Raw genomic sequence first — 53,611 nt, forward strand, 5'->3', positions numbered from 1 at the left:
CCCCAGAGACCCCCGAAAACCCGTGAATCGGCGGGTCTTATCAGCCGACGTGTACTCGGTTCCGGCCCGCGTGCTTCGCCAGGTACAGGCACCGGTCAGCCCGCCCCAGCAGCGCGCTCACCAGCGCATCCGCGCTCGGGTCGGACTCCAGATCAGCATCCCGCAGATATGTCACACCCAAACTGATCGTCACCGACAGCGGCCCGGCCGACGTCGGCACCGGTTCCTCCTCGATCGCCGCCCGGAGCCGCTCGGCGACCCGGGCCGCCTCCACCGCTCCAGCCCTCAGCAGCAGCACGAACTCCTCGCCGCCGTAGCGGCCGAGCAGCCCCAGCCCTCGGCCGTTCTGGCGCAGCCGGGCCGCGACGACCTGGATCACCTCGTCGCCGATCTGGTGACCGTGCGCGTCGTTGACCCGCTTGAAGTGGTCGATGTCGATCATCATCGCGGCGATCGGCCAGGCCGCCGCGCTGTCCCGGCGGCTGATCCCGACGTCCTGCGTGGCCAGCTCGAAGAAGTGCCGCCGGTTCGCGACGCCGGTCAGCCCGTCGATCGTGGCCAACCGGCGCACCTCGGTGAACAGCCGTGCGTTCTCGTACGCGACCATGCCCTGCGCCACCAGTGCCCCGGCGATCTCGGCCACGCCGTCGTCGTACCCGTCCGGCGAGTCGGTGGCGAACAGCAGGACGCCCAGCCGCTCCTCCCTCGCGACCAGCGGCAATGCCAGCCACGACCGCACACCCGGCAGCGACCGGGTCACCAGCGCGGGAGCATTCGCCGACGACAACACCGGCGAAGGCGTCTCCAGCAGCGCGGTCAGCCGCTCGTCGGGATCCTGGGCCATCGGGTGCGAGCCGGTCGGCATCCGGAAGCCCGGCCCGTCGGTCTCGGCGTCGAGCCCCTCGGCGGCCGCGACCGCGGCGACGATGCCGGCCAGGTCGTCGGTGCGGTGGTGCCGCCCGGTGCGGGTCGTCGACGTGACCCACACCAACGACTGATCGGTCGAGGTCTGCACCAGCCAGCCGTGATCCCCGCCGACCACTCCGAACACGACGGTCAGCAGCCGGCGCAGCACCTGCTCGGGCGCCGGCTCCAGAATCCCGGTGATCGCGGCCAGCGCGTCCCTCAGCATCTCGGCCAGATCGCGCCGCCGGTTCGCGTCCCCGACCGCGGCCTCGAGCTGCGCCGCCCTGGCGGTCTCCAGCGCGACCGCCACGTGCGACGTGATCGCGGTGAGCACCCCGACGTCGTCCGGCGTGAAGATCCCTTTCGCGACCCGGCTGTCGAGGTAGACGACGCCGAGCAGCCGGCCGTCGAGCAGGATCGGCGCAACCATGATGCTGCGCAGCCCGTGCAGGACGACGCTCTCGGCGCCGAGCGCGGCCCCCTCCTCGGTGCCGGTCATCACCAGCGCGGCCCGGCTCTGCCAGACCCGCTCGACCAGCGTCGCGCTGTACCCGGTCAGGGTGGGCAGGTCGTCGCGGGACGCGTTCCGCCCGCCGTGCGGACGCAGGTGCCCGGACTCGTCGACCAGGAACAGGAACGCCCGCTCGGCGCCGAGGATCCGGATCGTCTCGTCCAGCGCGACCGCGGCCAGCCGGGCCGGGTCGAGCACCCGCGACGCGGCCAGCCCGACCTGCGCGATCGCGTCCAGCCGCTGCCGGTACAGGCTGACCGCGACCCCGTCGCTGGAGCGGGCCTGGTGCACGGTGAACCGGGACGCGCCCTCCAGCCCGAACTCGGTCGCGAGCTGCCGGGCCCGGTGCGGCCAGCGCTGCTCGACGGCCAGCGCCAGCGCATAGCGGGCCTGACGGTCCCGTTCACCGGGAACACCGGTCAGCGCCCGGGCCCGCGTCCGGGCCGCCTCGAACGCGACCAGCGGAGCGTCCACCGCCCGGATGAAGGGCTCGGCCGAGTTCAACGCGCGCAGTGCCCGGTCGGCCCGGCCCTCGGCCAGGCGGAGACCGGCGAGCGCGACCCGGTGGTGCGCGCGGAGCAGCGGGGTGTTGGCGACCAGCCGCAGCGTCCGCACCGCGGACCGGGCCTGCCGGAGCCGCTCCGGCCGCGTCGCGGCCGTCGCCGACCGGACCTGCTCGATCCGGCCGTAGGCCTGGTAGACGTAGAGCCCGCGCTGGATCGGGATCAGCGCCCACCACTGGACGCCGGACGCGGTGAGCGCGCCGGCGGCCTCGTCGAACGCGGGCCCGACGTCGCCCTGCTCGACCGCGGAGAGCATTTGGGCGTAGCTGAGGTCGACCTGCTCCCAGCGCTCGGTGCCGTTCGTGGCCCGCATTCGGGCGAGCTGCGCGGCGGCCTCGGCCGGACGCCCCTGCAGCGCGAGCAGCCCGACCTGGCAGGCGTGCACGGTGGTGTTCAGCGTGCCGTCGCTGGAGTCGACCAGCACCTGCCGACGGGCGAACACGTCCTCGGCGCCGGTCAGGTCGCCGCGCATCAGCGTGTCCCAGCAGAGCACCGACAGCAGGTCGATCCGGTACCCGGCGTCGAGCCAGCGGGCCCGCCCGGCCAGCACCTCGCGGACCCGCTCGCCCTGGTCGAAGCCGAAGAACTGGCAGTCCATCGCCTCCAGCCAGTCGACGAACGCGATCAGCTGCGGGTCGCCGACCGACTCGGCGGTGCGGTGCGCCCGGCGCGTGAGCCACCGCCCGTACCGGCGCAGCCCGACGATGAACGACAGGTGGGCCGCGGTGACGTTCAGGCGGGCGCTCTCCGGGCCGCGTCCGATCCGGGCGGTCAGGTAGATCCGGCGCAGCGTGTAGGCCAGCGAGACGTCCGGACGCAGCTGCCGGGCGTAGGCCAGCGCGCCGATGTCGTAGAGCTCGGTGAGCAGGCAGTACAGATCCCGCTGCGCGCCCCGGGCGGTGCCGTACCCGATCCGGACGACGCTCATCAGCGTGCCGAGCAGCGCCAGGCCGAGCGTCGAGGCGATCAGCACGAACTTGTTGGCGGGCAGCGGGCGGCCGAGCTCGGCCAGCGCGGACTCGATCGCGAACGACTGCCGGCCGGTGGCCCAGGTGCTGTCGTGGACCTGGGCGGTCAGCGCGAGCAGCCGGGCCCGCTCCATCGGGTCGTGGGTGGCCCGGCGGGCGGCCTCGAGCGTGGCCAGCGCGTCCCGGAACCGGCCCATCCGGTGCTGGGCCCGGGCCAGCGTCTGCAGGAACGCCGAGTCGGGGCTGATCCGGGCCCGTGCGGCCGCGGCCGCGGCCTGCTCCAGGAACCCGGCCGCCTCGGACGGCGCCTGCTCGGCCAGCGCCAGCCGGCCGGCCGCGGCGCAGGCCTCGTACAGCCCCGGGCTCGGACGTCCGTCGTCGGCCTGCTGCCGGTGCCGGGCCAGCGCGTACACGGTCGCCGGGGACGGGTCGTCGGACGCGGCGAGCACGTCGGCGATCCGGGCGTGCACGCTGCGCAGCGTCGCCGGGTCGAACTGGGCCAGCAGCGCCTCGCGGATGCGGTCGTGCAGGAACTGGAAGTTGTCGCCGTCCCGACGTTCGAGCAGGTGACGCCAGGCGGCCGCGCTGGCCACCTCGATCGCCCGGCGGCGGGCGATGCGCCCGACCTCGGCGACCAGGCCGGGGTCGAAGTGCGGGCCGAGCGCGGCGGCCACCCCGAGCAGCTGCCTGCTCTCGGCGTCGAGCCCGCGCAGCCGCTCGAGGACCAGCTCGACCGCGTCGACCGGCAGCTCGACGTCGTGCAGCAGGTCGGAGTCGATCTGCCAGGTGCCCCAGGACGGCCGGGCCAGGCCCGCGTCGACGATCGCGTTGAGGAACTGCAGCAGCGTGAACGGGTTGCCGTCGCTGCGGGCGGCGAGCGCCGCCGCCGCGCCCGGGCTGATCGTGATGCCACCGGTGATGCCCCGCACCAGCTCGGCGATCGCGTCGGCGGGCAGCGGCTCGAGGCGGATCGTGGTGTCCAGCGCCGGCCCGAAGACGGCCGCCGGCTTTTCCCGGGCGGTCATCAGCACGAGGATCGGCGCGGCCGGTAACTCGTCGGCCAGCTGGCGCAGCACCCGGCCGGTGGCGTCGTCCATCCAGTGCACGTCGTCGAGGTGCAGGATCAGGCCGCCGGCCGAGCGGGCGAGCCCGGCCAGGAACCCGGCCACCGCGCCCGGCAACGGCTGGTCGCGGTCGTCGGGGACGACGTCCAGCAGCTCGCCGAGACGGGGGGAGAGCGCGTGCAGCAATGAGGCGGCCGGCCCGGCGGCCGCGGTGAGGTCGACCGACGCGGCCACCCGCCGGGCCGGGGGCAGCGCGTAGATCTCGGCGACGTACCGGTCGAGCGCGGCCCGCAGTGGCGCCAGCGGCACCGGTGCGTCCACATCGCACTTGCCCGAGAGCACCAGGCCGCGGCCGGCGGTCACCGCCGCGGTGAGCTCGGCGGTCAGCCGGCTCTTGCCGCTGCCGGTCGGTCCGGTGACCAGCACCGCGCCGCCCGCGCCCTCGTCGAGCACCCGCTGCCAGCGCGCGGCCAGCGCGCCGAGTTCGGCCTCCCGGCCGACGAACGGCGCTTCGGTGGACGACTCGGCCGTGCGGTCGGCGGTGCCCAGCGCGAACCGGGTCTCGCCGGCGACGAGCCGGCGCAGGTCGGCGGCCAGCCCGGCGCCGCTGCGGTACCGGTCGTCGGGGTCCTTCGCCAGCAGCGTCGAGATGATCGCGCCGAGCAGCGGCGGCAGGTCCCGGCGGGCGGCCAGCGGGTCGGGCGGCGGCACGCTCGCGTGCATGCGCAGCAGCGAGCCGACGTCGTCGGAGTCGAACGGCGGCGCGCCGGTCGCGCACTCGAACAGCACCGCGCCGAGCGCGTAGAGGTCGGCCCGGCCGTCGACCGGACGGTTGAGCATGCCGGACTGCTCGGGAGCGCAGTAGAGCATCGTGCCGGCGACCGTGCCGTCCTGCGGTGCGCCGAGCCGGGCCGCCAGCCCGAAGTCGATCACCTTCGCCTGCGGGGCCCACTGACCGGTCTTGACCAAGATGTTCTCGGGTTTGATGTCCCGGTGCACGAGCCCGGCCCGGTGCGCGGCGGCCAGCGCGTCGGCCACGTCGATGCCGATCGCCAGCAGCGTGCCGACGTCGAGCGGCCCGTCGGCCAGGACGTCGGTCAGGCGGTCGCCCTCGACCAGGTCCATCACCAGGTACGGACGCCCGTCGGTGGTGCCGACCTCGTGGATCCGGGCCAGCCCGGGATGGGCGACGCAGGCCAGCAGCGCGGCTTCCCGGCGGAACGCCCGAGCGTCCTGCTCGGCGCCCTCGGCCGACCACTCGCGGGGAACTTTCATCGCGTAGACGCCGTCGCCGCGCCGGACCCGGTAGGCGATCGTGCGGCTGCCGCGTCCGAGTTCCCCGAGGATCTCGTAGCCCGCGGAGGCCTGCGCGGCCTTCGCCGACGCCGCGGCTCTGGCGTCCACCACGGTCTCGACGGAGGGGACCTCCGGCGGTCCGACGGCGGCCGGGCGGTCGCCGAGCACGACGGTGATCCGTGCGTCGTCGGCGGCCTCGGAGAGCAGGGCCGAACTGTCGGCGGTCCCGGCGATCGCACGCAGTCGGTCGAGCCCGAAGAGGACGCTCGCGTCGTCGTGGCGGTCGAGCGACACCGAACGCTCCCGTGGGGTCAAGGTGGCCGTCGGAGCCTACCGACTCCTCGACGGTGAGTGAGTTGCAGACGATGAACTTCGATGAAGTTGCCCCCGTTTCTTACCCGAGCGCCCGAGAACGCCCTGACCGCGATGCGGAGGGAGCGGTCTTGACAATAGGATCCGGTAACTCTCGTCCTCCGTGGAGCGGCCCAGATGGCGCGTGGTCGGCACCGTAGTGCGGCTGTCCTCCGGCAGCAGGCATCCCTCTCGTCCGCGGCGCGTCCGCGTCGTCGCTGGCTGCCCCCGCCCTGGCTGGCCGCGACGATCGTGATCGTGGTGGTGCTCGCCTCGTTCGGGGTCGGGTACGCGTTACGGGCCGGGGACTGCTCCGGCGATCCGGTGGTGCTGTCGGTGGTGACGTCACCGGACCAGCAGAACGTCGTCCGCGGGCTGGCGTCGTCGTGGGAACGCGAGAAGCACTCGTTCGACGGGCACTGCGGCGCGATCGCCGTGCGCGGCGAGGAGTCGGCGACGGTCGGGCAGTCGCTCTCGCCGACCCAGAACGGCGCCGCGACGAGCCAGCGGGTCGACGTCTGGATGCCCGACTCGTCGACCTGGGTGACGGCCACCGCGGCCCGCAGCGGCATGGCCAAGCTGTTCGCCTACGACCGGCCGAGCATCGCGACCTCGCCGATCGTGATGGCCGCTCCGCGGCCGATGGCCGACGCGCTGGGCTGGCCCAACCGGCCGATCTCGTGGATGCAGCTCGCGCTGCAACGGATCGGCGGCCGGACCTGGAAGGACTACGGGCACCCGGAGTGGGGCGCGCTGCGCCTCGGGATCGGCGATCCCCGGCAGTCGATGGCCGCGCTCGGCACGCTGCTGTCGGTCGTCGACGCGGACACCGACACCCAGGTTGACGAGAACGAGCTGCACAACGCGCTGCTGCTGGCCCGGGCCGACACGCTGCAGAAGGCGACGTCGGCGGCGTTCGTGCAGACGCTGCGCACCAGCGCCGACCCCGACGGCATGCTCGCCGCGTCGGGCCCGTTCCCGGCCACCGAGCAGCAGGTCGCCGCGTACGACGTCGACAACCCGGCGGTGCCGCTGACCGCGATCCATCCCACCGAGGGGACGATCTTTGCCGACTACCCGTACGTGACGCTGGCCGCGTCCTGGGTCGACCCGGTCCGGCAGGAGATCGCGGGCAGCTTCCTCGAGCTGCTGCAGGGCCGCACCGGCCGGGAGGCGTACGGAAAGGCCGGGTTCCGTGACCCCGAGCGCACGACCCGGTACGTCCAGGGGTTCGAGCCGGTGCAGGGGATGGGCAGCCCGGCCGGTGACGCCCGCCCGCTGCCGAACGACGAGGCGATCGTCAAGACCGTCGTGTTCTGGACCGCTCTGCAGCGCAAGGCGAACGTGCTGGCGACCGTCGACACGTCCGGGTCGATGGCCGATCCGGCGCCGGACAGGTCGGGCCCGCGGATCAAGGTCGTGCAGGAGGCCTGCATCCGGGCGATCACGCTGTTCAGCCCGGAGTCGGGCGTCGGGCTGTGGAAGTTCTCGACCGACCTCAAGGGCAAGCAGGACTACCAGCAGCTCGTGCCGATGGGGCCGGTCGGCGGGACGCTGCCGGGCTCCACGACCCCGCGCCGGGTCGCGCTCGAGACCGCGATCCGCCGCGATCTGAAGCCGCACGGCTGGACCGCGCTCTACAACACGATCGACGCCGCCTACCGGCAGGTGCAGGCCAACTACCAGCCCGGCCGGCTCAACCTGCTGGTGCTGCTCACCGACGGCAAGAACGAGACGCCGGGCGGCCTGACCCGTCCGCAGCTGGTGGCCCGGCTGCGGGCCGCGATGAAGCCCGACCGGCCGGTCCAGGTGATCGCGATCGGCTTCGGCGCAGGCGCCGACCTGCGAGAACTGCGCGAGATCACGTCGGCTGTCGGAGGTAAGGCCTACTCTGCCGACAGTGGGAGCGACATCGACCAGATCTTCCTTTCGACGTTGACGGGGCGGTAGGTATCAACAGACGGGCGCTGAACCGGGCCTCGCTGGCTCGGCAGTTGCTGCTCGAGCGGTCGCCGATGCCGATCGTCGAGGCGGTGGAGCACCTCGGCGGGCTGCAGGCGCAGACGCCGCACTCCTGGTACCTCGGGCTGGGCGCGCGGCTGTCCGGCATCACCCCGCTCGACGTCTCGGCGTTGCTGGAAGACCGCAGCCTGGTGCGGGTCGCGCTGCACCGGTCGACGATCCACCTGGTCTCGGCGCGGGACTGCCTGGCCTGGCGGCCGCTGATCCAGCCGGTGATCGTCCGGTCGACGGCGACGATCTACGCCCGCCGGCTCGCGGGCGCAGACGTTGCCGAGCTCACCGACGTCGGGCGGGCCGCCCTGGAGGAGCAGCCGCTGACGTTCGCGGCGCTGGAGAAGATCCTGGCCGAGCGCTGGCCGGAGGCCGACCCGCACGCGCTCTCGGCCACGGTCCGGGCCCAGCTCCCGCTGATCCAGGTGCCGCCCCGCGGCACCTGGGGTCCGGCCGGCCCGGTGAGCGGGCCGATCGCGCACACGACGGCCGCGGCCTGGCTCGGGGATCCGCCGGCCCCGGCGGGCCCGGAGGAGCTGATCCGCCGCTACCTGGGTGCGTTCGGTCCGGCCGGGGTCAAGGACGCGCAGACCTGGACCGGTCTGACCCGGCTCCGCGAGGTGTTCGACCGGCTGCGGCCGTCCCTGGTGACGTTCACCGACGACGACGGCCGGGAGCTGTTCGACCTGCCCGACGCCCCGCGGCCCGGCGCCGACACCCCGGCGCCGGTGCGGTTGCTCTACGACTTCGACAATGTGCACCTGTCGTACGCCGAGCGCACCCGGTTCGGGACCGTGCCGAAGCTCGGCGGCAAGAACGGGGTGCTGCCCGGCACGATCCTGGTCGACGGCGTCGTCCAGGGCATCTGGACGCTGACCCGGTCCCGCTCCGGTGCGACGCTGACCGTGCGTCCGGTGACGAAATGGGCGCGCGGGGACGCGTCCGCCATCGAAGCGGAGGCCACGACGATGCTGAAGTGGGCCGCCGACGGCGGCACCTATGAGGTGGGTGAGCCGCTCTAACGCCCGGCGCCGACGGCCCGGGGCGCGCTGACCGCGTCGATGATCTCGGCGAGCACCCGCTCGGAGTCCTCGTGCGGAACCTGGCAGGTGCCGGCCGCGACGTGGCCGCCACCGCCGTACTTGAGCATCACCGACCCGATGTCGACCGGCGAGGTGCGGTCGAGGATCGACTTGCCGCAGGCCAGCACCGTGTTCTGCTTCTGCCGCCCCCACATCACGTGAATCGAGACCCGGGCCTGCGGGTACAGCGCGTAGACCAGGAAGCGGTTGCCCGCGTAGATCGTCTCCTCCTCGCGCAGGTCGAGCACGACGACGTCGCCGTGCATGGTCCCGACCCGGTTGAGCTGGTCGACGAAGAACTTGTGGTGGGCGTTGAACAGGTCGGCGCGCTCGGCGACGTCCGGGAGGTCGAGGATGTCCTCGACGTCGGTGTGCTCGATGCAGGCGTCGATCAGCTTCATCATCAGCTGGTAGTTCGAGATCCGGAACTGGCGGAACCGCCCGAGCCCGGTGCGGCTGTCCATCAGGAAGTTGAGCAGCGTCCAGCCGGTCGGGTCGAGCACCTCCTTGATGTCGTACTGGGCCGAGTCGGCGCGGTCGACCGCATCCATGATCTCGTCCGAGACGTCGGGGAACCGCTCCTTGCCCCCGTAGTGATCGAAGACGACCCGGGCGGCCGAGGGCGCGTCCGGGTCGATGATGTGGTTCGCGGCGGTGCCGCCGGTGCGTAGCGTCTCCGAGTGGTGGTGGTCGAAGACCAGGTGCGCGCCGGGCGCGTACGGCAGGTTCGTCAGGATGTCCCGATCGGTGATCTCGACCGAGCCGTCCTGGACGTCCTTGGGGTGCACGAACGTGATCTCGTCGACGAGATCGAGCATGCGCAGCAGCACCGCGCAGACCAGGCCGTCGAAGTCGCTGCGGGTCACCAGGCGGTACGACATGAGAGCCCCTCGAGGTGGCTGTTCCGATCTTCGACCAGATCGGCAGCGAGGGGCGCGGCCTGAATGTTCCGGCGTACCGGTTTCCGGGCCGCGCTGCGAATGCAATTCCCGCAGGCGGGGAATAGAGGGCTCGGTGGGACTCGTGAATTGCGGTGCACCATTTAGCGCTGAGTAACAGGAAACGTGAATCAGGTCGTTCATCCGTCGTTGTTTCCTGAGGATATATGGTGCTTCGGCGGGCGAATCGGCGCGCTCACATCAGCCGTACGGGCTGCTACGACGCCGACATCGCGCGGAGAATTGCGCGCCGAACAGGGGAACTGATCGCGGCGCGAGCGAGCCATTCGGCGCCATAAGCTGCCGCGGGTCGGCTCGGCAATTCCCTGGTCAGCCGGCCCACCCCTCACTTCTGTACCCGTATTGGTCGTCCATGTCTGTGTCCACCCGTGTGTCGAGGCTCTGGTGTCTCAGCCTGCTGTGCCTGTGCTGGGTCGTGCCGGTCGGCGCCGTGCCGGCGGCGGCCACGGACTCCGGCTGCGGCGACGTCACGGTCGTGTTCGCGCGGGGCTCGGGGCAGCGGCTCGGCCAGCGGGAGAGCGCCGCGTTCCTGACGTCGTTCTCGGCCCGGCTGGGCGTGGACGTCCGGGCGACCGCGTACGAACTCGGTACGGCGAGCTACGGCGGCGCCCGGTACCCGGCCGTCGGCGTGGGCGTGAACAGCAGCGACGCGTTCGCGAACCTGCTGGACGCGGCCTCGTTCTGGACCGGCAACGAGGGCGGGCGGTACCGGGCGTCGGTGGCGTCCGGGGTGGCCGAGCTGCGGGCCTACGTGGGGTCGCGGCTGGCCGCCTGCCCGGGCGAGCGGGTCGTGTTGGCCGGGTACTCGCAGGGTGCGCAGGTGGTCGGGGACGCGTTGCCGGGGTTGCCGCGGGACCGGGTGGCGTACGTCGGGCTGTTCGGGGACCCGAAGCTGTCGCTGCCCGAGGGGCGGGGCGTGTTCCCGGCGGCGTGCCGGGGGCGGTCGCTCTCGCCGTGGCGCCGGGGGAGCGTGGGTTGCTACACCGACAACGGGGTGCTGGACGCCCGCTCGCCGTACGTCCCCCGGGACGTCGAGGGGCGGGTGGGGTCGTGGTGCGACCGGGACGATCCGGTGTGCAACAGCAACCTGGCCGACTTCCGGCACTCGACGCACGGGTCGTACGCGAGGCCGGGGAACGCGGTGGACCAGGCTGCTCGCGAGTCGGCGGTGGCGGTGCGGGCCGCGCTCGGGAAGCGCGGCCAGAAGATCGACGTGACGGTGAGCGGCCCGTCCCCGGCCCTTTCGGCCCGGCCGGGGACGGCCGTGGTTCCGGTGAGTGCGGCTCGCCGTGGTGAGGGTCCGACGGCGAGTGCTGCGCCTTCGCCGCCGGGGAGCGGGCCGGCGACCCCTTCGCCGTCGGGGTCGCCGGCGCCGTCCGGATCGCCGGGTCCCGCGGTCGGCGGGGCGGATTCCGGGGCGTCGGGTGAGCCGGGGGAGGCCGGCGCGCGGCGGGGTCGCGCCGGTCGGCCGGCCGCCGCGCTCGCGATCGACGAGTACTGGGCCGCGCCGGGCACGTCGGTGCGGTTCGACGCGTCGGCGTCGGAGCTGCCGGTCGGCGCGTACCGCTGGGACTTCGACGGCGACGGCGTCGTCGACCGCACGACCACGACCCCGGTCGTCGACCACGTCTACCTCCGGGCGTTCAGCGGCCGGGCCTGGCTCCGCTTGACCGCGGCCGACGGCGCCGAGCTCATGACGTCGGCACGAATGCACGTCGACCGGGCCGGACTGGCGCCGCGGCTGCCGTCCGCGCCGGACGCGGTGACGGTCCGGGCCGCGCACGGCGAGCGGGGCGCGGTGGTCCGGTGGGAGGCGCCGGCGGCGCCGCGGGCCGCCGCCTGGCGGATCCACGACGCGGACGGCCGGCTCCTCGCGCACGTGCCGCCGTCGGTCCGGCAGGTCGACCTGGCCGCGCTCCCGGACCGGACCACGACGCTGACCGTCGAGGCGGTCAACGAGTACGGCAGCAGCGCGCCCTCGCCGGCGGCGCCCCGCGGCGCGGGGTCCTCCCGCTTCGGGAAGGCGGTCCCGGCGGCCGACGTCGGTGGCGGCCTCCGCGGCTCCGAGGGTGGCGGTCCGGCTGCGGCCGCGGCCCCGGCCCCGGCCGGCCCGCCTCCGCGGCTCACGACCGGTCTGGTCGCGGTTGCGGTCGCGTTCCTGCTGACGACGACCGGCGCGCTGTGGTTCTGGCTCCTGCGGACGCGATTCGAGCCGTGCAGCGCAGCCGGGCGGCATCGGCGAAAGCGCTGGCAAAAAAGTCAGTGACCGTTCTGAACACTCGTTGCGTCTGCGACGTAACTAAGTGATGAGGGACGGTCAAGAGACGGATGACCTGGCAGGAGAAGTCATGAGCCCGGCTCGACACGCGATCGAGGAGAGGCGGCGCCCCGGCGTCTGGACGCTCGCCGCCGCCGTAGCCGTGGTCGTCGTGGTGGTGGGCGCGGTGGCCGCGGTCATCACGCTACGCACCCCCGGCGACCCGGACGTCGCGACCGAAGCGAACCGCTTCCGCCCGCTGGCCGGGTGGTGGCAGGTCGAGATCGAGGACCGCTCGGGCGCCGGCTGCCTGGAGGCCGGCTGTCCGTCGTCGTACCGGCGCTGGCAGGTCGACAACGCGCCGACGCCTGACGACCTGCGGAAGTCGTTCGAGGCGGCCGGCTGGCCGGCCCCGGCGGTCGAGGGCACGTGCCAGGCGGTGGACGGGCGCACGGGCTCGTTCCCGCTGTGCACGGCCTCGGCGACCGGGGACGACATGCGGTTCACGGTGACAGTCACCGAGGACGACGCCTACCAGGTCGCGCTCACGGTCGAGTCGGTCTGAACCCCTGAACCGGTCCCTCACCCGAACCGTCAAGAGATAGGGCAAGGCGGTCAATCCGCCGACTGCTCGGCGTTCGCACGGAGGCGACCATGGGCTTCACCGGCACTGTTTCGCGGCCCCGCGCGGGCTCCGACCCGCTCTGCCGCTGCACCGCGTTGTCGGTCACGTTCGACCTGCGGAGAGTTTTCGCAGGTCAGAAGCCTGTCGCGGCGCCGGTGGCAACCGGGCCGCAACCGGCCCGCTCCCGGTAGAGCCGCCGGAAAACCCCGCAACCGTCCTGCACCCGGGCTGCTTCCGTTCCCGCTACCGACGCTGCCGAACTTGGTTGTCGAGAGGCACCGAGGGACGACGTGAGGGGCGAGGATGAAGCGCACGATTCTGGTAGCAGCCGTCATGGCGGTGGCCGGCCTGGTCTGGCTCGCTATCGGAGGTGGCACCGCGCAGGCGGCGACGACGGCGCTGGCCGCCAAGCCGACCGAGACCTCGGCCAAGAAGAAGAAGAAGGTGGCCGCCGCCGCGGTGGCCACCACCGCCACTCCGGCCGCCGCCGCGGTCCCCGCGCTGGGCGTGCAGATGCACGCGATGTGGGAGATGTACTGGAACGGCCAGACCCCGAACGCGATGTTCGAGAAGCACCTGAACGCGCTGGCCGCCAACAAGGTGCAGGTCGTCCGCGTCGACATGGGGTGGTCCGCGAGTCAGCCGACGCCGGCCGCGCCGAGCGTCGACTCGTGGCACAACAAGCGCCTGAGCATCGCGATCGACCGGATCCGGGCCAAGGGCATGAAGGTCTTCATCACCGCGCACCAGTCGCCGGACTGGTCGCGTCCCGGCACCGGCAGCAACCTGATGCAGTTCCCGACCGACCCCAACTCGATCAAGCCGTGGATGACGTTCCTGGCCAAGAACTACGGGTCGCGGATCGCCGGCATCGAGGTCTGGAACGAGCCGAACCTGGTCGAGTTCACCGGTGTCGCCGACCCGGCGCTGCGGGTCAAGAAGTTCGTCGCGGTGCTGAAGGCGTCGTACGCCGCCATCAAGGCCGGCAACAAGTCGGTTCCGGTGATCTTCGGTGGCACCGCGCAGACCGACGACGTCTTCATCAAGCAGGCCTACGCCGACGGCGCCAAGGGCGCGTTCGACATCATGGCCGTGCACCCCTACCAGGGCAACCAGACCAAGGCTCCGGAGTCGACCGACATCGTCGGCAAGTCGCGGATCACGAACATGCCGGCGATCATCGCGGCGATGAAGGCCAACGGCGACCAGGCCAAGCCGATCTGGTGGACCGAGTTCGGGACTTCCGTGCACTCCAACGCCGGTATCACCCAGCCGTGGCTGTTCGGTGTCGCGTCCGACGCGATCGCCGGTGACTACATGGTCCGCTCGTTCAAGCTGGCCGCCGCCCGTTACCCGCAGGTCAAGGTCGGCACGATCTACACCGCGTACCGTCCGTCGGCCGGGATCTCGGCCCACCAGTACGGCTACCGCCTGCTCGACGCCGACGGCACCGTGCACGCGCAGCTGACGATGCTGAAGAAGATGCGGGACACGACGCCGTCGCGTTGATGTTCTGACCGGAACGGCGGGCGCTCCTGGCGGAGCGCCCGCCGTTTCATGTTTGGGAGTGGCGGCCGTAGGCCAAAGTTGTCGACGTGACGACTGACTATGCGACGACGTTCGACCTGATGGACCTCGACAAGGACGGCAAGATCTCGGCCGCCGAACTGGTCCAGGTAGCTGCCGCCCTCGGCGACGAGGTGTCCGAAGAGGACGCGGCCGCCGGGGTGGCCCGGGTGGACGAGGACGGCGACGGCCTGATCAGCCTGGCCGAGTTCACCGCCTACATGGAGTCCCGGTGATCTGTCGCCAGGTGAACTTTTCTTGCGTCAGGTAGCCGATCAAATCCGTTGCGTGAGGGCGTCATCCTGAAGGAGCCCGATCGACGACGGCGGGAAGACGCACGATGACGCAGCTGGAGCACTCCGAGCCGCAGGCCGGGGACGTCAAGGGACTCCCCGGCCCGCAGGCGCGTTCTCAGAGGGCGCCGGGCGTCGACGGTTCGGCGAGCGGAGCCTCGTCGATCGTCCGCCGTGGACCGGTGAACCACCGCCTCGCGGAGGCGAACCACCAGATCGTGATCCCGAGCAGCACCGCGCCGGTGATGATCGGCGCGTAGTTGACGTCGTACCAGGTGAAGGTGTCGCTGAACGGGACGCCGCTCGGCAGGATCGGCAGACAGAAGTAGATGCTGATGACGATGATCTCGACCGCGGCGACGACGTTCATCCAGCGGTAGTGCCGGCCGAGGTTCCACGGACCGGGCTTGAACGCGTCGCCGGCCCGGAGCCGGTAGATGATCGGGATCACGAACGCGAGGTAGAGCCCGATCACCGCGACGCTCACGACGGCGTAGAACGCGACCGGGATCCCGGCCGGGCTCTTGTAGAGCGCGGGCAGCGTGATGACGACGCCCGCCGCCGCGCCGCCCAGCACCGCGTTCACCGGCACGCCGGTGGTGGGGGAGACCTTGCTCCAGAGCCGGCGGCCGGGCACCGCGCCGTCCCGGCTGAACGCGTAGCTCATCCGCGAGAGGCTGGTCATCGCGGCGATGCCGCAGAAGACCTGCCCGATCGTCGCGATCACCATGACCAGCTTGAACAGCGCCGGTGACAGCGCGGACGAGAAGATCGCGATGACGCTGCCGACCCCGTAGCCGTTGTCGGGCGAGTTGATGAACCCGACGTCCTTCGCGGCCCAGAGGAACGCGAGGAGCAGCAGCCACCCGCCGATCGCCGAGTAGAAGATGCTGCGCCAGATGCCCTGGGCGACCGCCTTGGAGGCGCCCGCCGTCTCCTCGGACATGTGCGCGGACGCGTCGAAGCCGGTGATCGTGTACTGGGTCAGCAGGAAGCCGAGCGGGAGTACGTAGAACCAGAAGCTCAGGCCGCTGTCGGAGAAGCCCGAGTTGTTGATCCGCTCGGTGAAGATGAAGCTCGCGTCCTGGTGCCCCTTGGAGGCCACGAGCAGGACGACGATGATCACGGCCGCGCCCACGACGTGCCACCCGGCGGAGACGTTGTTGATCAGCGCGAGCAGGTGAGAGCTGAAGATGTTCAGCACGCTGACCAGCACCATCAGCACGATGAACCAGAAGAACTGCTGGTTCAGCGCGTCGCCGCCGAACGTGTCGGCCCACCCGGACCAGAACAGCGTCAGCGTGATGTTCCAGAAACCGGCGCAGGCGTAGACGACGGAGGCCGTGACCGCGATCAGCCCGACCAGGTTGAGCCAGCCGGTGTAGAACCCGGCGGCCGGCCCGCCGAGCCGGGCGGCCCACCAGTAGATGCCGCCCGCGGTGGGGTAGGCCGAGCCCATCTCGGCCAGGCAGAGCCCGATGATCAGGATGAAGACGCTGATCAGGGGCCAGCCGAGCGAGATGGCGATCGGCCCGCCGTTGTTCCAGGCCTGGGCGAACGTGGTGAAGCAGCCGGCCAGGATCGAGATGATCGAGAACGAGATCGCGAAGTTCGAGAAGCCTGACCAGGTGCGGTGGAGTTCCTGACGGTAGCCGAGCTCGGCGAGCCGGTCTTCGTCGGACAGAGATGCACTTTCGTCGGCGACTGCCATGAACGCCTCCTCATACAGCGGGGGACTGCGAGGGGTACCGGTGGCGGGCAGCCAGAACCGGACAGCACCGCTCAGAGGGTTATAGCTGTTCGCAGGTCTGCTGGGAAGCGAGGTGGGCCCCATGGATCCGTTGGGTGCGGGGCCAGGACTTGTTCGGTGACCGGCCGGTGGTTCGAGCGTCGGTGGCTCGCCGGGTGTTTGTAGGGCCCGATTTGAGAGGGCTTCCGGGCCTCCGTGCCGTGGGAAATCTGCGCTGCGTGAGACAGGGACCGGAGCGCGGAATCCGTATCCGCGTGAACGGAAATGTGCCCCGACCAACGGTGAGTTCGCGGTCAGGGCCGCGCACACGCCGGGCCCGGCCGGCTCCGGCGCGTCGATCTCGCCTGGGCCGACGACCCGAGGCGTCACCGTCGAGTGCGTCCCGCCGGACAACGGCTCCCGCTACCGGATGCGGTCGGTTTGCTCGGGGATGGTGGCGCGGATTCCGGGTCGGCGCCGGTAGACGCGGTCGGCGCGGGATCCGTAGGCATTGTCGGCCAGGACCTGGGCCGGTCGAGTTCTGGGCCTGCCGGCCCCGGCGGTGATCTGTTGGTGTGCGGCCCCTTTGCGCGCGTCCGCGGCGTGCTGGTGGGCCCGGACCATGGTCGAGTCGACCGACACATCCCAGGTGATCAGCCGCCGGGTTCCGTCGCACGGGCGGGACCGAGCCGCGCATCACCGGGCCGCAGCGGGCCAGTACGAGGATGCCCCTCAGGTGAAGAAGCGGCGTAGGGACGGGGCCAGGGCCTTGGCGTCTACGTCGTGGGTCTGGCCGTCCAGGGTTTCACGGGTCGCGTCCAGCAGCACGGCGGCCAACGCGTCGGCGCCCGCGTGCATCCAGTCGGGGCTGGCGCCACCGTCCACCACCAGGACCGGCACCGTCACCGCGGCCCAGCGGTGCGGGGACAGCGGGGCGCCGGTCTGGGTGCCCTCCAGCAGCGCGATGTCGTACGGGTACGTGTGCGAAACCGCCTCCAGGGCGGCCCAGTGCGGCGTCCGCTTCAGGCCTTCGACCGCCTCCGGCGGCACTCCGGCCGCCTCGGTGAGGAACAGCTCGACCGCGCCGTCGCGCTGCTCCGTGAGGATCAAGCGCTCCAGGCGGGGCTGGAGGTCGGTCCGGATCGGCGTCCGGCTGTCGTCGACGATGAACGGCGGCTCGTAGACCGCCACTTTGGTGACGGCCGGGCGGCGGGCGGCGGCGTCCAGGGCCAGGGCCGCTCCGGACGACATGCCGTAGAGCGCCGCATTGCCCCCGGCGTGCTCGATCAGCGCGGCGATGTCCTCGATCTCGCGCTCGGGCCGGTACGGCTCCCAGCTCAGCCCGCTGTCGCCGCGGCCGCGGCGGTCGTAGTGGTAGACGGTGAGGTCCTCGGCCAGCAGCCGGGCCAGGTCGCCGGTGCCGGGGTCGATCGCGCGGTGCTGGGACGCACCACCGACCAGGATCAGGGCCGGTCCGCTGCCGTAGCGGTCGAACGCGATCCTGGTTCCGTCGGCTGAGGTGACGGTGTCCATGAGTCCTTCTCTCCGGTCGGCGGCGTGCGTCGCAGGGCCACCAGGACGAGGACGGCCAGTCCGGCGAGCAACGCGGCCGAGACTGCGGCCGCGGCCTGCATGCCGGTGGTGAACGCCTGGTGAGCGGCGGTGAGTACGTCGCTCCCGAGCTTGTCAGGCAAACCCGCCGCTACCTGCGCAGCCTCGGTGAGCGTGTCGCGGGCCCGGGCGGCGTCGACCGGGGTCAGACCGGCCGGCAGGTCGATCGTGGCCCGGTAGACGGCGACGCCCAGGCTGCCGAGGGTGGCGATGCCGAGCGCGAACCCGAACTCCCCGCTCGTCTCGTTCAGCGCCCCGGCCGAGCCGGCCTCGGACGGCGGGACCGCACCGAGCACGAGACCGGTCGCGAGCGAGACCAGCGGTCCGGCCCCCAGGTTGGTCAGCGCGAAGCAGGCCGCGATCCGGCCCGGACCGGCGTCGGCCGGGAGCAGGGCCAGGGCCGCTTGCGCGGCCACCGAGATCGCGAGGCCACCGGCGATGAGGTAGGCCGGACGTACCCGGCGGGCCAGCAGCGGAGCGACGACGACGCTGACCGCGGACGTGGCGGCCGCGGGCAACATCCAGAGGCCCGAGCGGAGCGCGGAGAGTCCGGCGACGAGTTGGAGCCGCTCGGTGATGAACAGCATCATCGCGCCCATCAGCAGGGTGCCGAGGAACAGGCCACCGAGGGCGGTCGCGCAGGCCGGGTCGCGGAGGATCTTCAGGTTGAGGAGAGGGCGGGGCAGGCGGTGCTGGCGCCGCAGGAAAATCGTGCCGGCGACGAGCCCGAGCACGATCGCGGCCAGTGCCGTGACGCCGGGTCCGTCTTTGGCCAGTTGCTTCAGCCCGTAGACGATCGGGAGCACCGCGGCCAGCGACAGGGCGACGCTGGCCGGGTCGATCTTGGCGGGCGCGACGTGTATCCCGCCCACGGCGTCCCCATGCTCAGCGTAAGAAAAAGGACGAAGGACCGGCGCGCAGGCCAGAAGCACCACCATGGCGGGGACGCCGAGCAGGAAGACCGAGCCCCACCAGAAGTGCGCGAGCATCGCGCCGCCGACGACCGGACCGATCGCGGTACCGCCCATGAAGCAGACGAACCAGACGCCGATCGCGAGCCCGCGCTCCTTCGGATCGCGGAACATCGCGCTGATGAGCGCGAGGATCGACGGCGCGAGCGTCGCTCCGGCGACGCCGAGGACGGCGCGGGCGACGATCAGCAGGACGGGGTTGGGCGCGTAGGCGGCCAGGGTGGACGTGACGCCGAAGGCGGTCGCGCCGATCAGCAGGAGTTTGCGGGGGCCGATCCGGTCGCTGACCGCGCCCATCGTGATGAGGAAGCCGGACAGCAGGAACGGATAGGCGTCCATGATCCAGAGCTGCTGGGTGCTGTCGGCGTTCAGGGCGACGCTCAGGTGCGGGAGGGCCAGGAGCATCACGAAGACGTCGATCGAGACGAGGAGGGTGGGGAGCGCGAGGACGGCGAGGCCGAGCCATTCGCGGCGGCTGGCTTTCATGTGGGGTTGTCGGAGGGGGGCTCTATCGTTCGACGCGATCTGGGTGTGGGCCGGGTCACAGGCTTTTCGGGTCGAGGGTTGAAGATCAGCTCCGACTACCGGGTGCTGACCCTCGAGGAGATGGTGATGAAGTACCTGCTGCTGATCCACATGAATCCGGCTGTTTTCGACACGCTCTCCGAGGAGGAGAAGAACGAAGTGTTCGCGGGGCACAACGAGATCTCTGAGGAGCTTCGAACGACCGGCGAGCTGCTCGGGTTCGTGGCGCTGGCCGAGCCGGCCGCGTCGACGACCGTGCGGGTGCGGGGCGGGGTGGTGGACGCGACCGATGGTCCGTACGTGGAGACGAAGGAGTTCCTGGCCGGGTACTACGCGGTGGATTGCGAGACGCACGAGCGGGCGGTCGAGCTGGCGGCGAAGATCCCGGACGCTTCGTTCAACGCGATCGAGGTGCGCCCGGTGATGAACGAGGCCGGGCTGGAAATGTGAGTTCGTCGCTCGAGGACCTGCTGCGCGCGTCGGCGCCGCAGGTCCTGGGGGTGCTGGTGCGCCGGTACGGGCAGTTCTCGGAGTGCGAGGACGCCGTGCAGGAGGCGTTGCTGGCGGCTTTCCGGCAGTGGCCGTCCGAGGGGGTTCCTGCTTCGCCGCAGGCCTGGCTGGTCTCGGTGGCCGCACGGCGGTTGACGGATGCGTGGCGGTCGGAGTCGGCGCGTCGGCGTCGGGAGTCGGCGTTCGAGCCGGAGGCTCCGTCCGTGTCGGGGGTCGACGACACGCTGACGTTGTTCTTTCTGTGCTGCCATCCGGCGTTGACGCCGAACGCGCAGGCTGCGCTGACGTTGCGGGCCGTCGGAGGGTTGACGACGGCGGAGATCGCCGCGGCCTTCCTCGTGCCGGAGGCGACGATGGCGCAGCGGATCTCGCGCGCGAAGGCGCGCATCCGCGGGGAGGCCTTCAGCCTGCCCGCGGACCGGTCGTCTCGGCTGACGGTCGTGCTGCGGGTGCTGTACCTGATCTTCAACGAGGGGTACGTGGCGACGGCCGGGCCTTCTCTCTCGCGCCCGGATCTGACCGCGGAGGCCATTCGGCTGACGAGGGCCGTACGGGGGCTGGTGCCGTCGTCCGGCGAGGTCGCCGGACTGCTGGCGCTGATGTTGCTGACCGAGGCGCGGCGGGCCGCCCGGCTCGAGGCCGACGGTTCGCTGGTGCCGTTGGAGGCCCAAGACCGATTGTCGTGGGACGGTTCCCTGATCTCCGAAGGGGTCGCGCTGCTCGAGGAGACGCTGCCGGTGGCGCCGCTCGGGCCGTACCAGTTGCAGGCGGCGATCGCGGCCGTGCACGCCGAGGCCCCGTCGGCCGCCGAGACCGACTGGGCCCAGATCGTGGGGTTGTACCTGCTACTGGAGAAGTTCGAGCCGGGGCCGATCGTGACGCTGAACCGCGCGGTGGCGGTGGCGCAGGTGTCGGGGCCGTTGGCGGGTTTGGCGCTGTTGGAGACGGTGGAGTCGGAGTTGGGCCGGCACCATCGGTGGCATGCCGTGCGGGCGCATCTGCTGGAGTTGGCGGGGGATGCGGTGGGGGCGCGGGACGCGTACCGGGAGGCGGCGCGGCTGACCGCGAGCCTCCCGGAGCGTCGGTACCTCACGAACCGCGCGGCCCGCCTCGCCTGACCACCTCGATCGTCACGAGATGGCTGTGCCGGCTGTTGCCGGTCACCCGGACATCGCGCGCCCAGCAGGCCGATCGCAGCACGTCGGTCGCGGCGACGAGGTGCTCGACCGAGACGCCCGCCGGGCACCAGACCAGTACCTCCTCGCCGTGTCCGGTCATCCGCGTACGCAGGAGGGTGGGCAGACGCCCGCGCCGGTTGTGGACCCAGGCTTGCGCCATACCGAGCCGGATCCGATGCGGTGTCGCCAGCCAGTAGAGACGCCGCCGCACCGCCCGCCGCGTCGGGCGGATCGCCGCCGTGATCAGGACGCTCGCTCCGACGAGAAGCGCCGCGTAGCCGCCGCCGAGGTTGTGGATGAGCGTCCAGCCGCCCCAACTGGTTGATGCGAGCAGGCCGAGTTCGTAGCGCCATCGCCAGATCACCGTGGTCGGGAGCGGGGTCGCCACGCTCGGGGGCAGCGGCCCGAACTCGGGCGCGGCCCGGTCCATCGTCACCATCCGATCGACCGGAACGACGACGACAGCTCGGTGACCATCAGCCTGAGCAGGTCATCCTCCGCGGTGGCGTCGAGGGCGCTCAGGCCGGTGGTAGCGCGATGGGCGAGACGGGGGTCTCGGTAGGTTCGACCCCAGCCTCGATGGGTCACGACGATGTCCCAGCCATGTCGTCGCGCTATTTCGTCCTGCCGGCGGTACAGCCGGGCCGCCGACAGCCGAGACCTGTAATGGAGCCAGTGTAGAAATTGGCTTACCGAGTGGGTACAGTTGTCCATGGTGTTCCGCCTGTCCGTGATCCGGCCTGAAAGATCCGATGGACGCGACACCTCTGACTGGGCCAATGTTGCAGCATTGGCCCAGTCTTTTTGGGGCTGACGAAGCGTCGCGATGACGATGTGATTCACGAGGACTCGTCATTCATTGCGCAGGACTCGCGCCAGTCATCACCCCCGGAACCCGCTCCGCGCTCCTCGCCCGTCGCGAAGATTGCGCGTACCCTCAGCTCATGGTGGCTCCGCACACATGCCATTGCAAGCCCCGTGGAAAGTGTCTTGTCAATTGCCGGCTAGCCAACTCGACATCCGGGACTTTGACGTCGGGAACCGCCCATGACAGAGCCTTCGGCAGCCCCAGCACTGCGGCGACGGGAACTAGCGCATGCTCTACGGCAACTTCGCGAGGACACCGGCCTTCGCGCGACTGAGGTCACTAGTCAGCTCGGATTCTCTCCCTCCAAACTCAGCCGTATCGAAACCGGCAACCGCCCCATCGGGCTCGACGACCTCCAACGTCTCTGTCGTCTCTATCAGGTGGACGAGGCCGAATATCAGCGGCTGGCGGAGCTGGCGATCGCCAGTCGGCAGGAAAGCCGGTGGCGCAAGCTCGGGGAAATGGACCCCGTCACAGTGGAATTCGCCGACCTGGAGGATGCGGCGACCAGTATCAAGGACTACAAGACCTCGGTCATCACCGGCTTGCTGCAGACGCCGGCCTACACGAGTGCGCTGATGCGTGGATTCCAGCCGCATCTACCGGAGTACGAGATCCGAGATCGCGTCCGGGCGCGCGCGCTCCGACAGGAGATCGTGCTCGCGCGCACCGACCGTCAACTGGAGTTCGTGCTGGACGAAGCGGCTATCCGCCGTGTGGTCGGAGGCGCTCAGGTCATGCGGGAGCAACTACTGCATCTGATCGAACTCTCCCGGGAGTCGATGGTTTCGATCAGGGTCGTTCCGTTCTCGGCCGGAGTACATCCCGGGATGGACAGCCTTTTCACGATTCTGTCGTTCGCCGAGGAGGTGCGAGACATCGTCTACGTCGACAGTCTGGCCGGAATTGTCACCCGGTCGGAGACCGCAGAGATTCAGCGCTATCGAGCGGCGTTTTCGCGGATCGATAGTCTGGCGCTCACGGCCTCCGACACTCGGCTGCTGCTCACCCGAGCGGCTCACGAGATGAACTGACCCGGGCCCACCGCGATCGTCATGACGCCAACCTCGCTCGGAGTAGCGCAGCGCGAAGCAGGAGGAAAATGCGCTGGATGGTGAATTCGGCGGTCTTCGCGGCGACGAGGAAGTTGCGCCAGGCCTGCTTCGGGAATTGTAGCGACGGTCCGCTCGGATTCTTCGAGTCACGGACCGCGACACTGTCGGGAAGGGTTGCGACCTCGACGCACTGGCCATGAGAGCAGTGCGTCGATCGACGCCACATCATCGGAGTGACTGAACTGGACATTTCGACTCTTTCTGCTAAATAAGGTTCCCCCCTCGATTTCATCCGGTCGACCAGACCGCAGCCGAGTCAGGTTTCTCTGATCTCGCACGAGCATCCTCAGGTCCAGCGGATAGCCAGACGTTACAACATGTTAGATCGAGTGGGTTAGTCGCCGACCGGGCGAGAAACGTGAATTCGTTGTTCATGCCGGTCAAGGAGAACTGGCGCTAGGTGTCAAAACCTGCGCGCATTTTTTTATGAGTGAAGTATCAACTAGATCGGTTGTCTGGTTGCGGCCCGTAATGCCTCGGAAATGCGATCGGTGTTCGCATTGTGTCGCGGGGTAGGCCCGGGATGGCCGAGTAGCGGTAGCTCCTTGGGAGCCGTCTGGTCGGTTTGCAGGGTCTGCATATTTGCAGGGGCTGCAAGTTTGGTTTACGGTGGGTCCGTGAACGAGACCGGGTTGCGGCTGCGTAAGAAGCAGCAGACGCGGGCGGCTCTGGCTGATGCGGCGCTTCGGCTGGTCGTCGAGCGAGGGCTCGACCAGGTGACCGTCGAGGAGATCAGTGCCGCCGCCGACGTGTCGCCGCGGACCTTCTTCAACTACTTCGCGTCCAAGGACGACGCGGTGTTCGGGTCGATGCTCGACGGGAGTGAGCGGGTTCGGGCCGCGGTGGTCGGCGCGCCGGCTGGGACTTCGGTCTGGGATGCCGTGTGGGCGGCGTTTCGGGCCGAGGCCGAGATCCTGGCCGGTGACGCCGAGCGGCTTCGGGCGCTGATGACGATCTGCAGCGAGAACCCGGCGATCCTGGCTCGGATGGTCGAGCGCGGTACTGCGGACGAGCTCGCGCTCGCGGGCGTCGTCGCCGAGCGGCTGGGGCTCGACCCGGCTGACAACGGTTACCCGTTGTTGGTCGCCGCCTCGGCCGGCGCTGCCCTCCGAGTAGCGATGATGCGCTGGGCCACCTCCACCGCGGCGCCGACCGCGGCGCCCACCGCGGCGCCCACCGCGCCCGCCGCGCCCGTCGGGTCCTCCATGGCCACCGCGCCAGCTGGGCCCTCCGCGGCCACTCCGGCCGGTGGGCCCTCTGCGGCCGCGCCCGGCGCCGTTCCTGCCGGGGCCGCGTCGGGCGCCGCGCCGACTGCGGCCGGTGTCAGCCGCCCCGGCGCCCCGGCCGACCCTTCGTTTCCCGACCTCATCGACGACGCCTTCGCGCGCCTCGCCGCCGGCCTCGCCGAGCCCCCCGCACCTCGAAACTGAACGAGAGAGACCCGCGTGACCACCACCACCCCGGACGAACACACCGAGCCCGCCCAGGACTCCGCCCCACCCACCCGGATGTCCCGCCGGAACGTGCTGCAAGCGCTGTCCGGCCTGATGATGGGACTCTTCGTCTCGATCCTGGCCTCGACGATCGTCTCCAACGCGCTCCCGCGGATCATCGCCGACCTGCACGGCAGCCAGTCGGTCTACACCTGGATCGTCACGACCGAGCTCCTTGCGATGACCGCCACCACCCCACTCTGGGGCAAGCTCGCCGACCTCTTCAGCAAGAAACTGCTGATGCAGCTGTCGCTGTGCATGTTCGTGGCCGGTTCGCTCATCGCCGGGTTCACGCCGAACGTCGAGCTGCTGATCCTGAGCCGTGCGGTGCAGGGCATCGGCGCCGGTGGGGTCACCGCGCTGGCTCTCATCGTGATGGCGGCGATGATCCCGCCGCGTGAGCTGGGGCGTTACTCGGGCATCTTCGGCGCGGTATTCGGCGTCGGGACGATCGCCGGGCCGCTGATCGGCGGCGTCCTGGTCGACACGTCCTGGCTGGGGTGGCGGTCGTGCTTCCTGGTCGGGGTCCCGTTCACGCTGATCGCGATCTTCCTGCTGCAGCGCACGCTCAACCTGCCGACCACGAAGAAGACCGTCAAAATCGACTGGCTCGGCGCCTTCCTGATCACCGCCGGCGTCTCCACCCTCCTCATCTGGTCCACGCTGGCCGGCGACAAGTTCGCCTGGGCCTCGGGCTGGACCGCCGGCCTGGTCACCCTCGCGGTCGTGCTCCTGGTCCTGTTCGTGCTCACCGAGGCCCGCGCGGCCGAGCCGATCATCCCGCTGCGGGTCTTCCGCAACCGCACGGTCACGCTGACGACGCTGGCCAGCGCGCTGGTCGGCGTCGCGATGTTCGGCGGGACGGTCTTCCTGAGCCAGTACTTCCAGGTCGCGCTGGGCAAGTCGCCGACGGTCGCCGGGCTGATGAGCCTGCCGCTGATCTTCGGCCTGCTCGGCTCCTCCACGGTCGCCGGCGCGATGATCACGAAGTACGGCCGCTGGAAGGCCTACCTGCTGGCCGGGGGAGTGATCATGGTGGCGGGCATGGGCCTGCTGGGCACGATCGACGCCCGTACCAGCGTCGTGATGCTCTCGCTGTACATGTTCGTGCTCGGCGTCGGCGTCGGGCTGCTCATGCAGAACCTCGTGCTGGCCGCTCAGAACGACGTTCCGGCCCGCGACCTGGGCACCACGACGTCCGTCCTGACGTTCTTCCGCAGCCTCGGCGGCGCGATCGGCGTCAGCGCGCTCGGCGCGGTGCTGGCCAGCCGGGTCACCTCGCTGCTCAGCGAAAAGCTGGGAACCGGCGGCGGCGACTCCTCGGTACCGGACGTTTCGGCCCTGCCGCCGGCGGTACTCCGCGTCGTGCAGGACGTCTACGGCGAGGCGACCGCCGACCTGTTCCTGATCGGCGCGCCGATCGCGTTGTTAGCGCTGTTCGCCGTACTGTTCGTCAAGGAGAAGCCGCTGGCCACGCTGAGCGGCGACGAGCGCCTCGCTCGCGAGCAGGCCGGTCTGGGGAGTCACTGAACCACGCAGCTGAGGCTGCGCTGAGGACAGATGCGGGTAGCAACCAAGGATGTGGCTGACTACCCGCCGGAGCCCTACGTCGTCCACTCAGGAGACAGACCGCCATGTCGTTCCTGGCCAGGTTCAGCCTCGCCAACCGGGCCCTGATCGCGCTGATCACGATCGCGGTCACGGTGTTCGGGCTGATCGCGATCCCGTCGCTCAAGCAGCAGCTGCTGCCCTCGCTGGAGATCCCGGCGGCGTTCATCACCGCCCAGTACGCCGGCGCGTCGCCGGACGTCGTCGAGAGCCAGGTCACCGAGCCGATCGAGGACGCCGTCCGCGGGGTCGCGGGCGTCACCGGGACGACGTCGACCTCGCTCGAGGGCTTCGCGACCGTCCAGGTCGAGCTCGAGTACGGCACCGACATCGGGGCCACCGTCAACAAGCTGCAGCAGTCGCTGGACCGCGCGCAGCTGCCCGCCGACGTCGACCCGTCGATCCTCTCCGGCGGCACCGACGACCTGCTCCCGGCCGTCGTCCTCTCGGCGTCCGGAGGTGACACGGCGGCGCTGGCGCAGAAGCTGCAGAAGACCGTCCTGCCCGACCTGGGCAGCATCGACGGCGTTCGGGAAGCGTCGCTGACCGGCGCGCCGGAGAGCGCGGTCGTGATCACGCCGAAGCCGGCCGCGCTGGCGGCCGGGCTGACCCCGCAGGCGATCGCGACCGCGATCCAGAGCAACGGGGTCGCGGTCCCGGCCGGCGCGGTCACCGACGGCACCAAGTCCCTGACGGTCCAGGTCGGTGGGGCCTACACCTCGCTCGACGACCTGAAGAACCTCTACCTGTCGCCGTCGGCCAAGCTCGGTGACGTCGCCACGGTCGAGTCGGTCCGCGGCGCGGCCACGTCGGTGACCCGCACCAACGGCAAGGACAGCCTCGGCATCAGCGTGACGATGACCCCCGACGGCAACGCGGTCGACATCTCGCACGCGATCGAGGACAAGCTCAGCGACTGGACCGACGAACTCGGCGACGGCGCCGAGCTCACGGTCGTGTTCGACCAGGCGCCGTTCATCGAGAAGTCGATCAGCGGGCTGGCCACCGAGGGCGGGCTCGGCCTGGTCATGGCCGTCGTCGTCATCCTGGTCTTCCTGCTCTCGCTGCGCTCGACGCTGGTCACCGCGGTCTCGATCCCGCTGTCCGTGCTGATCGCGCTGATCGTGATGTGGACGGACGGCCTGTCGCTCAACGTCCTCACGCTCGGCGCGCTGACGATCGCGATCGGCCGGGTGGTCGACGACTCGATCGTGGTGCTGGAGAACATCAAGCGGCACCTCGGGTACGGCGAGGAGAAGATCGCCGCGATCTTCACCGGCGTCCGCGAGGTGGCCGGTGCGGTCACCGCGTCGACGCTCACCACCGTCGCCGTCTTCCTGCCGATCGCGCTGGTCGGCGGCCTGGTCGGCGAGCTGTTCCGGCCGTTCGCGATCACGGTGACGGTCGCGCTGCTGGCCTCGCTCGTCGTCGCACTGACGATCGTCCCGGTGCTCGCGTACTGGTTCCTCCGGCAGCCGAAGAACGCCGAGAACGCCGACGAGGCCCGGCAGAAAGCGGAGGAGAAGGAGCGCGACGGGCTCCTGCAGCGGATCTACATCCCGGTCATCGGGTTCGCGGTGCGCCGCCGGTGGGTCACGATCGCGATCGCGGTCGTCATTCTCGTCGCGACGCTCGGCATGGTGCCGTTGCTCAAGACGAACTTCCTCGACCAGTCCGGCCAGAACACGCTGAGCATCACCCAGACGATGCCGGTCGGCTCGAGCCTGGCCACGACCGACGCGGCCGCGAAGCAGGTCGAGGGTGTCCTGGCCGGCGCCCGGGACGACGGCGACCTGGAGTCGTACCAGGTGACGATCGGCGGCGGCCAGTTCGGCTTCGGCGGCTCGGCCAACGAGGCGACCTACCAGGTCACGGTCAACGAGGACGAGGACACGGCCGCGGTCCAGGACCAGCTCGAGGAGAAGCTGAACGCGCTGACCGGCGCCGGGGAGATCGAGGTCGGCGCGGCCCAGTCGGGCGTCGGCGGCAGCGAGCAGCAGGTCGTCGTCCAGGCGCCGGACGAGGAGACGCTGCGCACCGCGACCACCGCCGTCACCGCCGCGATGAAGAGCGTCGACGGCCTCGACGACGTGAGCAGCGACCTCGCCGAGAGCACGCCCCGGGTCGAGGTGACGCTCAAGGACCAGGCGGCCGCCCGGTACGGGCTCACCGAGGCCACGCTCGGCCAGATCGTCGCGGCCGCGTTCCGCGGCACCCAGGCCGGCCAGGTCGTCATCGACGGCGTCCAGCAGCAGATCTCGGTGCTGTCGTCGGCCCCGCCGGTCAGCGTGGCCGCGGTGAACGCGCTCCGGATCCCGACCGCCTCCGGGGTGGTTCCGCTCACCCAGGTCGCCGACGTCCGGTCGGAGCCCGGCCCGGTCTCGATCACCCGTATCGACGGCGCCCGCAGCGCCACGGTCAGCGGAACGCCGAGCGCCGACAACCTCGGTGAGACGACGAGCGCGCTGACCAAGAAGCTGAAAGACCTCGACCTGCCGGCCGGTGCCAGCTACTCGCTGGGCGGTGCCTCCGACGACCAGTCCGACGCGTTCTCGCAGCTCGGGCTCGCGCTGCTGGCCGCGATCGTGATCGTGTTCATCGTCATGGTCGCGACGTTCCGGAGCCTGATCCAGCCGCTGATCCTGCTGGTGTCGATCCCGTTCGCGGCGACCGGCGCGCTGCTCCTGCTGCTGGTGTCCGGCACCGCGCTGGGCGTCCCGGCGCTGATCGGCATGCTGATGCTCGTCGGGATCGTCGTCACCAACGCGATCGTGCTGATGGACCTGGTGAACCAGTACCGGCGCGAGGGCATGCCGGTGGTCCAGGCCGTGGTCGAGGGCGGACGGCACCGGCTGCGTCCGATCCTGATGACCGCGGCGGCGACGATCTTCGCGCTGATCCCGATGGCGCTCGGGATCACCGGCGAGGGCGGGTTCATCTCGCAGCCGCTGGCCGTCGTCGTGATCGGCGGTCTGATCAGCTCGACGCTGCTGACGCTGGTGCTCGTCCCGGCGCTGTACACGCTGGTCGAGGGTCGGAAGGAGCGTCGAGAAGAGAAGCGCCGCCGCAAGACCGAGGCCGAGGAGGCCGCCGCGCAGGCGGAATCCCCGGAGCCTCAACCCGCCAACCCCTGAGCGGAAGCGGATCGGGCTCGCCCTGACGAGCCCGATCCGCTTTCGTACGCTGACGTCATGCGGATCGCGTTCGCGGCTGACGATACGAACGAATGTGTCGAGGCGGTGCGGGCCTACCTGAGCTCGGAGCACCAACTCGTCCTCGTCGAGGGCTCCTGGCCGGTGATGTCGAAAGGAGTCGCTCAGGCGGTCGTCGAGAGGCGCGCCGAGTTCGGCGTCCTCATGTGCTGGACGGGGACCGGGACCGCGATCGCGGCGAACAAGGTGGCCGGGGCCCGGGCGGCCACGGTGGCCGACGCCTGGACCGCGCGGGGCGCGCGGCTCTGGAACGACGCGAACGTCGTCGCGCTGAGCCTCAAGCGGCTGGCGCCGGACGTGGCGGTGGAGTGCGTCCGCGCGTTCCTGTCCGAGCCGGAGCCCGACCCGGACGAGGCCGACAACATCGCCCAACTGTGAAACCGCCCGGGGCCGAAGCCCCGGGCGGCCGATCACGCCGTTACTACAATCCGAGCAGACCCAGCAGGCCGAGAATCTGGTTCAGCGTCGCGACGAGCTGAGCCAGCGGACCGCCGTCGAGCAGCCCGGCCACCGCGCAGAGCAGGTTGCCGAGAAGGTTCCCGGCGCCGCTCTCGGCGACGATGTGCAGAACAACCTGGTTGAGGTGCACGGTCAGCCCGAGCAGGTTCAGGTCCAGCGGACCCAGCACCAGATCGAGGATGGAGCAGCTGGCCAGCGCCGCCTGGGTCGTGGCCTGGGTGCCGTCGCTCGTGGCGCTCTGCACCACGAAGCTCGCCGGCTCGCTCACCGTGCCGACGACCGCTCCGGTGGAGTCGGTCAGCGTGCCCGCGAGCGTCCCCTGCGCGACGGCGTGGCCGTCGGACTCCACGAACTTGTTCGGCGTGAACGTACCGGCGAACGTCCCCTGGCCACCCTGGGCGTCGGTGAACGCACCCGCGACCGTCGACGTCAGCGTCCCCTCGGCCGCGGCCGGAGCCGCGTTGGCCGGAGAGCCGATCAGGGCGATACCACCCATGAGAACCGCCAGGACTGCGGCGAGAGCTGCTGCTGTTGCTTTCGACCGTGCTAACTGCATAGATCTCTCCCTTCTGGACGTTCCTTGACGTACGACTGTGAGAGTTGACGCTCGGTAATTGATCGAAACCCGCGCCTAACAAATCGGTGGCTTTTGTCGACTAATTCGCCCCCCAAGTAGGGGTCCTACCGGCGTGTCTGATTACCCAGCGTTTCCGCAGCTCGCGGCGGCGCGCCGCTGGCGGTGATACGCGAGCGGTGAAAGGGTCGGGGTATGCGGAAGTACGTGATCATGGGCGTCCAGGGCAGCGGTAAAGGCACCCAGGCGGCAATGCTCGCCAACGACTTCGACCTCGTGCAGATCAGCGTCGGCGACATGCTCCGGTGGCAGGTGCAGCACCACACGAAGATCGGCGCCCAGGTCCGCCGCATCGTGGCCGCCGGCGAACTCGTCAGCGACGACCTGGTGGGCTCGCTCGTCGCCACCCGCCTCGATCAGCACGACTGGAACTACGGCTTCATCATCGACGGGTTCCCGCGCAACCGGCCGCAGGCCGAGTTCTTCCTCGAGAGCTACGACATCGACGGCGTCATCCACCTCGAACTCCCGGACGACGAGGTCCGCCGCCGGGTGCTCAACCGGCGGCTCTGCACGCGCTGCGGGATGGACTACAACCTGATCGCTCACCGGCCCCAGGTCGAGGGCCGGTGCGACGTCTGCGGCGGCGAACTCGCCACCCGCGAGGACGACGCCGAGCACGCGCTCGAGGCTCGGCTGCGTGACTACCACTCGAAGACGAACCCGGTGCTCGACCTGTTCCGACGCAAGGAGTTCGTGGTTTCGATCGACGCGCAGCCGGACAAGGTGATGGTGCAGCGTCAGATCCGCACCGAGCTCGGCCTCCCGATCACCCGCGGCCCGGAATCGAGCCAGCGGCCGGGCTCATAGCGCCTCGGGGTCGTGCCCGAGCGCGGTACGGCCGCCGTCGACCGGCAGCACGACGCCGGTGATGAACGTGGCGTCCGGCCCGAGCAGGAACGCGACCGCGGCCGCGACCTCGGCCGCCTGTGCGACCCGCCCGAGCGGGTGCAGCCGGGCCATCTCGGCCTCGACCGCCGGGTGCTGCCCGACGTACTCCCGGTACCGGGCGGTGTCGACGGAGCCGGGCGCGACGACGTTCACCCGGATCCCGTCCGGGCCGTACTCGACCGCCAGCGCCCGGGTGAGCCCCTCGATCGCCGCCTTCGCGGTGCTGTAGGTCAGCGCGCCCGGCACGGCCAGCTTGGCCTGCCAGGACGAGAGGTTGACGATCGACCCGCCGTGGCCTTGGGTTCTGAACCGGCGGACCGCGACGGTCGAGCCGGTGACCGCCAGATCGATGTTCCGCCGGATCGCGGCCGAGACGTCGTCGATCGGCGCCGTGTGCACGGACAGGTCGTGGAAGGCGGCCGCGTTGTTCACCCAGCCGAAGAGCGTCCCCAGATCGGTGGCCGCCGAAGCGGCGAACTCCATCGCGTCCTCGTCGGTCGCGTCGGCGGCGACCGGGATCACCCGGTCGCGGTCGTCGGTCCAGGCCAGGGCCTCGTGCGACCGGTCGACGGCGGCCACCGCGCCGCCGTCGTCCAGCAGGCGTTCGACGATCGCCCGGCCGATCCCGCCGCCGGCCCCGGTCACCACGTAGGAGAGCGTCATGCGCTCAACGGTATTGCCGTCGCAGCTCCCGCTTGAGCACCTTCAGGCTCGGTCCGAGCGGTAACTGGTCGACGACCTCGACCCGGCGCGGGTACTTGTGCCGGCCCAGGTGGTCCTGCGCGAACGCGATCAGCTCGTCGACGTCCAGCGGCCCGGCGGCGGCCGGGTCGGGCACGACGACCGCGCAGATCTCCTCGCCGTGGACCGGGTCGGGGATCCCGATCACCGCGGCCTCGCTCAGCCCGGGATAGCGCAGCAGCACCTCCTCGACCTCGCGCGGGTACACGTTGAACCCGCCGCGGATGATCAGGTCCTTCTTGCGGTCGACGATCGTGACGAACCCGTCGGCGTCTTTCGTGCCCAGGTCGCCGCTTCGGAACCAGCCGTCGACCAGCGCCTCCGCGGTCGCCTCGGGATTGCCCAGGTAGCCGGTGAACACGTTGTGGCCGCGGATCACGATCTCGCCGAGTTCGCCGACCGGCAGCAGCTCGATCCGCTCGTCGATCTCGGCCCGGGCGATCTCCACGTCGATGCCCCAGAGCGCGTGCCCGACCGACCCCGGCCTGGTGCCGAAGTGCGGCTGGTTCACCGACGCGCTCGGCGACGTCTCGCTCAGCCCGTACCCCTCGTAGATCGGCGTCCCGAACGTCTTCTCGAACGCTTCCAGGACCGGGACCGGCAGCGACGCACCCCCGGAGACCGCGATCTTCAATCGCGGCAGCTCCGGCGCGTCCCGCGCCGCTTCCACCAGGCGGACGTACATCGTCGGGACGCCGTGGAACGTGTTGACGTTCTCGCGCACCATCAGCGCGATCGCGTCGGCGGCCTCGAACCGGGGGAGCAGCACGACGGTCGCGCCGACCCGCCAGGTGGTGTTGAGGCTGACCGTCTGGCCGAACGAGTGGAACAGCGGTAGCGCGCCGAGCGCGACGTCGTCCGGCCGGGCGTCGTTGGCGTCGAACGCGTTGACGGTGGCGTTCATGACCATGTTCAGGTGGCTGAGCACCGCGCCCTTCGGGCGTCCGGTGGTTCCGCTGGTGTAGAAGATGACCGCCGGGTCGTCGGCCTGGGTCGTCCGGTGCAACGGCAACGGTGTTGCCTGGTTCTCTTCCAGCCTCTTGACGGACGCCAGGGCAGGAACCTCCGGGCCGAGGGTGAGCGTCCTGACGCCGACGGCCAGGCCGGCGGCGACGCCGGTCTGGGCAACGGCCACGTGGCAGAGCAGCAGCGTCGCGCCCGAGTCGCGCAGGACGTGCTCGACCTCCTCGGCCGAGAGCAGCAGGTGGACCGGGACGACGACCGCGCCGGCGGCCAGGATCGCGTAGTAGGCCCGGGGGAACTCGGCCGTGTTGGGAGCCATCAGCGCGACCCGGTCGCCGGGCCGGACGCCCTCGGCTTCGAGCGCGGCGGCCTGGCCGCGGACCTGGTCCCACATCTGCGCGAACGTGATGCGCTGCTCGCCCTCGATGAGCGCGAGGTGATCGGGACGGCGTCGTGCCGATTCGGCCAGGACGCTGGCCAGCGAGAGGGTCGTCATGGTTCGGAAGTTAGCAGCGCTAGTTTTGACTCCGCTAGGGTGAGCGGCTGTGGGGCGCCCTCGCCGACCTCTGCTCAGCCGTGACCGCATCGTCGCCACGGCGCTCGCCGTCGTGGACGCGGACGGGCTCGACGCGCTCTCGACCCGTCGGCTGGCGGCCGAACTCGGGGTGAGCGGGCCGTCGCTCTACAACCACGTGTCGACCATGGAGGACCTGGTCGACGCGGTGGTCGACACGATCCTCGGGGAGGTCGATCTGTCGATGTTCGCGACGCCGGTCGCGGACTGGCGCACGGCGCTGCGCGAGTGGGCCCGGTCGTACCGGGCCGCGCTGGCCGAGCACCCGAACATCGTCCCGGCGCTCGCGCACGGCATGGGGCACCGGCCGAACTCGCTGAAGATCGCCGACGCGGTGTTCGGATGCCTGGTCGACGCCGGCTGGCCGCGGGGCCAGGCGACGCGGATCGGCGCGCTGATGCGCTACTTCGTGACGGGTTCGGCGCTGGGCTCGTTCGCCCGCGGATTCCCCGACGACGCGAGCGTGTACGCGGGCCGGTATCCCCACCTGTCCGAGGCCCACCTGCTGGCTGAACACCAGCGGGAGATCGACGAGGGCGCGTTCGAGCTGGGCCTGGAGTCGCTGCTCGACGGGCTGGCCGCGCGGACCGTCACCGCGCGCGGCGCCTCAGGGCGCGCGGGCGGTACTCCACGATGGTGAGCGCCAGGTCCGAGTAGCGCTCGATGAGGTCGTGCGGCTGGATGCTTCCGTCCGGGCGCCACCACTGGGCGATCGCGTTGCAGGCGGCGATGATCGCCCGGCGGGCGTCGTCGGGTTCCGGCGTCCGGAAGATGCCGGAGCCGACGCCGTCGGCGATGACCTCGCGGAAGCGGCCGGTCGCGACCGCCTGGCGGGTGCGCAGGGCCGCGTGCTGCTCGGGGCTGAGGCTGCGGAACTCGGTGAGTTCGAGCTGGCTGCTGCCGCGCGGGCCACAGCGGAACCGCACCAGGGCCTCGACCAGCGCCTCGAGCCGCTCGGCCGGGTCGTCGCCGGTCCGGCCCAGCGCCTGCAGGCTGATCTGGTCGTAGACGTCCATGCCCTCGTCGAGCAGCGCGTACAGCAGCTCCTGCTTGCTGCCGTAGTAGTGGTACAGCGCGGCCAGGCTGACCGCGGCCCGCTGGGCGATGTCGCGGATCGACGCGCCGCCGTAGCCGCGCTCGGCGAACTCCTCCCGGGCCGCGGCGAGAAGCGCCTGGTGACCTGGGGTTCGGAGCGGTGCGGTGCTCGTCACGTGGGCAGCCTAACGTTTGTTCGTTCCCGCGCCCGGTTTACAGTGATAAGCACGGCTGGACAGGGCCGAGTACCCCTGAGTAACTTAACGATCGTCCAGCGGGTGAGCTGAGAGGACGACGCGCGTGCGCCGAACCGTATTCAACGAGGACCACGAGGCGTACCGCGCCACGATTCGCGACTTCATCGCCGAGGAGGTCGTCCCGGTCTACCCGCAGTGGGAGGAGCAGGGGCACGTCCCGCGCGACTTCTACCTCAAGCTCGGCGAGCTGGGCGTCTTCGGCATCGAGGTGCCGGAGGAGTACGGCGGCGCCGGCGAGACGTCGTTCAAGTTCTCCGCGGTGACCACCGAGGAGCTGGCCCGGGCCGGCGTCAGCTTCGGCGGCTCGAGCGTGCACACCGCGCTCTGCCTGCCGTACCTGCTCGCGTACGGCAACGACGAGCAGAAGAAGCGCTGGCTGCCCGGGTTCGTCAGCGGCGAGATCATGACCGCGATCGCGATGACCGAGCCGGGCACCGGATCCGACCTGGCCGGCATGAAGACGACCGCGGTGCTCTCGCCCGACGGCACCCACTACGTGCTCAACGGCGCCAAGACGTTCATCACCGGCGGTGTGCTGGCCGACCGCGTGCTCGTCGTCTGCCGGACCACCCCGGCGACGAAGGAGGACCGGCGCGGCGGGCTGTCGATCCTGGTCGTCGACACGAAGTCCGAGGGGTACCAGGTCGGGCGCAAGCTGGAGAAGATCGGGCTGCGGACGTCCGACACGGCCGAGCTCTCGTTCACCGACGTCAAGGTGCCGGTCGAGGACCTGCTGGGCGAGGAGGGCAAGGCGTTCTCGTACCTGACGCACAACCTCCCGCAGGAGCGGCTCGGCATCGCGGTCGGGGCGTACGCGCAGGCCACCGCGGCCGTGCAGTTCGCGCTCGACTACGTCAAGGAGCGCACGGTGTTCGGTCAGTCGGTCGCCGGGTTCCAGAACACGAAGTTCGTGCTGGCCGACTGCCAGACCGAGGTCGAGGCCGCCCAGGCGGTCGTCGACCGGGCGCTGGACGCGCACGACCTGGGTGAGCTGTCGGCCTCGGACGCGGCCAAGGCGAAGCTGTTCTGCACCGACGTGGCCTCCCGGGTCATCGACAAGTGCCTGCAGCTGCACGGCGGCTACGGCTACATGCTCGAGTACCCGATCGCCCGCCTCTACGCCGACAACCGCGTCAACCGCATCTACGGCGGAACCTCGGAGGTCATGCGCACGATCATCGCCAAGAGCCTCGGTCTCTAAGCTGCCCGCATGGGCCTGTTCACGGTGGATGAAGCGCGCGACGAGCTTTCGACGTTGCTGCCGGTGCTCGACGAGATCGTCGCGCTGCGGGCCGACGCCGCCGAGCTGGCCGCCGCGGTCGCGCTGAACGGGCCGCCGACTGAGCTGGGAGGACTCCCGGAGCTGAAGGCGGCCCAGGCCCGGCTGGACGAGCTGATGACGACCGTGCAGGAGACCGGTGCCGAGCTGAAGAGCCTGGCGCCGTTGCTGATCGACTTCCCGTCCGACCTGGACGGGATCCCGGTGCTCCTCTGCTGGCTGGAGGGGGACCGCTCGCTGGATTGGTACCACCGCACCGACCTGGGTTTCGCTGGGAGGCGTCCGCTCTGATGTCACTGCTGCTCTCGAGGCGGGACCTCGACTTCCTGCTCTACGAGTGGCTCGACGTCGAGCAGCTGACCAAGCGTCCGTACTTCGCCGAGCACTCGCGGGAGACGTTCGACGGGGCGCTCGATCTCGCCGAAGAGGTCGCGACCGAGCACTTCGCCACCCACAACAAGCGCGCCGACGCGAACGAGCCGACGTTCGACGGCGAGCGGGTCACGATGATCCCCGAGGTCAAGCGCGCGCTCGACGTGTTCGCCGGTACCGGGCTGATGGGCGCCGCGCTGCCCGCGTCGGTGGGCGGCGCCCAGTTGCCCGGCGTCGTCGCCCGGGCCTGCTTCGCCTGGTTCCAGGCCGCGAACGTCGGCACCGCGGCCTACCCGTTCCTCACCCTCGGCGCGACGAACCTACTGCTCGCGCACGGCTCGCCGGAGCTCGTCGAGCGGTACGTGAAGCCGATGGTCGACGGCCGCTTCCACGGGACGATGTGCCTGTCCGAGCCGCAGGCCGGGTCGTCGCTGGCCGACATCGTCACCCGGGCGGTCCGGCAGGACGACGGCACGTACCGGGTGGTCGGCAACAAGATGTGGATCTCGGGCGGCGATCACGAGCTCGGCGAGAACATCGTCCACCTGGTGCTGGCCAAGATCCCCGGCGGTCCGGCGGGCGTCAAGGGGATCTCGCTGTTCGTCGTGCCGAAGTTCCTCCCGGACGGCGCGCGGAACGACGTCCGGCTGGCCGGTCTGAACCACAAGATGGGCTACCGCGGGACCACGAACACGATGCTGAACTTCGGCGAAGCCGGAGAGGGCGCGGTCGGGTACCTGGTGGGGGAGCCGCACCGCGGGCTGACCTACATGTTCCACATGATGAACGAGGCGCGGGTCGGTGTCGGCGGGGGCGCGACCGCGCTCGGGTACACCGGCTACCTGAAGGCGCTCGACTACGCGCGGAACCGCCCGCAGGGGCGGCCGGTGGCCGCCAAGGACCCGAACGCGCTGCAGGTGCCGATCATCGAGCACGCGGACGTCCGGCGGATGCTGCTGGCCCAGAAGTCCTACGTGGAAGGCGCGCTGGCCCTCAACCTGTACTGCGCCCGGCTCCTCGACGACGAGCACACGCTGCCCGGCTCGGACGCCCACCTGCTGCTGGACGTGCTGACGCCGATCGCCAAGAGCTGGCCGTCGCAGTGGTGCCTGGAGGCCAACGACCTGGCCATCCAGGTGCACGGCGGGTACGGGTACACCCGCGAGTACGACGTCGAGCAGCACTACCGGGACAACCGGCTGAACCCGATCCACGAGGGGACGCACGGGATCCAGGGGCTGGACCTGCTCGGACGCAAGGTCGTGATGCAGGGCGGGGCCGGGCTGGCGCTGCTCGGCTCGGTGATCGGTACGACCGTGGCCTGCGGCGCGGCGGCCGGCGGGGAGCTCGCGACCTGGGCGGCCTCGCTGGGAGCGGCGGTGACCCGGATCGGCGAGGTCACGGCGGCGCTCTGGGGTCCCGGTGACCCGGAGATCGCGCTCGCGAACGCGTCGATCTACCTGGAGGCGGTGGGGCACACGGTGGTGGCCTGGCTCTGGCTGGAGCAGGCGCTCGCCGCCGGCGAGCGGGAGGGTGCGTTCTACGCGGGCAAGCGGCAGGCCGCGCGGTACTTCTTCCGCTACGAGCTGCCGAAGACCGGCCCGCAGTTCGACCTGCTGGAGTCCCGGGACCGGACCACGCTGGAAGCCGACCCGGCCTGGTTCTAGTGCACGGTGCTCTCCATGCCGTGCATCCAGATGGCGGAGTCGAGGATTCTCAGCAGACTGATGTCGGAGATCCCGCCGATCTCGTCGCGCATGGCGGCGAGCGTCTTGGCCCGCTCGGGGTCGGCGTGGAACCAGCCGTGCAGGCAGTGGGTGATGTCCCGCGGCTTGCCGAGGACCCGGGCCACCACGATGTCGTAGGTCGGCAGCAGGTGCGGGCGCTTGCGGGCCATCAGCTTGGTGGCGGTCATCCGGCCCAGGTGCGGGAAGTCGTCGCTGATCAGCATGCTCGCGAGCGTGCCGGCGGCGGACGAGCCGTCAATCTCCGACTTCGGGGCGTCGTGGAGCGGCGTGTGCGGGATCCGCCGGAGCAGGGCCGAGAGCCGGTTGCCGTGCATCTCGAGGATCGCGATCGCCGCGACCGGCTTGACGTCGGTTCCCAGACAGCGGACCGCCATGATGTCGGACGCGGTGAACTGGTGGGCGACCTCGGGGCGATCGCCGCCGCCGTCCAGGCGTTCGAATCGCGCGCCGGGGTACAGGTCGGTATTGAAGTACCGGCCGACGTTGATCACGGCGGCTTGCCGCAGGTCACCGTAGACGAAGCGGTCCAGTGTGTGGTGCGCGAACTGGTAGTCGGGGGCGGTCTCGGTCACGCTTGTCACCTCTCGCGTACTGAACCGGCTGCGTCAGGTTATCAATATAGGTGCTTATATCCCTTTTAGGGGAGAACGGGAGAGCTCTCGTGGAGGATGGCGAGTTCGAGCGGGCGCCGAGTCATTTCACCGATCGGATCGGGACCGGCGACTGGCCGCTGGAAGCCGGGCGGTACCGGCTGGTCGTGAGCCGGGCGTGTCCGTGGGCGTCCCGGGCGGTGATCGTGCGCCGGCTGCTCGGGCTGGAGTCGGCGCTGTCGATGGCGGTCGCGGATCCGATCCAGGATTCGCGGTCGTGGCGGTTCACGCTGGATCCGGGGGATCGGGACCCGGTGCTCGGGATCCGGTACCTGGGGGAGGCGTACGCGGCGCGGGACGCGTCGTACTCGGGCGGGATCAGCGTGCCGGCGATCGTGGACGTGCCGAGCGGCCGGCTGGTGACGAACGACTATCCGGAGATCACGCTCAACCTCGAGCTGGAGTGGGCGCCGCTGCACCGACCCGGAGCTCCGTCGCTGTATCCCGAGGCTCTCCGGGACGAGATCGACGCGGTCAACGAGGACGTGTTCCGGGACGTCAACAACGGGGTGTACATGGCCGGGTTCGCGACCCGGCAGCGGGCGTACTCACGGGTGGTGGCCCGGCTGTTCGCGCGGCTGGACGCGCTGGAGTCGCGGCTCTCGTCGCAGCGGTACCTGGTGGGGGACACGATCACCGAGGCGGACATCCGGCTGTGGGTGACGCTGGTGCGGTTCGACGTCGTGTATCACGGTCACTTCAAGTGCAACCGGCGGAAGATCACCGAGTACCCGGCGCTGTGGGCGTACAGCCGGGATCTGTTCCAGACGCCGGGGTTCGGCGACACGGTGAACTTCGATCACATCGCTCGGCACTACTACGAGGTGCATCGGAACATCAATCCGACCGGGATCGTGCCGATCGGGCCGGATCTGTCGTTGTGGCTGACTCCGCACGGGCGGGAGGAGTTGGGCGGTCGTCCGTTCGGGGACGGGACACCGCCTGGGCCGGTGGCCGAGGGGGAAGAGGTTCCGTCGGTGGCGGCCGCGGCCTAGCCGCGGCGGCGGCTCAGCCTCGGCGGTGGCGGGGTTTGGGGCGGTAGTGGAGGGCCAGCAGGCCGATCGCGCCGAGGACGGCGAGCGTGAGCCCGATGCCCGCGATCAGCGGCCAGCGGCTCCCGTTCATCATCCCGGCCGGCTCCTGAACGGCCGCGGCCGACGGCTCGACCTGGTCGGGCGCCGTGCTCGGTGCGGCGTCGTGGTGGTGGTGCGTCGCCGCCGGGGACGCGCTCCCGCTGGCCGCGGCCGGGATCCCGCCGCTGCCGCCCTGCGCTGCCGACACCGGCGACGGAGACTTGGTCTTGGCGGGCTCGGTCCCGGCCCCGAACAGCACGTCCGAGCAGGAGTAGTACGTGTCCGCCGTGCTGGAGTTCTGCCAGATCCCGTAGATGACGTGGTGCCCGGTCAGGCCCTTCGGCATCGTGCCGGGTAGCACGTACGCGCCGTTCGAGATGCGCGGATCGGTGATCGTCAGGAACGGCTTCGTGTTCAGGTCGGCCCACCGCAGTGCCCGGCCCGGCCGGTAGCTCGCCTTCGTCACGAAGAGCTTGAACGTCCCCTGGTGCGGGATCGTCGTCGCATACCGGAACGTGAACCTGGCGCCGGGCGTCACCGTCGTCGTCGGCCAGTCGGTGCGCGGGAGGTCGAGCCCGGCGTACTGGTCCAGCCCGCCGCTGCAGAGCTTTCCGTCCGGGATGACCGACCGGTCGCGTCCGTCGACGCCGGCGACCCGGAGGTTGTCCCAGGCCTCGGCCGCGCCGGGCTGACTGGCGGCGACCGCCGCCCGGCAGGCCGCGGACCGCGCGGTCGCTCCGCCCTCGGTTCCGCACGCGGCCGTGCGGGAGATCGGAGAGGTGAGCGTGCCGTGCGCCGACGCTGGAGCGGTCGGCGCGAACAGCGCGACCAGAACCCCGACGAGCGTCCCGGCGGCCGCTATCCGGAGTGGTTTCACCGATGAACCCCTTGGTGCGTTTGGGTGGCTGCCTACTGTGGGTACGCAGGCGGGCTACGTCGGGTTCAGCCGGGCGGGAAATCGCTGTTTGTTGCGGCGGTATCGACAGCACGGAGAGTGGCGCGCGGTACTGTTGCCCTCGCGTGGGAAAGCGCTCTCTGCTATCGCTGGATCGCGCGCTCGAGATCGGGGGTCTGGCGGTGCCGAACGGGGTGCGATCCGGCTGGGGTCCGCGTCCGACGCTGGATGCGGTCGCCGAGCTCGCGGGCGTCTCGCGGGCCACGGTGTCGCGGGTGGTGAATCAGTCCTCGAAGGTCGGTCCCGAGGTGAGAGCCCGCGTCGAGGACGCGATCCGGACGCTCGGCTACGTGCCCAACCCGGTCGCCCGCAGCCTGGTGACCCGCCGTACGGACGCGGTCGCGCTCGTCGTCGGCGAGCCGTCGGACATGATGATGACCGACCCGTTCCTGTCCCAGCTGATCCTGCAGACCAGCCGCGAGCTCGGCGACGCCGGCCGTCAGGCCGTGCTGCTGCTGACCGGTGGCGACGACGACCACGACCGGATCACCCGCTACCTCGCCGGTGGCCACGTCGACGGGGCGATCGTCCTGTCCGTGCACCGCACCGACCCGCTCGGGCAGCAGCTCCGGCACCTGCCGGTCCCGGTCATGTTCGGCGGCCGCCCCTTCGGGGACGACCTCGGCTTCGCCGGTTCGGTCGACGTCGACCAGCGCGACGGTGCCCGCCGCGCCGTCGAGCACCTGGTCGATCTGGGCCGACGTCGCATCGCGACGATCACCGGGTCGCTGGACCACCGGGCCGCGATGGAGCGTCTGGACGGCTACCGCAGCGTGCTGGAGGAGACGCTCGGGCCGGTCGACCACGATCTGATCGCGCACGGTGACTTCACCCGGGGTGGCGGCGAGCGGGCGATGACCGAGCTGCTGGCCCGGGTGCCCGATCTGGACGCCGTGTTCGCGGCCAGCGACCTGATGGCCGCCGGTGCCCTGGGCGCTCTGCGCCGGGCCGGGCGCCGGGTGCCCGAGGACGTCGCGGTGATCGGGTTCGACGACCTGGAGGACGTCGCGGCCTGGACCGAGCCGCCGCTGACGACCGTGCACCAGCCGGTCGGGTCGTTCGGCCGCCGCCTGGTGGAGGCGCTGTTGGAGATGCTCGCCGGCGGCGAGCCGGTGCGCGAGATCCTGCCGGTGCACCTGGTGGTGCGTGGGACCGCGTAGCGCGGGTAGCCCGTCGCATGGCGGATGATCGGCAGGAGACGTGGGACGAGTTCCGCGATGCGGTGAACATGGCGCCGGCGAAGCTCGAGAAGTGGCTCGAGAGTGACGAGTCGAAGTCGGTGGGCCAGAAGGCGGGCGGTTCGTCGGAGTCGGTGGGGCACGATTCGGGGCGCCATATCGTGAGGATTCTGCGGGCGAAGAAGTCTGAGCTGGGGGATGACGATTACGCCCACATGCGGAAGGTCGTCGGGTATGTGCACAGGCACTTGGCGCAGCGTCCGGAGGGGGATGTGGGGGATACGAAGTGGCGATATTCGTTGATGAATTGGGGTCATGACCCGGTTTAGTCGGTTTGCCCCGGCGGGTGGCCGGATGCGTGCGGGGCGGGCGGTGTTGTGGCGTTTGTCTTCGGCGCGTTGCCAGAGGTGGGCAAGGGCGCTGGCGTCGCCGACTTCGAGCAAGATCCGGGCGGCGGTCCTGACGTCGGCGGCCGGCTGCGCGCAGGCCGGTCGGTGTCCGTCGAATCGAGACAGGAGTTCGACGACGACCGGGTGCGCGGCTCGTGAGCCGAGAACGCCTTCGAGGGCGGGTGGATCTGGGTGAGCAGTCCGCGCCCAGTCGTGTGATGCCCGTCGTTCCCGATGTCCAGCCCGAGAAACACCTGGTATCCGGCCGTTGCCCCAATGACTTGGTTCCGGTCGCCGGTCAGGCCACGTGACCATAAGAACAACCAGGCGACCGCGAGGTCCCCAACCGGGAACCGCGAAAAGGTAGCGGGGGGCGGTCGGGCTCTCGGGGTGGGCGGTCCCGCTCCGCGCAGGTGGCTCCGACCAGGAGGGGGTGGCCCCGCCTTCCGCAGGTAGCTCCGGTAGACGCCTCCCCGCCTCCGGCGTGGCTGGTGGGTCAGGCAGCTCGGTGGGAAGGGATTTCGCCGGCGGTGTCGGGGTGGCCCAGGCCGTAGGCGGCGGCGTCGAGGCCTCGGCCGACCAGGCGCCAGCTGGCCGGGGGGACCGAGAGGCGACGGGTCACGGCGGTGGCTCGGTGGGTGGACGTGAGGCGCTCGAGCGTCATGGCCGCGGCGCCTCGGCTGGAGTGGACACTGATGTGGTCGACCACGGTGCCGTACTGGTCTAGCAGGCCGTTGATCGTGAGCACCCAGACAGCGGAACGATATTCGTCCCGAGCTACCAGGTAGCGGGCCTCCAGGTCGCCGCCGGGAGTGCAGCCCAGCCGGTCGACGGTATCGAGCACGCTGTGCGAGAGGTGGAGCTGGACCAGGCGGCGGTGGGTGTGCAGCTCGGTGGCGCCGACGGTGGCGGCGAGCTCGCCGAGGGGCGTGCCGCGGCGCCAGGCTTCGATGAGGATCGCGTCGGCGGACGGCGTCCAGTAGGTGCCGTTGCTGTGCGCGCGGCGGGAGGCTCGCCAGTCGTAGGCCGGGGTGGCCGCGAGCTGTTCGCGCAGCCAGGATTCGGCGGCCGGGCCGCGGAGGGCGAGTGAGGGCGGGGTGAGCAGGCGTAAGGCGCCGCGGACGGCGCCGGGCGTCCGCTGGAGTTCCTTGGCGATCTGGTCGACCGGGGTGCCGGTGGCCAGCTCGGCGACGACCGCGGCGTACTCCGCGTCGGTCCAGGGTTCGCCGGAGCGCCGGGCGAGCACGCGGATCGGGGTGGCGACGTCGTCGATGGTGCCGGGAGTCGTCATGGGAGCCGTCCCTCCGTCTGTGTAGGACCAGTGACCGCCGGATGAGGCCACTGACCTCTACTTTAGAACACAGGTACGACAAATTCAGAGGTGAAGATCGCCGAATCCGGGCTCGATCACGTCGGCGATCAGCGCCGTTCGGTCGGCCAGCGGCAAGAACGCGGCTTCGGCGGCGTTCCGGGTCACCTCGAGCAGGTCGGCCGCCCCGAAGCCGAACGTCTCGACCGCGCGGCGCATGTCCCGGGTCAGGCTCGTCGCGGACATCATCCGGTTGTCCGGGTTCATCGTGACCGTGAAGCCCAGCGCCTTCAGCAACCCGAGCGGATGGTTCGCCCACCCGTCCACCACGTTGCCCTTGGAGTTCGACGACAGGCAGACCTCGAGCGGGATCCGCCGGTCGCGCACCCACCTGGCCAGCGGGCCCAGCGTCAGCGAGTCGATCCGGGAGCCAACGGTGGCCACCGCGCTCCGGATGTCCAGGGCCACCCCGTCCAGAAAGATGTCCTCGACGATGCGGACGCCGTGACCGAGGCGCAGCGCGTGGCAGTCGTGAACGGTCGAGGCAATACTCGAGACGCCGTCGTGCTCGCCGGTGTGGAACGTGAACGGCACGTTCGCAGCCTCGAGCAGGCGGCACGCCTCGACGTGCTCGGACGCCGGGAAGCCCTCCTCCACGCCCGCCACGTCGAAGCCGGCGACCGAATCGCCGTAGTGCTGGATCGTCAGCTTCGCGATCTCCGTGCTGAGGTCGGACGTCCGCATTCCGCAGAGCAACTGCCGCACCCGGATCGGACGACCGGCCGCCGCCGCGGCCTGCTCGCCGGAGGCCAGCCCGGCCGCGACCGCCTCGACGGTCTCCGAGAGCGACATCCCCTTCCCGACGTGTTTCTCGGGCGCCCAGCGGGTCTCGCCGTAGACGACTCCGTCGGCGGCCAGATCGAGCACGAACTCGTGGGCGACCCGGACGATGCTGTCGGGGTCCTGCATCAGGCGGGTGGTGACGCCGAACTTCTCGTCCCAATTGTCGACGACGGGCTCGGCGACCGTGCCCTGGAACCATCCGGCCAGGGTGTCCGGGTCGGCGTAGGGCAGCGACTGCCCCTGCGCGTCGGCCAATTCGAGCATCGTCTCCGGCCGCAGCGAACCGTCGAGATGGTCGTGCAGGGTCACCTTCGGCAGCGCCAGCAGCGGGTCGCCGGCGTCGGCCCAGCGTGGATACATCAGAAACTCTCCTCAGGAACCGAAGGCCCCGGCGTTGGGCCCCCACAGGGCCAGGGCCGGGGCCTCGACGAAATCGACGACGTTGTAAACGACGATCGAGACCGCGGCCACGATCACCGCGATCGCCCAGGTCTCGGCGTAGAGCGAGTGCGCGTTCGCGACGCTGATCTCGCCGCCGAGGCCCTTGAGGCTGAACAGCCACTCGTAGAGCATCGCGGCGACCAGCGAGAGCGGGATCGCGATCTTGACCGACGCGAACAGGTTCGGCAGCGCGCTGGGGAAGGCGACCATTCGCAGCGTCGTCCACCGGTTGCCGCCGTAGACGCGGACCAGGTCCGCGGCCTGCGGGGACGCCGAGCGCAATCCCAGCGCCAGGTTGATCAGCACCGGGAAGAACACGATGATCGTGCCGATCAGCGCGACCGTCGGCGTCCCGTTGCCGAAGACGAGGTAGATGATCGGTGCGAAGCCGACCAGTGGAACCGTGCGCATCAGCATCGCCAGCGGGAGGAACGCCAGCTCGAGCTGCGGCACCAGGAAGAACACCGAGGCCAGCGCGGTCGAGGCCAGGCTCCCGGAGACGAACCCGACCCCGGCGTCGCGGAGCGTCACCCCGAGGAGCCCGATCAGCTTGGCGCGGTTCTCCGCCGCGCTGGGTCCGAACCGTGCGTCGGTGAACAGGTACTGCCACACCTCGAGCGGGCTCTTCCCGATGTACGGGCTCACGTCCAGCACGTGCAGAGCCATCTCCCACAGCAGCAGGATGACCACCGACGAGGCGACCAGGGCGACCAGCGTGCGACCGGCGCGCCGGGCGAGCAGCCCGGTCACCGGGGGACCCCCCAGGGTGCGACGACCCGCGCCAGCAGGGTCATCGCACCGTAGGCGAGCCCGGCCACCGCGGCGCAGATCATCGCCAGCGCCCAGAGCGGCCGAGGTCCGTAGTGGATCTGCGCGGCCTGGAGCATGATCCCCAGCCCGCTGTCGACGCCGGACAGGAACAGCTCGCCGAGGATCGCGCCGACGAGAGCGGCCGGTGCCGCGATCCGCAGAGCGGACAGCACGCTCGGCAGGGCGTACATCAGCCGGACCTTGCGCAGCTGGGTCCACCGGCCGCCGCCGTACGCGGCGACCAGGTCCAGCGTCGTCCGGTCCGAGCTCTTCAGGCCGGCCAGAGTGCCCACCACCGTGGTGTAGAAGACGCTCATCCCGGCCAGCACCACCGACGTCGTGCGGCTGCCGGTGTCGGACATGAGGACGATCAGCGGCGCGATCGCGGTCAGCGGGATGCACGACGCGATCACCGCGAACTGGGTCGTGGCCTGCTCCAGCACCGGCACCACCAGGACGAGGCCGGAGAGCAGCAGAGCCAGCAGGTTGCCCCAGAGGTAACCCTGCAGCGCCGACCAGCAGGTGACGCCGATCGCCTTCCAGTAGGTGGCGTCGCCCAGGTCGCCGACGAACTGGACGAGCGTCGCCCAGGGCGTCGGCACCGAGCCGGTGTCGCGGAACGCGAACACCGAGACCAGCCACCAGATCAGCACCAGGAACAGCGTCCCGCCCGCCACCCACGCGGCCCGGCCCGGGCGGGGGAGCGCCGGGCCGGAGCCGGCGTCGGCCACCGTGCCCAGCGGGACCTCGGTGGTGGGCGGCGCCGTCATGCCGGTTCCTCGCGGCCGGCGAAGAGCAGCTCGGAGATCCGGTCGACATAGGCGTGGAACTCCGGCGTCCGCTGCATCTCCGCGGTGCGGGGCCGCGGCAGGTCGATGTTGACCAGCGCGGCGATCCGGCCCGGCCGCGGCAGCATCACCGCGACCACGTCGGACACGAGGACCGCTTCGTCGATACCGTGGGTGACCATCAGCGTGGTGGCCGGGCGTTCGGTCCAGATCCGCAGCAGCTCCAGGTTGAGCCGGCGCCTGGTCATGTCGTCGAGAGCGCCGAACGGCTCGTCGAGCAGCATCATCGTGGGCCGCACGGCCAGGCAGCGGGCGATCGAAACCCGCTGCCGCATGCCGCCGGACAATTGGGCGGGTTTGGCCTTCTCGAACCCGCTGAGACCCACGAGCTCGATCAACCCGGCGATCCGGCCGGGCTCGGGCGTGAGGCCGGCGATCTCCAGCGGCAACCGGATGTTCTGCTCCACCGTCCGCCACGGCAGCAGCGCGCTGTCCTGGAACGCGATCCCGAGCTCGTGCGCGCCCTGGATCTGCGCGGGCGAGTGGCCGTTCAGGCTGACCGTGCCGCTGCTCGCCGTCTCCAGTCCGGCCAGGATCCGCAGGATCGTCGACTTTCCGCAGCCGGACGGCCCGATCAGCGAGAGGAACGAGCTCGCCGGGGTAGTCAGGCTGACGTCGTCCAGCGCGTGCACGACTCGGCGACCGACCCGAAAATCCTTGCTCAGGCCGTCGAGGACGATCCCGCTCATGACGACGCCGACGGCGACGGAGTGGGGTCGGTGGGCGCGGTGATCGATGCTTTCAGATCCGGGTTCTCCTGGTAGACCTCCGTGATCAGAGAAAGATCGAACAGGTCGTCGGCCTTGACCGGGTAGCCCATCGTGTTGAGCGACTTGATGTTGTCCGCGATCAGCGCGTCGGTCATCGTGAACAGCCCGTTGGCGTTGGTGTCGTCGCTGACGATCAGCCGGTCGGCGATCTCCACCGCGCCGCCGTACTCGTCGGCGTAGGTGAGCTTCTGGTCCTTGCCGTACTTCTCGACGGTGAGCGTCGCCGCGGTGGCCGGGTCCTTGATCGCGTGCGTCCAGCCCTTGATCTCGGCGACCAGGAACGCCTTGAGCATGTCCCGCTTCTTCGTGATCGTGTCCTGTAGCACGGTGAACGTCTCGGCGACGAACGGCAGCCCGTTGTCGGCGAACGACATGATCACCGGCTTGTACCCGGCCAGCGAGAGTTGGAGGTCGTCGGTGATGTAGGTCATGAAACCGTCGACCTTGCCGGCCTTGAGAATCGAATCGTCGTACTGCACGCCGACGATTTCCACCTGCGACTTGTCGATGCCGTTGGCCGCGAGCAGCCCCTCGAACAGCGTCTGATTGCCGCCGGCCTGCACGCCGATCCGCTTGCCGATCAGGTCCTTGGCGGTCCGGATCGGGGTCATCGTCTCGATCGAGCCGATCGCGAACGGGTTCTTCTGATAGGTGGCGCCGATGATCTTGAGCGGCGCGTTCGAGTTGACCAGGGTCGCCGCGGTGATCGGCGGGGACGAGAGACCGATCGTCACCTTGCCCGCCAGCACCAGTGATTCGGCCGTGGTCTGCGTGCCGCCGGCCACCAGCATGACGTCCTTGAACCCGGCCGCGGTGTAGTAGCCCTTCTCGGTGGCCAGGTACTCACCGACGAACTCGTGGTTCTTGATCCACGACAGGTTCAGCGAGATCGTCCCGTAGTCACCCTTCGTACCCGACGACGAGCCGGATGCGTCGGACGAATCGTCGCCGCAGGCCGCCAGCACGCCGGCGGCACCGAACGCGAGACCGCCCAGGGCGCCGGCCCGGAGGATGGATCGCCGGGAGAACCGGGCGCTGTTCATGGTTTCTCCTTGTACGCGTGCGCGAAGTCGTCCGATCCGGACTCGGACAGGCCGACAGAGGGGCTCCGAGCCGGGGAAACACGACAGTGTGCGGGTCGGCGGCGGTCGATCGCCGGTCACTTCACGCTAGGAAGTGCAAAACGTTTTGGGCAGCACTCGGCTGAATAAATAACCCACCCGAAGCAACGAAATCAGAGCGACAGCGTCTTCACAGCGAGATCGAGCATCCGTTCGTACCGGCGCTCGCGCTCGTCCGACGACATGGCCGCGCGCGTCTTCACGTGATCGCTGACCGTGAGGATCGCCAGCGCCTCGGCCCCCTCGGCCATCGCGGTCGCGTACAGACCCGCGGCCTCCATTTCGATCGCCAGCGTGCCGAGTTCCCCGAGTGCGTCCACGACGCCGGGCCGGGTCAGATAGAAGAAATCGGTCGAGAGCACCGGTCCGACCCGTACGTCGGCCCCGGAGGCGGTGAGCGCCGAGCGGAGCAGGTGCGGGGAGGGCGCCAGCGAGAGCGAGACCCCGGGGACCCGCACCGTTCCGGTCGTCGACTCGGTGTGTGCGGCCGACGCGACGACGACGTCGCCGACGGCGAGGTCCTCGGGGATCCCGCCGCAGGTGCCGACCCGGATGATCCGGCGGACGCCGTAGAAGCGGTACAGCTCGGTGGCGTAGATGCTGATCGACGGGTTGCCCATGCCGGAGGCCATCACCGAGAGCGGGCGTCCGCCGATCGTGCCGGTGAACCCGGAGATCCCGCGGACGTCGGTGACGAGAGTGGCGTCGGTCAGCAGGTCGGCGGCGATTCGCGCGGCCCGTTTCGGGTCGCCCGGCATCAGCATGTCCGGCGCGAACTCGCCCGATCCGGCCGAGATGTGGGGGGTCGGCGTCATGGTCAGCTCTCCTTGTGCAGCCAGCGGACCACGCCGTCCCAGAGCTGACCGTATCCTGGCCAGCTCACGAACTCGGGCGGAGCCCAGTGCGGGGCGATGTCGGACGTGAAGGCGGCGGTGCGTCCGGAGCCGTACTCGCCGGTGATCAACAGGGGGTGGCCCGCGCACTCGACCAGCACGTCGGCGCGCGCGGTGACCTGATTCAGCCCGAGCAGTGCGGGCCAGACGCCGGCGACGGCGGACACCGCTGGATGGCCGGGCGCGCGGACCTCCGGCACCGCCCCAGCGGGCAGCTCGACCCGGTCGTCGCGGTCGAGCACCTCGACCGGCAGGGCCGCGGCCAGCGGCGTCCGGCCCCATCGGGCCTTCGCGTCGATGCCGCTGAAGCTGAGATAGCCGCCGATCGTCAGCAGTGCCCCGCCGTTCTCGACGTAGGCCCGGATGGTCTCGGTGCGATCCGGCGACGGCTGCGACCGGGTGAACGTCCGGCTGGCGAGCTGGAACGTGTTGGCGCCGACGTCACTGATCGCGACCACGTCATACGAAGCCAGCTCGTCCGGGAACTCCCGGTCGACGAGATGCGACGGGAGGTAGCTGGTCTCGTGGCCGTACTCGCGGAGGGCGTCGAGGAAACTGGCGCCTCCCTCGGTGTATTCGGCCGAGGCGAAGGCGTCGAAGCCCTTCTGGTGAGTGGTGTAAGTGAACCACGATTCGCCCACGAGGAGCACATGGGCCATGAGGACCTCCTATTGGAGCGCACGGATGAGGGACGGCCGACGCTGGCCGGGACGACGAGAAGCTCAGGCGGGAGCGGGCCCGGTACTGGCTCGGACCTCGAGGTGGACCGGCAGGAGGTGCCGCGATGTCGGCGGCTCCTCCCCGTTGGCCACGTACTGCAGCAGTTGCGCGGTCGCGGTCCGGCCGATGTCGTAGGCGGGCTGGTGCACGGTGGTCAGTGGTGGGGCGCACAACGAGGCGACCCGGATGTCGTCGAAGCCGACCAGTGAGATGTCGCCGGGCACGGCCAAGCCTCGCTCGTGCAGGACGGCCAGCGCACCGAGGGCCATCTGATCGTTCGCGGCGAACACTGCGGTCCGGTCGAATCCGTCCGAGTCCAGGCACTGGAGCATCAGTTCCGCGCCGGACTGCTCCAGCCAGGTGCCTTCCAGCTGGATGACGTCGCCTTCGAACGCCTCTCGGAAGCCCCGGGCGCGCTGCGCGGCACTCGGCAGCAGCGCCGGGCCGGTCAGCACCGCCGCACGGCGATGCCCGAGTTGCCGCAGATGCTCACCGGCCAGGCGTCCGCCCTGGTAGTGGTCGGCCATCGCGGAGAGCGACTGGGGAAGTCCGGTGACGTCCTCGTCGACGACCGCGATCGGGAAGCGGCCTAGCAGCGATTCCAGCCGGGCCTCGGTCGGAGGAGTGCCCGCGGCGTAGACCATCCCGTCGATGAACCGGCCGCGGATCAGGTCGAGATAGTGATCTTCGCGCGCGGGGTCGAACTCGGTGTTGCAGAGGATCACGCTGTAGCCGATGTGGTGGGCCGCGTCTTCGACGCCCTTGGCCAGCTCGGCGTAGAAACCATTGGTGATGTCGGGGATCAGTAGGCCGATGACCGAGGTGGAACCGGCCTGAAGGCTGCGCGCCAGCGAGGCCGGTACGTAACCCATCCGGTTCACCGCCTGCCGAACCCTCGCGGCGGTGGCGGCATTGACCGGTCGCCGGCCCGACAAGACGTGCGAAACCGTGGTGGGACTGACGCCGGCCGCGTCGGCGACGTCGTGAATCGAGACCGGCCGCCGGGTCCGGCGCGGCCGGCGCTGCGGCACCTCCGGATCGGGCTGTTCGTCGGTCACGCGTCGGACGCTAGGTGCCCAAAACGTTTTGCACAACGGTGACCGGCACGCCTCCGTACCCGTCCGGGTCGCGCCGGCGAGGCGCGACCCGGTTCGGACGGTGCGGGTGACGTTCGAGTCAGGCGCGGCGGCGACCGGCGCGGCGGCCGAGTAGGTACGCGAAGAAGGCGACGATCGCGAGCAGGCCGAGCGCCTTTCGGGGCTCGCGAAGCTGGGCTTCGGCGACCGCCCGGGCCAGCGCGAGTGCGTCCAGAGCGCTGTCGTCCGCGGCGGGTTCGAAAGCAGGCGTCGAGGCGAAGGTGGTCGGGGCAGCGACCGGGGGCGCGTCGGAGGCCGGAGCCGTGCCGGTTGCGGCCGCGGCGGCGGGCTCGCCGCCGGCGGAGACCGGCGCCGAGGACACGGCGGTGCCGTTGGCCGCGTCCACTTCGGCCGGCTCAGCGGTCACCGGAGCCGCCTTCACGGCCCGCTTCCGCGGTGCGGCCTTCCTCGCCTTTGCCCGATCTTCGGTGGCGGCCTCGGCCGCATCGCTGGAGACGCTCGCGGAGGCGGTGTCGCTCGCAGATACAGCGGCGATTTCGGGCCCGGGGCCGGCAGCGTCCGCGGCGGCAGCGTCCGCGGCGGTGGGGTCCGCGGCGGTGGGGTCCGCGGCGGTCGGGTCCGCGGCCAGGAGGGCCTGCAGGTTCCTCGCGAACTGGGTCATCATCTGCTCGGTCACCGTGTTGATCACACCCTGACCCATCGCCGCCGCGCGTCCCGACAGGTTCACGTCCGCCGAGACCGTGCCGTGCGTCGTGATGCCGTCGGACGTCAGCGCCAGCTGCGCGGTCGCCTCCGCGGTGCCCTGGCCGCGCGCCTCTTTCGCCTTACCGCGCAGGACGGCCCGGTGGCCGGACGCGTCCCGCTCCACCACCTCTAACTGTCCCTTGTACTGCATCGTCACCGGGCCGAGCTTGACCTTCATCCCGACCTGGTACGCGTCCTCGGACAGCGTGTTGAGCACCTGCGCGCCGGGCAGACACGCGGCTACGCGCTCGAAGTCCATCAGCGTCGACCAGACCTGGTCGATCGGGGCGGTCACGTCGAACGCGCTGTCGAGCTGCATCAATTCGATCCCTTCCGGTCAAACGAGACCGCGGCGGCGACCTCGCTCAGTGCGGCCAGGCTATGCCCGCTCACGAACGCGTCGCAGTACGGGAGCGCCGCGGCCATCCCGCCGACCTTCGGCGCGAACCCCGGAGCGGCCTTGCGCGGGTTGATCCAGACGATCCGGTAGGCGAGCCGCCGTAACCGCGCCATCTGCAACGCGACCTCCGAAGGCTCGTCCTGCGCCCAGCCGTCGGAGAGGATGACGACGACCGCACCCCGGGCGAGGCCGCGGCGGCCGTAGTCGTCGAGGAACCGGTGCAGCGACCCGGCCAGCCGGGTCCCGCCCGACCAGTCCGGCGCCGCCGACGCGGCTCGGGCCAGCGCCAGGTCCGGGTCGCGCCGGGCGAGCGGCCGGGTGAGCCGCGTCAGCCGCGTCGCGAACACGAACGCCTCGGCGCGCGCGCCGGCCACCGACCCGTGCAGCAGCGCCAGGAACACCCGCGTGTACGGCTCCATCGACCCCGACACGTCGCACAGCAGGACCAACGGCCGAGGCCGTCGCCTACGGCGCCGATGCACCAGTTCGACCGGATCCCCTCCGGTCTTCCGCGCGTTCCGTACGGTCTTGCGGACGTCGATCCGCTCGCCGTTCCTGGTGGACGCCCGGGAGCGGCGCGTCCGTCGGCGGGGCGTCGCCAGCACGACCTCGCGGACGACCCGGCGCACGGCCTCGATCTCGACGTCGGAGAGCTCGGCGAACGCGGTGTGCTGGAGCCGCTCGGCGGACGAGGCCAGAGCGGGCACCGCCCGGGGGTCGCCCGGGGCGCCGGCCCCTGCGCCCGAGTGCGTGCCCGAGCCGGACGGGGCCCGGTCGGCCGGCCGGTCGTCGGGCGGGGTCGGGCGCGTCTCGGACGGGACGTTGGGCAGCGGCGGGGCGGTGGGGTCGCCCCGGGAGTCGGCCAGGTCGACCGGGGGCTGGTCGTCGCCGAAGATCCGGGCGAAGACCGCGTCGAAGGGGGGAAGCTGGGTGCTGTCGGAGGCTAGCGTCGTGCGGGCGGTCCAGTAGAGACGGTCGCGGGTGTCCGGCGGGATCAGGCGCAGCGCCGCCGCGAAGCGGGCCGCCCGGTCCGGTCCGACCGGCACACCGGCCTCGTGCAACGCCCCCGCGAACCGAGCCGCCAGCACCGCCGGCTCCACCGAGATCCCGCGCCCCCGCCCACCCGCGCCCGCCAAGCCCGGC

General features: G+C 70.7%; 47 protein-coding genes. 22 read left to right on the plus strand and 25 right to left on the minus strand.

What is annotated here, in order from left to right:
• Nucleotides 1-40: 40 nt before the first annotated feature.
• The gene (locus FL583_RS36085) at nucleotides 41-5,602 is read right to left on the minus strand and encodes a diguanylate cyclase (RefSeq protein WP_142709400.1); all 5,562 of its coding nucleotides are present in this window, start codon (nucleotides 5,600-5,602) and stop codon (nucleotides 41-43) included.
• A gap of 195 nt (nucleotides 5,603-5,797) precedes the next feature.
• Between FL583_RS36085 and FL583_RS36090 the strand changes: the two genes are divergently transcribed.
• Nucleotides 5,798-7,609 (plus strand): substrate-binding domain-containing protein, encoded by a 1,812-nt coding sequence (locus FL583_RS36090; RefSeq protein ID WP_142709401.1) that lies wholly within the window; start codon nucleotides 5,798-5,800, stop codon nucleotides 7,607-7,609.
• Between the two features lie 65 nt (nucleotides 7,610-7,674).
• Nucleotides 7,675-8,694: a winged helix DNA-binding domain-containing protein gene (locus FL583_RS36095; RefSeq protein WP_142709402.1), complete on the plus strand. Its 1,020-nt coding sequence runs from the start codon at nucleotides 7,675-7,677 to the stop codon at nucleotides 8,692-8,694.
• Here FL583_RS36095 and FL583_RS36100 read toward each other — a convergent pair.
• Nucleotides 8,691-9,635, minus strand: a complete 945-nt coding sequence (locus FL583_RS36100; RefSeq protein ID WP_142709403.1) for an exopolyphosphatase — start codon at nucleotides 9,633-9,635, stop codon at nucleotides 8,691-8,693. The two genes, FL583_RS36095 and FL583_RS36100, sit on opposite strands and share 4 nt — an antisense overlap.
• Before the next feature lie 430 nt (nucleotides 9,636-10,065).
• Here FL583_RS36100 and FL583_RS36105 point away from each other — a divergent pair, with 430 nt between their 5' ends.
• From FL583_RS36105 to FL583_RS36120, 4 genes are all read left to right on the plus strand, one after another.
• On the plus strand, nucleotides 10,066-11,979 hold the full coding sequence (locus FL583_RS36105) for a cutinase family protein (protein WP_142709404.1): 1,914 nt from the start codon (nucleotides 10,066-10,068) through the stop codon (nucleotides 11,977-11,979).
• An 82-nt stretch (nucleotides 11,980-12,061) separates the two neighbouring features.
• Nucleotides 12,062-12,535 (plus strand): hypothetical protein, encoded by a 474-nt coding sequence (locus FL583_RS36110; protein WP_142709405.1) that lies wholly within the window; start codon nucleotides 12,062-12,064, stop codon nucleotides 12,533-12,535.
• A 363-nt stretch (nucleotides 12,536-12,898) separates the two neighbouring features.
• On the plus strand, nucleotides 12,899-14,104 hold the full coding sequence (locus FL583_RS36115; protein ID WP_142709406.1) for a cellulase family glycosylhydrolase: 1,206 nt from the start codon (nucleotides 12,899-12,901) through the stop codon (nucleotides 14,102-14,104).
• 86 nt (nucleotides 14,105-14,190) lie between these two features.
• On the plus strand, nucleotides 14,191-14,397 hold the full coding sequence (locus FL583_RS36120) for an EF-hand domain-containing protein (protein ID WP_205752764.1): 207 nt from the start codon (nucleotides 14,191-14,193) through the stop codon (nucleotides 14,395-14,397).
• Between the two features lie 175 nt (nucleotides 14,398-14,572).
• Here FL583_RS36120 and FL583_RS36125 read toward each other — a convergent pair whose 3' ends face one another.
• From FL583_RS36125 to FL583_RS36135, 3 genes are all read right to left on the minus strand, one after another.
• Nucleotides 14,573-16,165 carry an amino acid permease gene (locus FL583_RS36125; protein WP_142709407.1) on the minus strand — a complete coding sequence of 531 codons (1,593 nt, stop codon included), beginning with the start codon at nucleotides 16,163-16,165 and terminating at the stop codon, nucleotides 14,573-14,575.
• Nucleotides 16,166-16,915: 750 nt separating this feature from the next.
• Entirely contained in the window at nucleotides 16,916-17,716 is an 801-nt protein-coding gene (locus tag FL583_RS36130; protein ID WP_142709408.1) for an alpha/beta fold hydrolase, read from the minus strand.
• Entirely contained in the window at nucleotides 17,647-19,251 is a 1,605-nt protein-coding gene (locus FL583_RS36135) for an MFS transporter (RefSeq protein WP_142709409.1), read from the minus strand. The genes FL583_RS36130 and FL583_RS36135 overlap by 70 nt, the downstream gene beginning before the upstream one ends.
• Before the next feature lie 78 nt (nucleotides 19,252-19,329).
• Here FL583_RS36135 and FL583_RS36140 point away from each other — a divergent pair, with 78 nt between their 5' ends.
• Both FL583_RS36140 and FL583_RS36145 read left to right on the plus strand, forming a co-directional pair.
• Entirely contained in the window at nucleotides 19,330-19,740 is a 411-nt protein-coding gene (locus FL583_RS36140; protein WP_205752765.1) for a YciI family protein, read from the plus strand.
• Nucleotides 19,737-20,918 carry an RNA polymerase sigma factor gene (locus tag FL583_RS36145; protein WP_142709410.1) on the plus strand — a complete coding sequence of 394 codons (1,182 nt, stop codon included), beginning with the start codon at nucleotides 19,737-19,739 and terminating at the stop codon, nucleotides 20,916-20,918. The genes FL583_RS36140 and FL583_RS36145 overlap by 4 nt, the downstream gene beginning before the upstream one ends.
• Here the strand turns inward: FL583_RS36145 and FL583_RS36150 are convergent.
• Together FL583_RS36150 and FL583_RS36155 are read right to left on the minus strand one after the other, a co-directional pair.
• Nucleotides 20,890-21,417, minus strand: a complete 528-nt coding sequence (locus FL583_RS36150; protein WP_142709411.1) for a hypothetical protein — start codon at nucleotides 21,415-21,417, stop codon at nucleotides 20,890-20,892. The genes FL583_RS36145 and FL583_RS36150 overlap by 29 nt on opposite strands.
• Entirely contained in the window at nucleotides 21,411-21,821 is a 411-nt protein-coding gene (locus FL583_RS36155; RefSeq protein ID WP_142709412.1) for a hypothetical protein, read from the minus strand. The genes FL583_RS36150 and FL583_RS36155 overlap by 7 nt, the downstream gene beginning before the upstream one ends.
• Before the next feature lie 204 nt (nucleotides 21,822-22,025).
• On the opposite strand from FL583_RS36155, the gene FL583_RS36160 reads away from it, so the two are divergent.
• Nucleotides 22,026-22,880: a helix-turn-helix domain-containing protein gene (locus FL583_RS36160; RefSeq protein ID WP_142709413.1), complete on the plus strand. Its 855-nt coding sequence runs from the start codon at nucleotides 22,026-22,028 to the stop codon at nucleotides 22,878-22,880.
• A gap of 19 nt (nucleotides 22,881-22,899) precedes the next feature.
• Here FL583_RS36160 and FL583_RS43240 read toward each other — a convergent pair whose 3' ends face one another.
• A complete protein-coding gene (locus FL583_RS43240) occupies nucleotides 22,900-23,193 on the minus strand; it encodes a DUF397 domain-containing protein (RefSeq protein WP_420843229.1) in 294 nt (97 codons plus the stop codon).
• 385 nt (nucleotides 23,194-23,578) lie between these two features.
• Between FL583_RS43240 and FL583_RS36170 the strand changes: the two genes are divergently transcribed.
• From FL583_RS36170 to FL583_RS36185, 4 genes are all read left to right on the plus strand, one after another.
• Entirely contained in the window at nucleotides 23,579-24,391 is an 813-nt protein-coding gene (locus FL583_RS36170; protein ID WP_240746932.1) for a TetR/AcrR family transcriptional regulator, read from the plus strand.
• 78 nt (nucleotides 24,392-24,469) lie between these two features.
• Complete coding sequence (locus tag FL583_RS36175) at nucleotides 24,470-25,984, plus strand: MDR family MFS transporter (RefSeq protein WP_142709441.1); 1,515 nt, start codon at nucleotides 24,470-24,472, stop codon at nucleotides 25,982-25,984.
• Between the two features lie 104 nt (nucleotides 25,985-26,088).
• Nucleotides 26,089-29,196: an efflux RND transporter permease subunit gene (locus tag FL583_RS36180; protein WP_142709416.1), complete on the plus strand. Its 3,108-nt coding sequence runs from the start codon at nucleotides 26,089-26,091 to the stop codon at nucleotides 29,194-29,196.
• Between the two features lie 57 nt (nucleotides 29,197-29,253).
• Complete coding sequence (locus FL583_RS36185; protein WP_142709417.1) at nucleotides 29,254-29,652, plus strand: RpiB/LacA/LacB family sugar-phosphate isomerase; 399 nt, start codon at nucleotides 29,254-29,256, stop codon at nucleotides 29,650-29,652.
• 43 nt (nucleotides 29,653-29,695) lie between these two features.
• Here FL583_RS36185 and FL583_RS36190 read toward each other — a convergent pair whose 3' ends face one another.
• A complete protein-coding gene (locus FL583_RS36190) occupies nucleotides 29,696-30,289 on the minus strand; it encodes a hypothetical protein (RefSeq protein ID WP_142709418.1) in 594 nt (197 codons plus the stop codon).
• A 213-nt stretch (nucleotides 30,290-30,502) separates the two neighbouring features.
• On the opposite strand from FL583_RS36190, the gene FL583_RS36195 reads away from it, so the two are divergent.
• Nucleotides 30,503-31,177 (plus strand): adenylate kinase family protein, encoded by a 675-nt coding sequence (locus FL583_RS36195; RefSeq protein ID WP_142709419.1) that lies wholly within the window; start codon nucleotides 30,503-30,505, stop codon nucleotides 31,175-31,177.
• Here the strand turns inward: FL583_RS36195 and FL583_RS36200 are convergent.
• Both FL583_RS36200 and FL583_RS36205 read right to left on the minus strand, forming a co-directional pair.
• Nucleotides 31,172-31,921 carry an SDR family NAD(P)-dependent oxidoreductase gene (locus tag FL583_RS36200; protein WP_142709420.1) on the minus strand — a complete coding sequence of 250 codons (750 nt, stop codon included), beginning with the start codon at nucleotides 31,919-31,921 and terminating at the stop codon, nucleotides 31,172-31,174. The two genes, FL583_RS36195 and FL583_RS36200, sit on opposite strands and share 6 nt — an antisense overlap.
• A 4-nt stretch (nucleotides 31,922-31,925) precedes the next feature.
• Complete coding sequence (locus tag FL583_RS36205; RefSeq protein WP_142709421.1) at nucleotides 31,926-33,458, minus strand: long-chain-fatty-acid--CoA ligase; 1,533 nt, start codon at nucleotides 33,456-33,458, stop codon at nucleotides 31,926-31,928.
• Nucleotides 33,459-33,507: 49 nt separating this feature from the next.
• On the opposite strand from FL583_RS36205, the gene FL583_RS36210 reads away from it, so the two are divergent.
• Nucleotides 33,508-34,176 (plus strand): TetR/AcrR family transcriptional regulator C-terminal domain-containing protein, encoded by a 669-nt coding sequence (locus FL583_RS36210; RefSeq protein ID WP_142709422.1) that lies wholly within the window; start codon nucleotides 33,508-33,510, stop codon nucleotides 34,174-34,176.
• On the opposite strand, the gene FL583_RS36215 is transcribed toward FL583_RS36210, so the two are convergent.
• Complete coding sequence (locus tag FL583_RS36215) at nucleotides 34,127-34,747, minus strand: TetR/AcrR family transcriptional regulator (RefSeq protein WP_142709423.1); 621 nt, start codon at nucleotides 34,745-34,747, stop codon at nucleotides 34,127-34,129. The genes FL583_RS36210 and FL583_RS36215 overlap by 50 nt on opposite strands.
• A gap of 124 nt (nucleotides 34,748-34,871) precedes the next feature.
• Between FL583_RS36215 and FL583_RS36220 the strand changes: the two genes are divergently transcribed.
• The 3 genes from FL583_RS36220 to FL583_RS36230 are packed head-to-tail and all read left to right on the plus strand — an operon-like array spanning nucleotide 34,872 to nucleotide 38,146.
• A complete protein-coding gene (locus tag FL583_RS36220; protein ID WP_142709424.1) occupies nucleotides 34,872-36,029 on the plus strand; it encodes an acyl-CoA dehydrogenase family protein in 1,158 nt (385 codons plus the stop codon).
• 9 nt (nucleotides 36,030-36,038) lie between these two features.
• The gene (locus FL583_RS36225; protein ID WP_142709425.1) at nucleotides 36,039-36,398 is read left to right on the plus strand and encodes a DUF2203 domain-containing protein; all 360 of its coding nucleotides are present in this window, start codon (nucleotides 36,039-36,041) and stop codon (nucleotides 36,396-36,398) included.
• On the plus strand, nucleotides 36,398-38,146 hold the full coding sequence (locus tag FL583_RS36230) for an acyl-CoA dehydrogenase (protein ID WP_240746933.1): 1,749 nt from the start codon (nucleotides 36,398-36,400) through the stop codon (nucleotides 38,144-38,146). The genes FL583_RS36225 and FL583_RS36230 overlap by 1 nt, the downstream gene beginning before the upstream one ends.
• Here FL583_RS36230 and FL583_RS36235 read toward each other — a convergent pair.
• The gene (locus FL583_RS36235; RefSeq protein ID WP_142709426.1) at nucleotides 38,143-38,799 is read right to left on the minus strand and encodes a DUF6308 family protein; all 657 of its coding nucleotides are present in this window, start codon (nucleotides 38,797-38,799) and stop codon (nucleotides 38,143-38,145) included. The genes FL583_RS36230 and FL583_RS36235 overlap by 4 nt on opposite strands.
• Before the next feature lie 89 nt (nucleotides 38,800-38,888).
• Between FL583_RS36235 and FL583_RS36240 the strand changes: the two genes are divergently transcribed.
• Nucleotides 38,889-39,872, plus strand: coding sequence for a glutathione S-transferase family protein (locus FL583_RS36240; RefSeq protein WP_142709427.1), 984 nt, complete (start codon nucleotides 38,889-38,891; stop codon nucleotides 39,870-39,872).
• A 13-nt stretch (nucleotides 39,873-39,885) separates the two neighbouring features.
• On the opposite strand, the gene FL583_RS36245 is transcribed toward FL583_RS36240, so the two are convergent.
• Nucleotides 39,886-40,827, minus strand: a complete 942-nt coding sequence (locus FL583_RS36245; RefSeq protein ID WP_205752767.1) for a lytic polysaccharide monooxygenase auxiliary activity family 9 protein — start codon at nucleotides 40,825-40,827, stop codon at nucleotides 39,886-39,888.
• Between the two features lie 212 nt (nucleotides 40,828-41,039).
• Here FL583_RS36245 and FL583_RS36250 point away from each other — a divergent pair, with 212 nt between their 5' ends.
• From FL583_RS36250 to FL583_RS40585, 3 genes are read left to right on the plus strand one after another with little or no spacing between them, the layout of a single operon-like run.
• Nucleotides 41,040-42,065: a LacI family DNA-binding transcriptional regulator gene (locus FL583_RS36250; protein ID WP_420843230.1), complete on the plus strand. Its 1,026-nt coding sequence runs from the start codon at nucleotides 41,040-41,042 to the stop codon at nucleotides 42,063-42,065.
• Nucleotides 42,066-42,082: 17 nt separating this feature from the next.
• Complete coding sequence (locus FL583_RS36255) at nucleotides 42,083-42,412, plus strand: DUF3140 domain-containing protein (RefSeq protein WP_142709429.1); 330 nt, start codon at nucleotides 42,083-42,085, stop codon at nucleotides 42,410-42,412.
• A 48-nt stretch (nucleotides 42,413-42,460) separates the two neighbouring features.
• A complete protein-coding gene (locus FL583_RS40585; RefSeq protein WP_170324052.1) occupies nucleotides 42,461-42,631 on the plus strand; it encodes a hypothetical protein in 171 nt (56 codons plus the stop codon).
• A gap of 337 nt (nucleotides 42,632-42,968) precedes the next feature.
• Here the strand turns inward: FL583_RS40585 and FL583_RS36260 are convergent, their stop codons facing one another.
• From FL583_RS36260 to FL583_RS36310, 11 genes are all read right to left on the minus strand, one after another.
• The gene (locus tag FL583_RS36260) at nucleotides 42,969-43,763 is read right to left on the minus strand and encodes a hypothetical protein (protein ID WP_142709430.1); all 795 of its coding nucleotides are present in this window, start codon (nucleotides 43,761-43,763) and stop codon (nucleotides 42,969-42,971) included.
• An 84-nt stretch (nucleotides 43,764-43,847) separates the two neighbouring features.
• Entirely contained in the window at nucleotides 43,848-44,984 is a 1,137-nt protein-coding gene (locus tag FL583_RS36265) for an adenosine deaminase (RefSeq protein WP_142709431.1), read from the minus strand.
• A gap of 12 nt (nucleotides 44,985-44,996) precedes the next feature.
• On the minus strand, nucleotides 44,997-45,815 hold the full coding sequence (locus FL583_RS36270) for an ABC transporter permease (RefSeq protein ID WP_142709432.1): 819 nt from the start codon (nucleotides 45,813-45,815) through the stop codon (nucleotides 44,997-44,999).
• Nucleotides 45,812-46,645 carry an ABC transporter permease gene (locus FL583_RS36275; RefSeq protein ID WP_142709433.1) on the minus strand — a complete coding sequence of 278 codons (834 nt, stop codon included), beginning with the start codon at nucleotides 46,643-46,645 and terminating at the stop codon, nucleotides 45,812-45,814. Before FL583_RS36275 ends, FL583_RS36270 begins: the two co-directional genes overlap by 4 nt.
• Nucleotides 46,642-47,412, minus strand: coding sequence for an ABC transporter ATP-binding protein (locus FL583_RS36280; protein WP_142709434.1), 771 nt, complete (start codon nucleotides 47,410-47,412; stop codon nucleotides 46,642-46,644). Before FL583_RS36280 ends, FL583_RS36275 begins: the two co-directional genes overlap by 4 nt.
• Entirely contained in the window at nucleotides 47,409-48,536 is a 1,128-nt protein-coding gene (locus FL583_RS36285) for an ABC transporter substrate-binding protein (protein ID WP_142709435.1), read from the minus strand. Before FL583_RS36285 ends, FL583_RS36280 begins: the two co-directional genes overlap by 4 nt.
• A 191-nt stretch (nucleotides 48,537-48,727) precedes the next feature.
• Nucleotides 48,728-49,429 carry a purine-nucleoside phosphorylase gene (locus FL583_RS36290; protein ID WP_142709436.1) on the minus strand — a complete coding sequence of 234 codons (702 nt, stop codon included), beginning with the start codon at nucleotides 49,427-49,429 and terminating at the stop codon, nucleotides 48,728-48,730.
• 2 nt (nucleotides 49,430-49,431) lie between these two features.
• Nucleotides 49,432-50,166: a glutamine amidotransferase gene (locus FL583_RS36295; protein WP_142709437.1), complete on the minus strand. Its 735-nt coding sequence runs from the start codon at nucleotides 50,164-50,166 to the stop codon at nucleotides 49,432-49,434.
• A gap of 63 nt (nucleotides 50,167-50,229) precedes the next feature.
• Nucleotides 50,230-51,285 carry a LacI family DNA-binding transcriptional regulator gene (locus FL583_RS36300; RefSeq protein WP_205752769.1) on the minus strand — a complete coding sequence of 352 codons (1,056 nt, stop codon included), beginning with the start codon at nucleotides 51,283-51,285 and terminating at the stop codon, nucleotides 50,230-50,232.
• Between the two features lie 118 nt (nucleotides 51,286-51,403).
• Nucleotides 51,404-52,387 (minus strand): SRPBCC family protein, encoded by a 984-nt coding sequence (locus FL583_RS36305; RefSeq protein ID WP_142709438.1) that lies wholly within the window; start codon nucleotides 52,385-52,387, stop codon nucleotides 51,404-51,406.
• A partial coding sequence (locus FL583_RS36310; RefSeq protein ID WP_205752770.1) for a vWA domain-containing protein occupies nucleotides 52,387-53,611 on the minus strand: 1,225 nt, incomplete at its 5' end. The genes FL583_RS36310 and FL583_RS36305, both read right to left, overlap by 1 nt.

Origin of the sequence: Cryptosporangium phraense (genome assembly GCF_006912135.1) — a bacterium.
In the GTDB taxonomy this organism is placed as follows: Bacteria; Actinomycetota; Actinomycetes; order Mycobacteriales; family Cryptosporangiaceae; genus Cryptosporangium; species Cryptosporangium phraense.

Bases quoted from the DNA above. Each gene is read 5' to 3' on its own strand.
- FL583_RS36090 (WP_142709401.1), top strand. From the start codon at position 5,798: ATGGCGCGTGGTCGGCACCGTAGTGCGGCTGTCCTCCGGCAGCAGGCA.
- FL583_RS36095 (WP_142709402.1), top strand. From the start codon at position 7,675: ATGCCGATCGTCGAGGCGGTGGAGCACCTCGGCGGGCTGCAGGCGCAG.
- FL583_RS36100 (WP_142709403.1), bottom strand. From the start codon at position 9,635: ATGTCGTACCGCCTGGTGACCCGCAGCGACTTCGACGGCCTGGTCTGC.
- FL583_RS36105 (WP_142709404.1), top strand. From the start codon at position 10,066: ATGTCTGTGTCCACCCGTGTGTCGAGGCTCTGGTGTCTCAGCCTGCTG.
- FL583_RS36110 (WP_142709405.1), top strand. From the start codon at position 12,062: ATGAGCCCGGCTCGACACGCGATCGAGGAGAGGCGGCGCCCCGGCGTC.
- FL583_RS36115 (WP_142709406.1), top strand. From the start codon at position 12,899: ATGAAGCGCACGATTCTGGTAGCAGCCGTCATGGCGGTGGCCGGCCTG.
- FL583_RS36125 (WP_142709407.1), bottom strand. From the start codon at position 16,165: ATGGCAGTCGCCGACGAAAGTGCATCTCTGTCCGACGAAGACCGGCTC.
- FL583_RS36130 (WP_142709408.1), bottom strand. From the start codon at position 17,716: ATGGACACCGTCACCTCAGCCGACGGAACCAGGATCGCGTTCGACCGC.
- FL583_RS36135 (WP_142709409.1), bottom strand. From the start codon at position 19,251: ATGAAAGCCAGCCGCCGCGAATGGCTCGGCCTCGCCGTCCTCGCGCTC.
- FL583_RS36150 (WP_142709411.1), bottom strand. From the start codon at position 21,417: ATGGTGACGATGGACCGGGCCGCGCCCGAGTTCGGGCCGCTGCCCCCG.
- FL583_RS36160 (WP_142709413.1), top strand. From the start codon at position 22,026: ATGACAGAGCCTTCGGCAGCCCCAGCACTGCGGCGACGGGAACTAGCG.
- FL583_RS43240 (WP_420843229.1), bottom strand. From the start codon at position 23,193: ATGAAATCGAGGGGGGAACCTTATTTAGCAGAAAGAGTCGAAATGTCC.
- FL583_RS36175 (WP_142709441.1), top strand. From the start codon at position 24,470: ATGTCCCGCCGGAACGTGCTGCAAGCGCTGTCCGGCCTGATGATGGGA.
- FL583_RS36180 (WP_142709416.1), top strand. From the start codon at position 26,089: ATGTCGTTCCTGGCCAGGTTCAGCCTCGCCAACCGGGCCCTGATCGCG.
- FL583_RS36185 (WP_142709417.1), top strand. From the start codon at position 29,254: ATGCGGATCGCGTTCGCGGCTGACGATACGAACGAATGTGTCGAGGCG.
- FL583_RS36190 (WP_142709418.1), bottom strand. From the start codon at position 30,289: ATGCAGTTAGCACGGTCGAAAGCAACAGCAGCAGCTCTCGCCGCAGTC.
- FL583_RS36195 (WP_142709419.1), top strand. From the start codon at position 30,503: ATGCGGAAGTACGTGATCATGGGCGTCCAGGGCAGCGGTAAAGGCACC.
- FL583_RS36200 (WP_142709420.1), bottom strand. From the start codon at position 31,921: ATGACGCTCTCCTACGTGGTGACCGGGGCCGGCGGCGGGATCGGCCGG.
- FL583_RS36205 (WP_142709421.1), bottom strand. From the start codon at position 33,458: ATGACGACCCTCTCGCTGGCCAGCGTCCTGGCCGAATCGGCACGACGC.
- FL583_RS36225 (WP_142709425.1), top strand. From the start codon at position 36,039: ATGGGCCTGTTCACGGTGGATGAAGCGCGCGACGAGCTTTCGACGTTG.
- FL583_RS36230 (WP_240746933.1), top strand. From the start codon at position 36,398: ATGTCACTGCTGCTCTCGAGGCGGGACCTCGACTTCCTGCTCTACGAG.
- FL583_RS36255 (WP_142709429.1), top strand. From the start codon at position 42,083: ATGGCGGATGATCGGCAGGAGACGTGGGACGAGTTCCGCGATGCGGTG.
- FL583_RS36260 (WP_142709430.1), bottom strand. From the start codon at position 43,763: ATGACGACTCCCGGCACCATCGACGACGTCGCCACCCCGATCCGCGTG.
- FL583_RS36265 (WP_142709431.1), bottom strand. From the start codon at position 44,984: ATGTATCCACGCTGGGCCGACGCCGGCGACCCGCTGCTGGCGCTGCCG.
- FL583_RS36275 (WP_142709433.1), bottom strand. From the start codon at position 46,645: ATGACGGCGCCGCCCACCACCGAGGTCCCGCTGGGCACGGTGGCCGAC.
- FL583_RS36280 (WP_142709434.1), bottom strand. From the start codon at position 47,412: ATGAGCGGGATCGTCCTCGACGGCCTGAGCAAGGATTTTCGGGTCGGT.
- FL583_RS36285 (WP_142709435.1), bottom strand. From the start codon at position 48,536: ATGAACAGCGCCCGGTTCTCCCGGCGATCCATCCTCCGGGCCGGCGCC.
- FL583_RS36290 (WP_142709436.1), bottom strand. From the start codon at position 49,429: ATGACGCCGACCCCCCACATCTCGGCCGGATCGGGCGAGTTCGCGCCG.
- FL583_RS36295 (WP_142709437.1), bottom strand. From the start codon at position 50,166: ATGGCCCATGTGCTCCTCGTGGGCGAATCGTGGTTCACTTACACCACT.
- FL583_RS36305 (WP_142709438.1), bottom strand. From the start codon at position 52,387: ATGCAGCTCGACAGCGCGTTCGACGTGACCGCCCCGATCGACCAGGTC.